We start from the raw sequence: 57,671 nt of genomic DNA, 5'->3' as shown, positions 1-57,671 counted from the left end.
GATGAGGAAATGCTAAACATAGCCAATGAATTAAACCTGTCGGAAACGGCCTTTCTTTTACCATCAACAAATGACAATGCAGATTATCAAATAAAATATTTTACTCCTACAAAAGAAGTTGACTTTTGCGGTCACGCTACGTTAGGTACAGCATGGTTAATGGCTAGTAAGTACAATTGGATTGATAAGGACGAGAAAATAATCTTTGAATCAAACATTGGACTAATTCCTGTAAAATGGATTACGGAAAACAATCACTTAAAGAGCGTGTCCATGACTCAAGTACGTCCCCATGTAAAAAGTATAGACATTAGCCCTGAAGTCGTTGCGGACCTTGTGGGTTTAGAGGAAACGGACATTGATGATCGATACCCGATAAAAATAGCGAACACAGGGGTCCCACATCTTATGGTTCCAGTTAAAACACGTCAAGCAATTGATCAAGCAGAACCTAAATTAAATGAGCTTAAAAAGATGAACAATCATTTTAACATATCAACCACTCACCTCTTTACCTTTGACACAAATGGGGAATTTGATATTTATACAAGAGATTTTTGCCCAAATATAGGGATCGATGAAGATCCAGTTACAGGGGCAGCAAACGGTGCATTAGGCGGTTATTTATATCTAGAAAATATACTAGCTCAACAAGAAAAACATCAATTAGTAATTGGGCAAGGACATACGATTAATAGACCTGGGACTCTTTATGTCACGATCACACCTGATGGGGAGAATGCTGTTATTGAAGTAGCAGGAGCAGCAGTTGTTTCAATAGAGGGAAAAATACTTTTATAAAAATATTTTTCTGAATTTTCTGTGTTAATTATCATAATAAAATAGACTTCTCTAAATTCTTCACTTAAATTTATAGAAGTCTTATTTATGGCAAATAAAGTGGTTAGTTTAATGCATTTAAATGCGTTTTTAAGTATTGCAAAAATGGTTGCTCCATGAGATCGGTTTTTCGAGAGCAAATAAATAAACTTTGCTGAATAGCTGCCTGCTCAACATACACTTGAGCAAGTTTCCCGTTTGCTATACTTTCATCTACACTATAGGACGGAGCTAAAGTCATGCCGTACCCCGCTTCCACTACTTTTATGGATTCGTGTAAGCCCTGCATTTGAAGCCCTAATTTAGGTAATGGCGCATTAAATGTGTAAAAAATGGACTCCAATAAATCGAGTGTCGAGCTACCACGTTCCCGATAAATAAAGTCCTCGTTCGATAATTCATAGATGGAGACAGTTTGATTTGCTAGAGGATGTGAAGGATGGACTATAAACCAAAACGGGATATCCAATACCTTTTCAAATTGTAAATCTTCATGACCAAATTTACTTTGAACGACAAAGCCAAAATCTACTTCATAATTCAGAACTTGCTCCTCCACAGATTGAACATTGCCTAACGATACAAAAAATTCAATTTGAGGATGCGCAAGCTTGTATTTAGCTATGATAGGCGGAAGTATATAATTAATAGGGATGTAAGAGGACGCAATATGTATTTTGTCTTCCTTTGCTAAAAACTTACCAAGCTTCTCATCGATTTGTGCTTCTAAGTAAAATAAACGCATGCCTTGCTCGTATAAAAACTTCCCCTCGGGCGTTAATTGAATTCCACGCCCTTTACCTTCAATCAATTTTGCCCCTATTTCATTCTCTAATTTTCGAATTTGTATGGTAACAGCAGGTTGACTTAGTAGCATACTATTCGCCGCTGCAGTAATTCCCCCAAGCTTGGCTACATTCGTAAAGATCCTCAATGCATGTAAATTCATTCCATTCCAACCTTTCTATCCATAAATAATATTTATGAATAAGCAATAATTATATATTTGTTTTATGTATAGTTTACCAGTAATTTAAGTATTGAGGTGATTGAATGGAAATTTTACTACATGAATGGTTAACAGTAAAAGGAGTTATTTTATTTACAATTGGTTTACTCGCAGCCATAATAGGCGTTCTTTTTGGTGCAGCAGGCTTTATTTTGATGCCTTCATTGTTGCTCGTCGGCATTCCAATTCATACAACCGTTGCTGTTAATAAATTTGCGACAGGCTTATCAGCCCTATCAAATGTTGTTTCATTTGTCATAAAAGGACATTTATCTGTAAAAAAGTATTTTTCTTTCATGTTTGTTGCTAGTATAGGTGGAGTATTTGGGGCATTATTCGCAATCCTCTTATCAGAACAAATCATGAATATCGTCGCTTGTATAAGCTTAATTTTTGCATTTCTGATTGTCCTTTGCAGTAATAAATGGATTGTCAAAGATGTAAAAGAAACAGAGGAACAACCCTTGAACAAGCTTATTCCATTTGTAATTTCCATATATGACGGTGGTTTTGGACCAGGCTCAGCTCTAATGAATATAACCTATTTCTTGAAAAAACAATACCATTATTTAAAAGCAGTCGAGTTAACGAGAATGCTCTCGTTATCAAGCTGTACAGGTGCTTTTCTCTTTTATTACTTTACTGGCATTGTTAATTGGGGAATTGCTATCCCTGTGTCACTTGGCTCTATTGCTGGCTCTTTCTTAGGTTTAAAGATCATTCCGTATATCCAAACAAAATGGATTCAAATTATTTTACCAATCGTTTTTTTGTTCTTAATTGTTCAAGTAGTGTCGGATTTAATAAAATAAGCGAAACAAGTCCTACCTTTTTTGCCCCAAAATTTAAGGACATCTATGGTAGAGCTTGTTTAGAATCCGCAATTTACGACTGTTAGTATAATAGACGAAAACAATAATAATTTACCTATTTTTTATTTATCTACCGCCACTCACATGTATAATTTCTCCAAGGATGTAATTTGAGGCATCAGAAGAAAGGAAGGCAATTACTTCTGCTATCTCTTTAGGCGCTGCAGCTCGTTTAATTGGTACAGCGGAAGCCATCCGTTCTAGCCGATTGTCACCAGGAGCAAATTTATCGTGAAAGGGTGTTTCGACCATTCCAGGCGCTACCCCGTTCACGATAATTCCATATTCAATTAATTCTCTGGACATACCAATCGTCATTGTATTGATAGCTCCCTTAGCAGATGCATAATGAATACTTTCCCCTGCCCCACCAATACGTGCAGCTGCAGAAGAGACATTAATAATTTTTCCGCATTTCTTCGGAATCATATGTATTAATACAGCTTGAGAGCATAAGAGCACACTATTGACATTTAGCTTGAATGTTTCTTCCCATAGCTCTTCACTCATCTCCATAAAAGTACTTTGACGGATGCCGCCTCCAGCGTTATTCACTAAAACATCAATCGTGCCGAATGTAGAAATAGCCTGCTCAATCATTGCGTTCACTTCTTCTTTATTCACAATATTAGCTTGAATAGCAATGGCGTCTCCACCTTGTTCTTGAATTCGTTGGACAGCTTCGTTGGCACCTTCCACATTTGTATGATAATTGATAATTACTTTAGCCCCGTGTTTTGCCACTAGCTCAGCCGTGGCAAATCCAATACCTGAGCTTGCACCTGTGATAAGAATAACCTTTCCTAACAAGTTATGCATAGCGTCCCACCTAACGTTTTTAATAGTAATTCGTTCATAAACAACTCAATGCTCACGTACCACGATAGTTAATTATATGGTTCTACTACTAGTATATTTTTTAATGATCGTAACTAAAATCGCCAGAATAAATACAATCAAACTATTAATGAGTAAATAATAGGCAATGTTCAATCCATAGAATAACGCAAAGGGATCACGAATAATAATTAGTGCTAATACACTTCCTAGTCCACCAAATACACCTGCCAGTAGTAAAATGATAAAAGCAGCATTATATAGATTTTTCTTTTTTTTATAGAATACAAACCCAATCACATTTGCGGTAACAATCAAAAAGCCTATCAGTATGAAGAAAAAACCTTCCATTCAACTCCCTCTTTTCAAAACGATTTTGTCATGGGATAACTATTTCTTCCCCTTGAATTAAAGTGGTCCTCCCTCAAAACCAATAGGCCAACCATTTTCTTTAAATTTCACTTTATACTGAAACTCAAAGTGACCCTCATAAATAAAAGCTAAACTAAAGCCTGAAAATATATAACTATCAAAGTTAGCCATATTTCCAAAGCTTATTGTGGATAAATAATAGCTGTTTATTTCTTGATTAGGAAAAAACTTATGTAAATACGCCAATGCGCAGCTTATATGTAAATGGAGTTCATCGAAAATTCTTTCCGCTACCACTGTTCCTGAATAAGATACTTTTCTTTATTGTATACAGGGGGATTGACTAGGTTTATTTTATTGATGTCATCTTTAGTCAACGGTTTTGCAAGAATAAGCTTATTATGCAAAATGTCTTTGATATTAGAGACCATATATTTTGATTTGTTTAATTCTAAAGAGTCCATTTTCCACCTCCGTTTAAAGTAATTATACCATCATCGCTCTACAACCATTGTAAGTTCAAAAAGAAAAAAGAGCTAGCTATGTAACTAATTCTAGAAAAGATAACCGCTTCGAATCTAAACATATCGTTACCCCTGTTATGACTAAATCAAGTGCCTCTTTAATCTATCATCTATCAAGTTGTTCAAAAAAGAAGCCCCCAACCCTTGCAGTCAAAATAGCAAAACAGCTATTCAAAAAGGTTCGTCTTTTTGAACAGCTGCTGCATTTTATTGCAATGGAATGTTTACTTCAATATTTTCACCAATTGGATTAGGGTAATAGTTTAAATATAGCTTAGCTTTTCCATTATATTCTTCAAATTGTGATGTCTCCACTACATACTGCTCGTCCCTTGAAATAGTCAAACTTTTGAATTCTAATGGCGTGCCATCTTCTTTTATGGCGTCAGAGAGCATTAATAATTTGCCTTCATTATTTTTTTTCATCTTAACTGCTACGCTTTGCTGCACTATTGAAATGTCCCCCTTAAAATAAGTAGGCTTCGTGATTATCTCTTTTGTGCCAAAATCAACTTCGATAAAATCCTCACCCTTTGGCACAGCTTGAACGGCGCCAATCATAACCGTCAATGACGCTGGATCATCGAAATAATTACTTTGCAAATAGAGCGTAAATTTGCCATCGCGAATATTCCCGTCTGTTGAAATGTCATTTCTAATACTTTCTCTACGTTCACCGCTTTCTGTCATGATGGCAACATCATCTAGCGCTAATAGTTGCATTGTATTATCTTTGGCTACCTCAATATCGAGTGCCACTTTTAATGGCGAACGGCGAATTTGTGTAATCGTAAATTTCTGCCCATTGACATCGATCGTACGATTTGCAGTAAAAATTTTCTCCTTTGCGATCTCGTTTTTCAGTGAAAACGGTAAAGATATTACAATGTTACCTTTCTCTTCATCATGAAAGTGAAAAACTGCTTTAAAATCCTTGGAAGTATAGGCGATAGGCTTTAAAAAACTATATTTCACTGATGAAGAGATGTATGTTTGATTGCTAGCATTCATGGTAAACGTACAGCCGCATTCAATCTCCTCATCTCCTTGAAACAATTGAACTTTCTCTAAGTTTAATTTTGAAATATCAAATGAGGCATCAGCGTCATAGAACAGGACAAATCCTAAATTGTCGGCAATCACGCCCTGCAATGTAAGTGCTAGACCTTTTCTAGATTGCGTCACATTGATTGCTTCATAGTATTCATGGTCTACAATATCTTTTATTCCTTTATCTATTGCAATCGCTGTTACAATTGCTTGAAAACCGGGTATTTTGGCAACTTGGCTAGCAATCGTTGGCGAAACGCGAATTGAAAAGAGAAGACTTAAGCAAAGTATGGAGATGCATGCAACCGAAACAATACGCTTCTTTCTTCTTTTTTCTCGTTGAACCTTTCGAAACATGTTCATGCGAACTTGTTGCAGTTTCTCCTTTGGAACGTCAATTAATGGTTTACTCATAGCCAGTCCTCCTTCTCTCTAGCAAAGCTTCTAAGCTTCTTTAAAATGTGATGAAGCTTCGATTTCACAGTACCCTCAGGAATTTGATTGAGCTCAGCAATTTCTTTATTTTTTAATTGCTGGAAATACTTCATATAGACGAGTTGCTGCTCTGACAAAGATAAATGTTCCAATAATCTCTCCATATCTGAATAAATGACCCATTCAGATAAATGGTGTTCCTCAATTTGAACAGTTGGCGGACGTTTTCGTAAATGGTCTTTACTGCAATTGATTAAGACGCGCACAAGCCATGTTCTGGCATATTCGTGCTGTTGAACGGTATGCATTTTTTTGAGTGCCTTGTAAACAAGCTCCTGCATCACGTCCATAGCATCTTGCTCATTTTTCATATATGTAAAGGCCATGCGATATAAAATATCCTCATCCATTTCAATCAGTGAAAGTATCGCTTCTTGATCTCCACGTATAGCACGCTGCTCTAATTCAAATTTCATCCTTTTTCGCCTCCTTCTCTCATTAGACTCAACATTGTTGCATTTCGTTCAAAATTTTTGAAACTTTTCAGGGAACTGTCATTCATCTCCCCATTAATAATAAGAAGCGATTGCTCTAATTGAACAATCGCCTCTTCCCCTTACCTGTATGTATTGGTAAAAATTAAACACCATAATGAATCATCCATTTATCTTGTTTTATTGCATCAGCTATTTTTTTGATTAATTCTTCAAGTTCTGCAGATTGGTACTCGACATTGGCTTCACTCACCATATTTAAAAATTGTTTATGAGAGCTTGGTGGTATCAAGGTTATCCCCCAATAGGCGAGACTTTTAAATGGCCTATTTGTGTTGTGTGCAAAAGTTTCGAGGTGATGTATTTTTTTGCCAAAATCCTTAGAAAGCAGTTCATCAAAGAGGTCACCATCTACACCAATGCAATTGTATTTTTCAGGTTCATAAGCAGCATACTCCTTGTCTTTTTCTATACAAGCAATGATTCCAAACTCATGAATGTATGGCATAGTATCGCAACCCCCAATTCCCTTTATGCCCGGCTAATGATTACGTTTCTTGCAAGAGGATCTTTGCAAGACGAAAAATGCCTTCCTCAATGGCTTGCTCATCAATTTTAGCAAAGCCTAGTACCCATCCTTTTCGATTATTTTCTAAGCAGTACTTGCTCAGTGGATAAACACGTATCCCATTTTCGAGTGCGAGGTTCGTCATTGCTTCTTCATCAAACGATTCTTCCGCCTCAAGAAGCATATGCAAACCCGTTTCAATGCCACTTAGCTTGAAACGTTCGGCTAGTCCTGTCGCCATAATTGCCTTTGTCATCGCTTCATGTCTACGTCGATAGACATTTCTGGCTCTCCTCATATGACGCATAAAATGACCGTGCTCAATAAAATGAGCAAGCGTTAATTGCTCCATAATGGGAAGATGCCGATAGGTTAATTGTTGTACTTGCGCAAGCTGGCGAATAGCATCTTTGGGGCCGATAACAGCCGATATTCGTATGCCAGGAGCAACCATTTTAGAAAAACTCATCATATATAATGTGTTGTGAGGTTGTTGGCTAAACAAGGTAGGAAGCGGGCCACCTCGATACCTAAACTCACCATCATAATCATCTTCTACAATCCAGAATTGATTTTTCGCGGATTTTTGCAGCAATTGTTGTTTGCGTGGCTCAGACATTATGACACCAACCGCACATTGGTGAGAAGGTGTAACAAAAATAAGCTTGGTTTGTGGATCAATCTGCTCTACTTGTACGCCATACTCATCCACGGGTACAGCAACAACATTCATACGCCGATATTTCATGGTCATCCAGGCTGCAGGAAAGCCTGGATCTTCCACAGAAACCGTTTCTCCTTCCTTAAGAAGGGCTTGGGCAATCAGATCGATGCTATGCTGTGCGCCAGAGGTTAAGATGATTTGGTCAATCTCTACATGTACACCTCTTTCAAATGTCAGGTAACGTTGAATCTGTTCACGGAGCGGTGTGAAACCGTAGGCATCGCCATAGCCCCAATTGGTCAGATCTGTTTCTGCTGAAGCCTGTAAAAACGATTGTCGCCAAGTTTTTCGGAAATGCTCGTCCAAATACGGCTCATGGGGACAAAAATCGATTGCGACGTTTCCATTTTCTTTGCCTCTAAACCAACTGTTTAATTCATCAACTGCCACGTTTAATAAAGGTAATGTTGGCGTAGATGGTCCTTGAGGAATCACCTCTTCTGCCAAGTTGGTTTTAAACCCCCATTCACTTACTCTTGTTCCTCCACGCCAATTTGTCACAGTATACCCTCGACTAAATAATTCCTCATAAACAATTTGTATGGTTGAGCGTGAAACACCTACTAATAAGGCGAGTTCTCGGGATGGAGGAAGTAACTCCCCTGGTGGCCATTTGCCTGTTGTAATATGATGAATAGCTTGGTCAAGTAACTGTTGCCATATAGGATTTTTATCGTCTCGGTTAACTTGTAACATTCAATTCACTTCCAGTTAGAATAGAGATTGTTAAAATATGCGAAAATTAATAGTTTTGTACAGTCAATAATTATTATACTATCAAATCGATCATTTTATAGATATAGGATGTTTGTAGTCCACTTTGCATCATCTAATTACACGACATCCTTTTAAAGGCTACATCTGCAGCATGAATCGTTCTATCAATATCATGTATGGAATGAGCAGTCGAGATAAATATGCTTTCATATTGAGAAGGAGGTAGAAGTATACCCTGTTTAAGCATTTCTTTATAAAAACGGCGAAACATCTCAGCATCTATTTTTTGAGCATCATCAAAATTTTGTAAGGGATGATCGATGAATGCGTAGCCAATCATTGTCCCAGCTTTCGTTGTTTTAAGTGGAATATGATTGTTATGAGCTACTTTTGATAAGCCTTGAATAAGCCGCTCTGCTAACGCTTCGATATACGTATAACTGTTATGATTTAATTTATTGATTGTGGTATACCCTGCTACCATAGCGATTGGATTACCCGATAAGGTTCCAGCCTGATAAATACTACCTTCAGGTGCAATGTGATTCATGATTTCTTTTTTTCCACCATATGCTCCAACAGGCATCCCTCCACCAATGATCTTTCCTAAACATGTTAAGTCTGGTTTTATGTTATAAAGCCCTTGAGCAGAGTGGTAATCTATACGAAAACCAGTCATGACCTCATCGAGTATAAATAGTCCACCATACTTTGTAGTGAAAGAACGTATTGCTTGAAGAAATTCAGGGTTAGCTGGTATTCCCGCCATATTGCCTGCAAACGGTTCTACGATGACTGCTGCTATTTGTGAGCCATATTTATCAAAGATCTTTTTCAGGACTTCGATATTATTATAAGGTATGGAGATTGTATGCTTAGTGATCTCTAAAGGCACACCAAGACTATCAGGAAGGCTGAATGTGGCAATACCTGAGCCTGCCTTTACTAATAGATGATCACTGTGCCCATGATAGTTTCCATCAAATTTCACAATGATGTCTTTGCCTGTAAAGCCTCTAGCTAGTCTAATGGCGCTCATTGTCGCTTCTGTACCCGAATTAACCATTCGAATCTTCTCTATGGAAGGTATGCGAGTACATACTAATGTTGCTAGCTTATTTTCTTGTAAAGTTGGCAATCCAAAACTTGTCCCTCTATTGATGGCTTCAAGAAGTGCTTCTGAAACCTCCTTATCTGCATGTCCATGAATTAATGGCCCCCAAGATAGAACATAATCTATATAGCTATTGCCATCAATATCATATACCTTTGAGCCTTTCCCGTGACTCATAAAAATTGGCTCCATCCCAACTGATTGAAATGCTCTCACTGGGCTATTTACCCCACCAGGCATAAGCTTTTTTGCTATTTCGAAGGCTTCTATTGATTTCGTCGTATCGATGTTAAAAACCACCTTTCGTAGTGATATTATCTTTTCTAATTTGTTGTCCCTCATTTATGCTATGCTGTTTTCTGAGCAATGGAACATTCATTAATAAATGTGCGCCCAAACCAGCTACAAGTCCCCAAAATGCACCGCCAACTCCAAGTAAAGTAACATTTGCGGCTGTTGCCAAAAAAGTAATGAGTGCTGTTTCGCGTCCAACAGGATTTGTTAAAGCATTGGCAAGGCTACTACCAATTGTGCCTAGCAACGCTAATCCCGCTAATGTTGCAATGAACGTAGCTGGGAGAATTAAAAACAATGCAGCCAATGTTACCCCAAAAATTCCGACAATTATATAAAAAATGCCACAGACAATACCTGCAATATAACGTTTTCTTGAATCCTCATGAGCGTCCTTCCCCGTACAGATGGCTGCTGTAATTGCTGCTATGTTAAAAGCATGTGATCCAAAGGGTGCTGTCAGGAGTGATCCCAATCCTGTTACAACCAAAATCGGATTGGCACTCGTTTTAAATCCATCATTTCGCAACACTAGCATGCCTGGCATGTACTGTCCTGTTAAGGTAATAATAAAAAGCGGCAAAGCAACACCCAATAATGCATGTAGAGAAAATGTTGGCGTAACAAATACAGGAGACGCGAAGGCTAACTCGATATGGCTGAAATCTACCTGCCCCATACTTATTAAATAAATCAAGCCAATGACTAGAATACCGACAATTGCATAGCGAGATGTAAACCTTCTTAATACGATATACGTAGTAAACAGGACGATGACAAGTAAAGGTTCCACTTTCGCACCACCAAAGGCTGAAATACCAAATTGTAATAAAATACCTGCCAGTAGACCTGAAGCAATACCTGGAGGAATAAGTTGGACAAAACGTTCGAACATACCTGATAAACCTAACAAAACAAATGCTATTGCAGAAATAATATAAGCTCCAATGGCTTCAGCATATGGGGTAACAGCTAAAGCCGAAACAAGAAACGCCACGCCTGGTGTTGACCAAGCTGTAATAATGGGTTCACGATACCGGTAACTTAGCCAGATACCCGTTACCCCCACACCAATGGAAATCGACCATATCCATGATGCAGTCATTTCTGGACTTAGACCAGCAACCTTGGCAGCCTGAAACACCAGGATAAAAGTGCCCCCATAGTTAACTAAGACAGATATAAAAGCAGCGATGGTGGGCGACAGGAAATCACGTACATTCAGTGAAACGGATGTTGAGTTCATACACTTTCCTACCTTTCTACAAATTATTTTAATCTCTTCTTCATACTAGGAATTCATCACGTATTCTCGTCCTTTAAGGACTGTTCCCTTGTGGAATATCGTTTTCCTATTGTCATTAGCCCTCTATATGTAACGTGTCATTCCAGTAAAATTTCAATTTGCTTGATTCCAAGTAACGCCTTACTTGCCGCTATTTGATAAAATGTCAATCTACCTGAACTAAACAGTAGCACTTCCCCTCCTTGCTAATAAATGAACGGTCTTAGCATAACGTAATACGGATTGATAAAAAACATCCAAAATTGCGAATTTTAGCAGTCCATAAAATTAGGTACAATAAAATAACCTCTAAGGAGTTTTATAAAAATGATTAATCGTTAAAAACAAAGATTGATCATTCATATTAAGTTTGATAAAAAAATCCTGTGTTGATATGCAGGATTTGTCAACAAACGGGCCAGATTGTTGAATAACATTTTTTTGCAATGGTGCAAAACTCTACGGATATGTTATATATATTTTAAACTCACTAGTATGTTATAATTTACCAATAACATTAATTGAGGAGCGATTATCTTTTGAAAAAGCGGTTTTTACATAGAAACGATTGGACTAGAATTATAAAACGCGACTATTCTTTAGAGCAGATAAATCACAAAGATTTTAACGGATTTATTGCTCTTATAAAAATGAATGAAGTAAAAGAACCATTAATAACTGAATATTTAATTAAAAAGCTTTGTATTGTTGATAACAATTACTTATGGTTACAACAACTACCACTCAATGAAAATTTCGCTATTACATCAATGTTTAATGAAAATGGAGAAATTATTCAGTGGTACATAGATATCACATATGAAAATGGCGTTGAGAATGGAGAACCCTATATGTTGGACTTATTTTTAGATATTGTTGTATTACGAACTGGAGAAATCATTGAAAAAGATAAAGATGAATTAGAAGAGGCTCTACACAATAATTGGATTACAAAATCACAATACGATTTTGCCTATCGAGTTTTTTATCAAGTGTTGAAACAAATACACGAAGGTACTTTTAAATACTTTGATTTAAGTTTGAAGCATCGAGACTACTTATTAGGTAAGATTCATGAATAAATCATGCTTTAATATTTCATTACCAAATAAAAGTTTGAGGTTTACTTTAGGGGCTATTAAAAAAAGGATGTTCAACAAACGTTCATCAATCGGGCCAGATTGTGGAATAACGCCTTTAAAGAAATTTAGGTTAGCCGTCATCTTAAAGACTGGATTATAATAAACAAAAGAGGTGACTGAATGAGAAAGATTTCTATAGCAAAGATACTTTTTTTCCCGATAATAGTAGCATTAGTTACCACATTAAGTATCGTGTTTATCGAGAGAATATTCCAATCGGATATAATGCCTCCTTCGACGGCTGAGAAAATACTGCTTTCTGTACTGCTCTATTTAGGAATCTATTTATTTACTATTATCCTTGTAGTCCCTATTGAAATTTATTTAACTAATAGAATAAAAAACAAAATACTTTCTTTTGTTCTAACAAATGTTATCGGTTTAATTTTGGTGGGTTGCATTGATATTTGGTTCTTTACTCTTGGTGGTTTTATGTCTATATATTTGATTTTCCCATTGTTCTCAATTTTAACGTTAATACGATTCAATTCTGATGCGAAATAAAATATATAGAGAAAGATGACTGAAGGTTGGTTATCATTTCATTCAATATTCAACACTCGGGCGCAATTCTGTAACAAAGATTCAGCGCTCGTTGCCATTAAAGGGCCATATTGTTGAATAACACTTTTGACGATAAGAAATGCTATTCAAGTTTTTATGCAAATTTTTGAACAAGCTCCGCAAGTATAAACGCTGCTACTTCAACTGTTTATGCCATATGTATAGAAAACTGTATAATTAATTGTTCTATCGAAAAGGCACAAATGTTTATTTAACAACATTCGTGCCTTTTTGGTGTATGCCCAAACTGGAAACGTTTTTTTGTATAGAGTTGTATAGCCCCTGCTTAATTAAATACTGCAAATAAATCGATAAACTTTTCGCTATGTGCATCTACTAAAACCATTGAATTCATTTAGGGAATTTATTTTTTCTTTTTACAATCTAAAAGTATCGGTGTTATATTAAGTAGGATGGAAATAATTGTAAGTATCCATAACGACTTTTCCATAGTAGGTACAACATCCAATAAAGCTGTCCAATCTTCTACTTTTACCCAATTAGCTATTAGACTATTTTCTGCACATAGCGTTAATGCTGTAAATGATAATCCCATTGCCATCGCAAGCTTGTAGTCTTTGCCTGTTGCATACATATAAAGGTTAATAAAAGTTGCTATTATTGCGATAAGACCTAATATGACCCACATAATGATGCCCCCATTAAACTTTCAATTTTCAATATAGACATAAAATGGAATAATAAAGTTCCCTAAGCGACTATTGTGAGTATTGCAGATCATAACCTTGTAATGGCACTCGTTATTCAACAATCGGGCGCAATTGTGGAACAACATAGCTGAAAAATGATCAAACTTTTTTATAAAAATCTCATACTTATCTAAAGAGAGTAACTCCATTTTGATCAATTTTTCAAAATGGAGTTTTTGATGTTGCTATTAGATAAGGATTAAGAGCTATTTGTTAATCCATCTTTATTCCAAAGCTACATCTGACTAGAGTTAGTGGTGCTTGCAGTGATTTGATGTACTAATTTCTGAAAACCAATACTATGTATGTGGGATTTTCTCAATATTGAACATCTCCCCTAAGGCAATTGGATTTTCTTTCGCGGTAATATGTTGAGGATCAATACGGTAAACTTGAACAGGCCCTCCGAAAACGGCTGATCGATATTTGTCCACGTGTTGCTGGGATAAGGGGCGATTATAGTAACCAGGTACATATTTATTTATCATCTCTTGCAACATATGTGTCGCTTCATCCAAATCGAAAATAGGCTGAGCCTTGCCAAAAACCATGACACTCATATAAGCCGTGTCCGTCTTTGCAGGTACTGGATTTGTAATGGTTCCATATTCATCACAAACCGTAAAGCAAACCTCTGGATTCTCTTCCATCACTTGATTTCGTCTCCCGCCAGTGGCTCCATGGAAATAAAGCACTCCATTTGTCCACACAAAATTAAGGGGGACAACATACGGCAAATGACCATCAGCCATACCCAAATGCCCAATGCGAGCTTGCTGCAAAAATGCCTCAATTTTGTTCTTATCCAACACTTCTCTTACTTTATAACGTACCTTATCCATTGATATCACTCCTACTTGTAGTATGATGTGATTTTATCAACCTTTGGATTGAATAAAAACGTCCATAATTACAGCAATTAAGCAATCCATTTTCCAACTTGAACCAAAGACAAAACCACCGTTCGAACAAATAATGCTCAAACGATGGTTTCTATTGTTTAGGAGATAGGTAATTATAAACTTATTGGCTGACTAACTTTGCTATATTTACCTTCAAAGAACGCAAGTGGTGAACCATCGCTCATCTCAATATTGGGCTACATCTATCCTATAAAAGGAGAAGCCTTGAGGTTTGCGGTTATTACAAACAAAATACAATATAAAGGCTATTTCATTTTTACGATAATCTTCCCTTTTGCTCTACCTGACTCCGCATGTTCCATCGCCTTTTGAGCATCTTCAAATGAAAAAGTTCTATCAATGACTGGTTTGATTTTACCAGATTCAATTAAATCGGCGATTATGCGTAATTGATCGCCACTTGGTTTCATAAATAAGAAGGAATATTGAGCATGATATTTCTTTTCAAGTGAGGTCAGTTTATGACTTGCTGCTGAAAATAATAATGTTTTGAAAAATCCTGAACCATATTCTTTGGCGAAACGAGCATTCGGCGTGCCTGATACGGAGACAATTTTTCCACCATCCTTGATAATCTCGAAAGATTTTTCTAAGGTCTTTCCTCCAAGCGTATCAAAGACTGCATCATAATTTTTCAGTATAGCTTCAAAGTTTTCTTTCTTATAATTAATCACTTTATCTACACCCAAAGATGTAACTAAGTTTGCACCAGCTTCGCTAGCCGTTGTTGCCACTGAGGCGCCCATTACCTTTGCTAGTTGTATAGCAAAGGTACCTACACCACCAGAGCCAGCATGAATTAAAATCTTTTGACCTTTTTGTAATTGCATGATGTCATGTAAAGCTTGGTATGACGTTAAGCCAACCAGTGGGATTGATGCAGCTTCCTCAAAGCTCAAATTTTTAGGCTTTAGGGCTATGTCATCTTCATGAATCGAGATATATTCCGCAAAAGTACCAATTTTACTCTTCCTTGGACGTGCATAAATTTCATCTCCTACTTTAAAGCGCGTCACTTTTTCGCCAACCTTTACGACGACCCCTGAAAAATCATTTCCAAGGATCAGTGGCATTTTATAGTGGATTAACAGCTTTACTTTCCCATCACGGATTTTAAAATCAATCGGATTAATACTTGCTGCATGGATTTCAGCAAGTACCTCATATTCATCAATTTCAGGTGTAGGCAATTCTGCCATGTGCATTGGAGCTTTGCCATATTGATCGATCACCATTGCTTTCATCGTTCATTCCTCCAGATAACCTACTATATTGTCAATAAAATTCCGTTAACAACGTCTCAATATCCAACACCAGATTTTTTAACGAACCTAGTTTTGTCCGTATATCTATATAGTAAAAGTTTTTTGTACCTTCTTTGCGCATTAAAATAACACCAGCATCTCGCAAAATCTTAAGATGATGTGACACAGCTGGTCGAGATAGATGTGTTTGTTCTGTGATTTCACCTACACGCAATCCCGTTTGACAATCTGTGCTCATTAATACCATTAAAATAGCTTGTCTGGTTTCATCACCAATTGCTAATAGTACCTTTTGAGAATTTATAAAGTCGTCCTTAATCAAGTTAAGCTGGTCCTGTTTATTCATTAAAATCCCTCCTCTTACTAATCAGTTGAATAGTTTAAGTTAATGAACCGTTGCTGCATACAACGATATAATATTGCCGTATTCGCTGCAATATTGGGAAAGTAAATCGAGACGAATGATTTTTAAAGGCGTACATCTTACTTTCCCCTCTTTCCATAAAAAAACACAGAAGTCACATGGACTTCTGTGTTATTTGCTCTCCTTAATAAGAGCCTTCATATCTCCAACGATTGTTTCAACTGGTACGTTTGTCGCGCCATCATAGTCTTTTACAACTGTGCCGTCTGCGTTTACTAAATAATAGCTCGACATATGTATGACTTGGTCTGAGTTAGGATCGTTTTTAACTAATGAATTAAATGATTTACGTGCAAATTGTTCAATGAATTTTTGTTGATAGCCAGTTAGTAGCTGCCATTTGCTTTCATCTACAACATTATACGTATTTAAGTAATTTGTTAAAACATCAGGCTTATCCACTTCTGGATCGACGCTAAATGCCACAATTTGATAATCTTCAAGGCCTTCATCCTGTAGTGCTTGTTGAACTTCTGTCATATTAAATGTCATGGGTGGACAGATTGTCGTACAGTTTGTAAAAATAAACATGGCTAGCCAAGGCTTACCTTTAAGATCATCTAGGGTCACTTGTTCATTTTTTTGATTTGTTACTGTGAAATCTTGAACCTCGAGATTTAATGTTGGTTCAAACTTGTAACTACCGCAAGCAGCTAGAATGCTACTAAATGCTAGAACTAAAACTAGCAATATACTTTTCTTTGTCATTAGTGGTGCCCACTTCCCTTCATTTCATCACCTTATTTTATTCATTATAGAAGCTAAACACAAGATAATGGACTTACACCCAGATGGCTATTTGTATAACATGTGAACATTAACTGATTCTGGAATTCCTCCTCACTAATTCTTCCAAATGACACATCCTTTTTAAAAATTTTTTCATAGCTTTTTTTTATCATTTTCGTTATTTCCCAAAACCTCAGATAATTGTTATATAACAATTTTTTTCTACTTAACAAGCTCCCATGGAATTTAATAGCAGAATAATAAAATACAGAAAATTCTCTTTTATGTTTGTATTTTCTCCTACATTCATTTTTATCAACAACAAACTATTTTAACAATATTATTTCATCAGAAAACTGCACGCTCTTTTAAACAGAATTTTTCTAATAAATCCTTATTATTTCTATGTTATTTCCACAAAACAGAAGTGACTAAAAATTATAAAAACTCAAAATTTAGTATTGCATTATAGGATTCTCCCCCATAAAATAAATGAATATAACGACGAACGAAAAAGAAATATGTCGTTTAAAACAGAAATATATAACTTTAGGGGGAATAATAATGGCGAATGTTTCAAGCAAAAAACAGGCCCAATCAATTGATTATCATGCAATTGAAGCAATGGAATCGTTTAATAGCTTTGTAAAAAAGAAAAACACCTTTCTTTTCTCGATTACAGCAGTGTTTTTAATTCTTTATATCCTGCTTCCGATTCTTGCTTTCCAGCCTGTACTACAACAAAAATTCTTCGGAAATATTACGGGTGTATGGGTTTATTCTGCAGGATTATTTATCATGACCATTGTGCTTTGTACAGTATATGTAAAAAAAGCTGCTTCATTCGATAAAGCTGCAGCTGCTGTTCTTGCAGAGTACCAGGCGAAAGGTGGAAAATAAATGAATATCGTATCTATAGGTTTCTTTTTAGCTATTGTTGGCTTAACACTTGTTGTTACCTATATTGCAGCAAAGCGTACATCTTCTGCGGCTGATTTTTACACTGCTGGTGGTGGTTTAAAGGGGTGGCAAAACGGCTTTGCGATTGCTGGTGACTATTTATCTGCGGCAGCCTTTCTTGGGGTGTCTGGTGCAATTGCCTTAACTGGCTTTGATGGTTTTTTCTTTTCTGTAGGCTATGTAGTAGCGAATTTAGTGCTGCTTTATGTCATTGCTGAGCCAATGCGAAACTTAGGCCGCTACACGTTAGCAGATATGTTAACGGCTCGTTTCAATGAAAAGCGAATTCGTGGTGTGGCAGCGTCTGGTACCATTATTATCGTAATTCTTTATATGATTGCACAGCTAGTTGGTGCTGGTGCATTGATTAAGCTATTATTCGGTATTGAGTATTGGATTGCCGTTTTAATTGTCGGTGTTATGATGACAACTTATGTATTGTTTGGTGGTATGACAGCGACTTCTTGGGTGCAAATCATTAAAGCAAGTCTATTATTATTCGGGACAGGTTTATTAGCGGTTTTAGTGTTAATGAAATTTGACTTCTCTCTTATGAAGATGTTCGACACAATTGCAGTAGATCATGGCGAAAAGTTCCTTGTACCTGGAATTAAGTATACAAGCACAATCGACTCCGTTTCGATGATGATGGCTTTAGTTTTAGGAACATCTGGTTTACCACATATTTTAATGCGTTTCTTTACTGTAAAGGATGCAAAAACAGCACGTTCCTCTATTTCTTGGACAACTTGGATTACAGCTATTTTCTTTTCATTAACAATTTTCTTAGGGTTCGGTGCATTAAACTTTGTAGGTTTAGATCAGATTCTTGCTGAAAGTAAGGCTGGTAATACAGCTGCTCCGCTTCTTGCGCACTACTTAGGTGGAGATGTATTGATGGCATTTATCGGCGCAGTGGCATTTGCGACTATTTTAGCCGTTGTTTCTGGTTTAGTACTAACAGGGGCTTCAGCCATTTCTCATGATATTTATGGAGAAATCATTAAGGGTGGTAAATTAACAGAGAAGCAACAGGTAGTAGCAGCTCGTACAGGCTCTATCTCGATTGCGATCGTGTCTATAATTCTCGCTCTGTTTGCACAAAGCTTAAACGTTTCATTCCTAGTATCATTCGCCTTTTGTATCGGTGCGTCTGCAAACCTACCTGTAATCCTTTATACAATCTATTGGAAGAAATTTAATTCTACAGGTGCTGTAACTGCGATGGTAACGGGGTTAGTATCATGTTTAATTTTAGGAGCAATGGGACCAAATGTGTGGAGCCCTGTTGAAGGTGCGGCTATCTTTGTTGGACAACCACTTGTGCCACTTGCTGTTCCAGCGATTATTACAATTCCATTAGGCTTTATTGCTGGATACTTAGGTACTGTTCTTTCATCTAACAAAGTGCCACAGGAAGAAGCAGAACGTATTTATAAAGAAATTCGTGTGAAAGCAAATACAGGCGTGTCTGTCTCTGATATTTCACATTAATATTTATACACCTCCTGCATAATGAATCTCAATTCAAAAAATGCAAAAAAATAGGCAAAAAATTCGATTTTTGGTCGAGTTTTTCGCCTTTTTTGTTATTCAATATCTACCAATTTATTTATCGAACAATATTATTTCACTTCCAAAAAACAGAAAAAATCCAATTTTCACTAGGTAAATAGTGTTTATTTTCAATTGAAAAAACAAGATTTTTTTGTAAATTTACCCTTCATTTTTTGTTAAGAATCTAGATTTCTCTTCACTTCATTTATTTATCTGAATTTTCTAAAACCCTTTATATTCTTGGCTTTGCGCCATTTTTTCTCTCTTAGGAGTATTTTCTGAAAAATTTTTTTTACATAATTTTTCTGAAATGTATTGCAATTTTGTGAACTGTTACATAAAATGAAAATGTGAATTCACTAAACTAGCAAAATCAAGTCTTGAGGTAGAAAAAATATACACAAAATGGGGAATGTTAATGGCGAACAATCAAGCAAAAAAAGGTATCGTGATTGACTATGATTCAATTGCAAATCAAGAATCATTTAAGTCTCTTGTACGAAGAAAGAACTCTTTTCTTTGGTCAATGACTGCCATATTTTTATCGGCATACATGTTGTTACCAATTCTGACATCGTACACGACAATTCTACACCAAAAGGCATTTGGGGAAATTACTTGGGTGTGGATCTATGCAGCAGGTCTTTTCATCATGACATGGGGGTTATGTCATTTATATGTAGCAAAGGCAAACAGCTTCGATAGAGAAGCAAAAGCGATTATCGCTGAATACGAGAACGGAGGTGGCCGCCGATGAGTAACGGAATGAGTCTTACAGCCATATTCTTCTTCGTAGCCATTGTTGGTTTAACATTAGTTATTACATGGTGGGCATCTAAACGTACATCTTCAGCAAGTGATTTCTATACTGCTGGTGGTGGCTTAACAGGCTGGCAAAATGGACTAGCTATCGCTGGTGACTACTTATCAGCAGCATCCTTCTTGGGTATCGCTGGTGCTGTAGCATTATTTGGATTTGATGGATTCTTCTTCTCTATTGGTTATTTAGTAGCTTACTTAGTGGTATTATATATCGTTGCTGAGCCATTACGTAACCTTGGGAAATTTACATTAGCTGACATGATTACAGCGCGTTTTGATAACGCCAAAGTCCGTGGAACAGCTGCTTTAAGCACTATTACAATTGTTTTATTCTACATGATTGCACAACTAGTTGGTGCAGGAGCACTTATTCAATTACTTTTAGGAATCGACTATTGGATCGCCGTATTAATCGTAGGATTCATGATGACTACTTACGTACTATTCGGTGGTATGACAGCAACATCTTGGGTACAAATTATTAAAGCTTGTCTTTTAATGTTGGGTACAGTTATTATTTCGTTCTTAGTATTAAAAGAGTTCGGCTTCAGTATCTCTACAATGTTTAAAGAAATGACAACGGTTACTGATAGTGGAGCTGCTTATTTAAACCCAGGTCTTAAATATACAAATGGACTTGATACAATCTCTATGTTAATTGCGTTAGTATTAGGTACTGCGGGTCTTCCACATATCTTAATGCGTTTCTTCACAGTAAAAGACGCGAAAACAGCTCGTTCATCTGTTATTTGGGCTACTTGGATCGTAGGTATCTTCTACGTTCTAACAATTTTCTTAGGCTTCGGTGCAGCAGCATTCGTTGGGAAAGAAGATATTATCGCAGCAAACGCTGCTGGTAACATGGCTGCCCCACTTCTTGCAGAAGCACTTGGTGGCGACATTCTATTCTCATTCGTTTGTGCAGTAGCATTTGCAACAATTTTAGCGGTAGTAGCAGGTCTTGTACTTTCTGGTGCATCTGCCCTATCTCATGATATTTATGGACAAATTATCAAAAAGGGTAAAATTACAGAAAAAGAGCAAGTTCTTGCAGCTCGTATCGGTTCGATTACAATCGCTGTTATTTCTATCCTATTAGCACTTGGTGCACAAACATTAAACGTTGCATTCTTAGTATCTTTAGCATTCTGTATCGCTGGATCTGCTAACCTTCCAGTTATCATCTACACAATTTATTGGAAACGCTTTAATACAGCGGGTGCTGTTACTGCGATGTTAACAGGTTTAATCTCTGCGTTAGTATTAGTTGCTATGTCTCCAAACGTTTGGAATCCAGTTGAAGGTAAGGCAATTTTCGTTGGTGATCCTTTAATTATGTTAACGAACCCAGCCTTAATCTCTGTACCACTTGGTTTCCTTGGTGGTTTCATCGGCACATTACTTTCTAAAGAAACAGATGATGCGAAGTATCGTGAAGTTGACGTTAAAGCAAACACAGGTATTTCTGTACAGGACGTATCTCACTAATACACTCGACAGCCTCGTAAGTATCTTGCTTACGAGGTTTTACTTTTTCTTCCCTATTCGCTACTATAGAATTAAAAATGAATTGGAGGCGATGCTCATGTCACAATCTAAAGCTAAAAAGAAACGGATGCACATTAAACGCACAGTTGGTAAAGATGTTGAAAAAAAACGACAATCTATCTCTTTTAGTACACATGAACGTCTAACGAAAACAAAAAACGAAAAATTGGAGCATGATTATACGAAATATAAAAAGCAGTATAAGGACGAATAACTCGTACCCTATACTGCTTTTTCTTATTAAAGCCGATAAAATGTTTTCGTGTTTTGCGTAATAATTTTGGCCACTTCCTGTGTTGATAGCCCTTTGATGGAGGCAATCACCTCAATCGTTGAGTGCATCATCCAGGGAGATGTACGCTTCTTCGTAAACGGTCCCTCAAACGGCCAAGGACCATCCGTTTCTACCATCATTAGTTCAATGGGATAAGCATGAATTAGCTGTTGAATTTCCTCTTCGTACAAGCAATCTGGCGTAATGGAAATAAAATAACCACGCTCTATCATGCGCTTCACAATAGCTTCATCCCCTTTAAACCAATGAAAATGGGCTTCGTGAAGCTGATGTTTTTCCAGCAAATCACACACAATATGGGCGTCCTCATATACTGCGTGTAACACAATTGGCTTGTCCAGCTCCTTCGCCAATACAACAAAACGCTCTAATAGCGCCACATAGGGACGTTCATCAATCGCTTGCTCTTGTTTTAAATAATAAGGTAGACCCACCTCACCAATAGCAACCATATCATCCTGATGCGAATGAATCCAATCAAATAAAGCTGTCTCATCATTTGGACTTAGTAAAGGCTGTTCAGGATGAAAGCCAAAAGCAGCCTTTACTTGCTGATAGCTATTCGATAAACGCAAAGTTCTTTCACAAGAGGAAAGTTGCATACTAACCGCGATTACAGCTTTCACTTCTTCTAATAAGGAAGGAATTTCCTCATCGGTGTACTGATCCAAATGAATATGCGCATCAATCAACATACATATCACCCTTTTCCTCCTGTAAATACATAAATAATTGTTGCTTTAACGCTGTGAATGCTGCAGAATGTCGAATTTCCTCTTTCCGAGGTCTTTCAAACGGCACGATGATTTCCTTTTTAACGGTAGCTGGACGTTTGGTTAAAACAAGTATGCGATCTGCTAAAAAGAGAGCTTCCTCAATACTATGTGTAACAAATAGAATGGATTTGCGGTACTCCTCCCAGATAGATAAAAGCCATGCTTGCATTTCCAGTCGAGTAAATTCATCCATCGCAGAAAATGGTTCGTCTAAGCATAAAATCGGCTTATCACTGACCATTGCTCGAATAAAGGACACACGCTGCTGCATGCCTCCAGACAGTTCGTTCGGGTAGGCATGGATAAAAGAGGCAAGACCAACCTTTTCTAACCATTCCTTGGCACGTTCAACATTTGATTTATGTTGTAATTCCTCTACAAGCGTGACATTTTCTACTATTGTACGCCAGGGTAATAGACATGGCTGCTGTGGCATATAGCCAATCGTTCCTTTTTTTTGTTGGATATCCTCTCCATTCAATAAAATGGCTCCTTGATCAATTGGCGAAACACCACCAATTAATTGAAAAAGTGTACTTTTACCACTGCCTGAAGGACCCACGATGGCCACAAACTCTCCATCCTTGACGTCAAAAGAAAGTTGATCAAGGACTTTGAGCGCATCGAAGGATTTAGCGATGTTTTGAATGCTGAGCATGATAGCCTCTTCCCTTCACCATGAATTTTTCAATTAAACGAATACCACTAAACAATAGTAAGCTCAAGAGAACAATCGCAAAAATTGCCACAAATACGCGATCCGTACGGAAGGAGGATTGGGCTAGGGTCATGTAAACACCAATACCCTTTTTTGCACCAAGCCATTCCGCAATCACAGCACCCATCACACTATATGTAGCCGCAATTTTAATGCCTGAAAAAATAGCAGGATAGGCATAAGGCCATTCCAGCTTCCAAAAGGTTTGTGCCCTTGTAGCACCAATCATGGCAAAATAATGCTTTAATTCTGGAGCTGTTTGTCTAAATCCATCCATCGCTGCAATGACTATCGGGAAAAAGCACACAAGACAAATAATGATAAGCTTCGGTAATAAGCCAAAGCCAAACCAAATAATAAGGAGCGGTGCCAAGACAAGAATAGGAACATTCTGCGACATAATAAGAATTGGATAAAACAGTTCTCGAATAAATGTAAATCGATGCAACACTATTGCCACCGTTAGCCCACAAGCGATGCCAATGGCCAAACCTAGTAGAGCTAATTGTACTGTAGCGAATGCATGTGGTAGAAAGGTTTGATACGACTGGATGGCTACCGACAAAATACTACTTGGTGCGGGTACTAACCAATGAGGAACTTCAGCAAACTGCACGATTAGTTCCCATATGAACAAGAGGAAGGCGATAAAAATTATCGTCCTTCCCTTCTGTAATGCACGTTTCATTACTGATATTTCCCCGTTAATGTCTCCATCGTAATACCCGTTGGCTGATATAAAATTTTCACTTGTGTAATGACATTAATGGCACCAAGTTCAATCATCTTCTCATTCATTTTTTCAATGATTTGGAGCAATGTTGAAAGCTCACCCTCCATCGTTGTTTCCAATGGATGTACCTCATATTTCACCCCAGAAGCATCGATCACCGCAATTGCTGCATCGACATATGGTATAACATCTTCATATTTCTCTGTCTTCGGAATGATTTGTACACTGATTAATGAATTTGCCATCTTATTTGGCCTCCTTTTTAGGTAAGAAATCATTAGTAAAGGCTTTTTTCGCATCAAATTCGCCCTCTAGTACTTGATTGCTAGACATCCATTTCGCGTAATTTTCCCACACAGAAAGCTTTTGCTCTCCCCATTGCTTGGCATCATCCTGATATTTATCAGCCAGCCATTCCTGACTTTTATGCACTAATGCTTGATCTAAATCAGGTGCCGCTTCGATTAAAATATCAGCCGCTTCACTTGGGTTTTCAATTGCGTATTCATAGCCCTTCGATGCAGCTGCCACAAAGGCTTTGACTACATCCGGGTTGTCCTGTATCATTTTTTCATTTGTAGCTAAAACTGGCGTATAATAATCCAATTGATCACTATAATCTGTAAGATATAGCATATTAATCTTTTCCCCACGCAGCTCAGCCTCAATCCCAGTCCATGCATAATAAATCCAAGCAAAATCTATATCTTTTTCCATCATTGTGAAGAAATCTAAATCCCCTGCATTGACGATATCTAGCTTATTAATATCTGCCTTTTCTTTTTGCATGAGTGATTGTAAAACGGCTTGCTCTAATGGCGCGCCCCAACCACCATAGGTTTTACCTTCAAAATCCTTTGGCGATGTAATGCCCTTCGAAGCAATAGAAGCAAAGCCAGATGTATTATGCTGTATAATTGCTGCGATGGAGACCAGCGGCACATCCTGTACTCGTGCCTGTGTTATGCCTTCCTGATAGCTCACGCCAAAATCCGCCTTTCCAGAAGCAACAAGCTGATCTGCGCCCGCCTCACCAGGCATAATAATATCAACATCTAAACCCTGTTCCTCAAAATAACCGAGTTTTTTGGCAACATATAGTCCTGTATGATTTGTATTCGGCGTCCAATCCAGTACCACAGACACCTTTTTCAGCTTGTCTGCAGTCTGCTTGTCATCCTTGTCACTACAGCCTACTAATGTCAATAGTGCTGCCAATAAAATAAAAAACCATTTTTTCATGCGAAAGCCTCCCAGTTTGTAATATGAAAGTGTTCATGAATGAATGTTGTCACCAGAAGAAAGCGTATACAATGTTGGCAAGCTGTTGCTTGAAAACATAAAAAAACGCCTAGGATTCCTCCCAGACGTATTGCAATCAATCTTCAAAACTTTGCTTTTTGAATAGATGTTCCCTACGCTGGTACGAGCCAAATCAGGTTCAAAGGGTCAGCGTCTACCGGACACAATCTCAGCTAGCAATTACTAGCCCCCCTACATTCTTTCGCTATGAACTTTTCGATGATTATTATACCCATAGTTTCACTTAAATGACAAGGTGCTATTTTTGAATAGAGCTTAAAGCCCAGCGCTCCTAAGAGGCTGGGCATGCTTTTAGCTTGGTTTCTGTTCTTTTTTGGCTGTTACAACATGAGAAATTGCTCCATCTGTTGCAATATCCACTTTAAATGAACCATTGGAATGGCGATCCGCACGAGACAATGCTTGTACGTCAATCATCTCTTGAACACCTTTTTCAGTTTCAATCACAACCTGCTCCTCGTCTGTTGCTTGAACAACTGCCACAATTCGGTGAGGGTTTGCTTTTAACTCTGTTAATACTTTTAGTCCACGTTTTGCACGACTTGCTACTTCAACTTCAGCGACATTCATTTTCTTCACGGCCCCACGCTGTGTCACAATCACTACATAGTGGGTAACATCAGGCTGTAATACATTGACTCCAACTAAGGCTTCTCCATCTTTTAGTGTGATCCCTTTCACACCGCCTGTTTTCACACCTGTAACTGGTAACTCCTCCATAGGGAAACGAATCGCATAGGCTGTATCCGTTGTGAGCATCAGCTCCACGTCATCTGTTACAAATGATGCATAGATCATCGCATCACCAGCCTTGACATTCATCGTTTTAATTGGCTTTGAATAACGCGTTACCGCATAGTCTGCGAGTGGTGAGCGCTTAATTTGGCCATCTTTTGTGGCTGTGAAGACATACGTATTTGGCTGGTCAAATGTTTCGAAACCATAAACCGCAATAATCGATTCATCTTCCCCTGTTGGTACAATACTTGAAATATGCTGGCCGAGATCCTTCCAGCGTATATCAGGCAGCTCATGAACAGGCTGATAAATATAATTGCCTCGATTTGTGAAAAGCAGTAGATGGTGCTGTGTATTCAAGTTTGCTTCATACAATAAATAATCTGAATCCTTCATGGCAAAATCTTGCCCGTTTGAAGCGGCATGAGAACGTGTGGATGTACGTTTAATATAACCATCCTTCGTTACTGTTACGACAACCTCTTCACTTGGCACAAGGACATCCAATGTAATTTTAATTTCTTCAATTTCTTGCTCAATCTTCGAGCGGCGAGGCTCTGTAAAGCGTTTCTTAATATCTAGCAACTCTTGTTTAATAACACGCACTAGCTTTGCCTCACTTTGCAGAATCCCCTCTAGCTTCGCAATTAGCTTATTTAACTCGTCCTGTTCCTGACGTAGCTCTGTAATATCCGTATTCGTTAAACGATATAATTGCAGGCTTACAATGGCCTCTGCTTGTACCTCTGTAAAATCAAACTTTGCTTGTAAATTAAGCTTCGCATCCTTCTTATCATTAGAAGAACGGATCGTCGCAATGACTTCATCTAAAATGGAAAGAGCTTTGATTAATCCATCTACAATATGAGAACGATCCTTTGCCTTTTGTAAATCATAAATGGAACGGTTTGTTACCACTTCTTTTTGATGGGCAATATACGCATCTAGCAATAATGGCAATGTCATCATCGTTGGACGACGATTATGAATGGCAATCATATTAAAATTATAAGCTACCTGTAAATCAGTTGTTTTAAACAAGTACTGTAAAATTCCTTGTCCTGGTACATCCTTTTTCAGCTCAATTACGACACGTAAGCCAGTACGGTCTGATTCATCACGAATTTCCGCAATGCCTTCTAATCGTTTATCTACACGTTGCTCATCAATTTTTTTCACAAGATTCGCTTTATTTACATCATATGGTAACTCAGTGATAACAATTTGCTCTTTACCACCCTTGATTGGTTCAACAACTGCTTGTGCACGGACGATGATTTTACCACGACCTGTTTCATACGCCTTTTTAATGCCATCAACACCTTGAATGATTCCACCCGTTGGGAAATCAGGTCCTTTAATCACCGTCATCAATTCATCTACAGTAACATTAGGCTTGTCTAAGCGCATCAACACAGCATCCAGTACTTCATCTAAGGCATGTGGCGGAATATCTGTCGCATAACCAGCGGAAATTCCTGTAGAGCCATTGACTAAAAGGTTAGGAAAACGTGCTGGTAATACAGTTGGCTCCATATCCTGATCATCAAAGTTTGGCACAAATTCAACCGTTTTCTTGCCAATATCTCGTAGCATTTCAGCGGCAATAGCTGATAGTCTCGCCTCTGTATAACGCATTGCAGCTGGAGGATCGCCATCTACCGAGCCATTGTTCCCGTGCATCTCAATAAGCATATGACGTGCCTTCCAGTCCTGACTCATCCGTACCATCGCTTCATACACAGAGCTATCGCCGTGCGGATGATAGTTACCAATTACGTTACCCACTGTTTTTGCGGATTTACGGAACGGCTTATCATGTGTGTTGCCTTCCGTAAACATCGCATATAAAATACGGCGCTGTACTGGTTTAAGACCGTCACGTGCATCAGGCAACGCGCGGTCTTGAATAATATATTTACTATAGCGACCAAAACGGTCACCCATTACTTCTTCTAACGGTAAATCTTGAAACTTTTCTGTACTACTCATGCTTGGTCCTCCTCTTGTTGGATGAATTCATTCTCTAAAATGTTAGAATCATCCTCCATACCGAAGTCTACATTGGCTTCGATCCATTTACGACGTGGTTCCACCTTATCACCCATTAACGTCGTGACACGTCTCTCCGCTCGTGCACCATCCTCGATTGTGACACGAATCAATGTCCGTGTTTCAGGGTTCATCGTTGTGTCCCACAGTTGGTCTGCATTCATCTCACCAAGACCTTTATAGCGCTGTAATATGTAACCCTTTCCAACCTTCTTGATGGCCTTTTGTAAATCACTTTCTGTCCAAGCATATTCAATGACTTCTTTTTTCCCTGTACCTCTTGATACTTTATAAAGCGGCGGTAGTGCGATATAGACTTTCCCAGACTCAATGAGCGGACGCATATAACGATAGAAGAATGTTAATAGCAAGACTTGAATATGTGCCCCATCTGTATCCGCATCGGTCATGATGACTACTTTATTGTAGGCAGAATCCTCCACCGCAAAATCCGTACCAACACCTGCCCCAATCGCATGGATAATCGTTGAAATTTCTTCGTTTTTCATAATATCCTGTAGCTTGGCTTTTTCTGTGTTGATTACCTTCCCGCGCAATGGCAGAATCGCTTGGAATGTACGGTCACGTCCTTGTTTAGCAGAGCCACCCGCAGAATCACCCTCGACTAAATACAGCTCATTTTTTGCCGCATTACGTGACTGAGCTGGCGTTAATTTTCCAGATAAAATCGTACTACCCTTTTTATTTTTCTTGCCATTTCGTGCATCCTCACGCGCTTTACGAGCCGCTTCACGCACTTGCTGCGCTCGAATCGCTTTACGAACAAGAGAAGCTGATAATTCTGCATTTTCCTCTAGCACATACAAAATTTGCTCAGACACTACACTATCTACTGCAGAACGAGCCTCACTTGTCCCAAGCTTACCCTTTGTTTGTCCTTCAAATTGCAGTAAGTGCTCTGGAATACGAACAGATACAATGGCTGCTAAGCCTTCACGAATATCTGTCCCCTCAAGGTTTTTATCCTTGTCCTTTAACAAGCCAATTTTTCTTGCATATTCATTAAAGACACGCGTCAATGCTGCCTTTGCACCCGTTTCATGTGTACCACCATCTCGTGTACGGACATTATTAACGAATGATAAAATCGTTTCCGAATAACCATCGTTATACTGGAAAGCGAACTCTACTTCGATTTCATCCTGTACGCCTTCTACATATTTTACTGGATGAAGGACATCTTTTTCCTCATTCAAATACGCAACGAAAGCCTCGATGCCATTCTCATAAAAGAACACATCGCTCTTGCCTTCCTCGCGCTCATCAATTAATTCAATTTTTAAGCCCTTTAATAAAAAGGCTGATTCACGTAATCGTTCCGCTAACGTATCATAATTGAATTTTGTGACAGAGAAGATCGTTTCATCTGGTAGGAAATGAACAAGCGTTCCTGTCTGCTTGGTCTGCCCAATATTTTCAAGTGTTGTGACAGGCTGTCCACCATGCTCAAAGCGTTGACGATACTTTTTACCATCGCGATGGATTGTCACCTCTAAAAATGTTGAGAGCGCATTCACAACGGAAGAACCAACACCATGTAAACCTCCACTTGTTTTATAGCCACCTTGACCAAATTTACCACCAGCGTGTAGCACTGTAAAAATAATTTCTGGTGTCGGTTTGCCCATTTTATGCATACCGGTTGGCATCCCACGGCCAAAGTCGCGCACACTCATACTTTGATCTTTATGAATTGTGACAATAATATGAGATCCAAAGCCAGCCAGTGCTTCATCCACCGCATTATCTACGATTTCATACACAAGGTGATGAAGTCCACGGCCATCCGTAGAACCGATATACATGCCAGGTCGTTTGCGTACCGCTTCTAATCCTTCTAATACTTGTATAGCGTCATCATTATAGACGCTAGGTGACTGTTTATTCGTCAAAAAAATTCCCCTCCAAAAAACAAACACATGTTCTATTTATGTTCTCATCCTAATAATAATAGCATTTCCTGTCAATAGCTAGCGACAGGTCCAATAAAATTTTAAAATTTGCTCACAGTTTTGATCTTTTTTATTAATAGTAAACATCTTCAACAGTTGCTTAAAATTGGTATTTGAGCAAGACAGACTGCTTCTAGCTTCCATCATCATTTGACGCATTGAAGCCTACTTAGTTGCAAAATAAAGTTGTGATGCTTGCAAATAAAAGCACACTAACTCGTGCCTTGCGATTAAACAGGATAAAGTTAGACTTCTATTCTACCAAAGGAATGAGCGATTGACAAAATTGCCATTTTGCCTATATTTTTATAAAGGTTTTAGTGCTTCCTACAAATTTATGTCTAAAAGCCTAGTCCTCACTAATAGATTCTCTTTTGTATTGATTCAAGACTTCGGATGAAATCTCCTTCATAACATTGTAGATTAGCAAGAAAAAGTGTAAAATACTTGTTACAAACTATTAGTACCAAGTGATGGACTATGAATGAAAGGAGTCCAACTATGATCAATGGACTTATTATTTTATGTGCTTATCTAATCGGCTCTATACCTTCTGGATTATGGATAGGCAAAATTTTTTATAATACCGATATTCGTGAACACGGGAGCGGTAATCTTGGTGCGACCAATACTTTTAGAACATTAGGGAAAAAGGCTGGTATTATTGTTACGGTGATGGATGTCTTAAAAGGAACTGCCGCTGTCTTACTCGTGACACTTCCTGTTTTCTCTGATACTACACTCCACTCTTTATTACTGGGTCTTGTCGCTGTTATCGGTCATATGTTCCCGATCTTTGCCAACTTCCGTGGTGGGAAAGCTGTGGCAACGTCAGCTGGTGTATTATTAGGCTATTCTTGGCCACTCTTTGTCCTACTATTTATTACCTTTATTGTGACATTAAAAATCACAAAAATCGTCAGCTTAACATCAATGATAGCCGCTTTAGTAGCGCTTATCTATGCAATCGTTTATTATTTTATTACAGGTGACTTTGCATTAGGCATCTTGGTAGCCTTTTTATTTACCTTTATTATTTATCGTCACCGTGCCAATATTGCTCGTATTAAAAACGGCACCGAACCAAAGGTAAAATGGCTGTAGGAAGAGAGGAGCATTTGAAATGAATATTGCATTGACAGATGAAGCCCTACAATGGTTCAAACATGAAATGGAAGTTGAACCTGGTGATACAATTCGTTTTTATGCACGTTATGGTGGCTCAAGTCCGTTTCACGAAGGCTTTTCACTAGGCATGACACGTGAGGAACCTATTGCCATAGGTGTGCAAACAGAAATTGATGGTGTTATCTATTACATTGATGAGAAAGATCTTTGGTTCTTTAACGATCACAATTTACATGTTGATGTTGATACAAGTAATGATGAATTACAATACGACTATCGTACATAAAGCAGTCTGTCCTTTCCATACATGAAAGGACAGACTGTTTTTTTATTTATTACAAAACAAGACACACGAAAGTTGCAAGGAATGTGATATTGCCACAAATAGCTAGATTTTTCATATCTCTTTCGTTTATCTCTCAAAAAAATTGTCCATTCTAAAGGTAATGAACGACCATTTGAGGAGGAAAACACATGTCCATGTCTAACAATAACGAGACCTCCCCATCCCATACAACGAACGATTTATTGTATACTTCCCTATCTAAAAATATAAAAATCATTCAACAATCACTAGGGCATAGTAATGATATTATCATACGTGAAATTGCGATTGGAGAAACTGATCCCCATAGCCTCGCCATTATTTCCATTGATGGCTTATCGGATAAAACGACTATTTCTGATTCTGTTATCGATAAACTGATGGCAAATATTGAAGAAGAACAAGATATTGAAATAACAACCATTAATCAATATGTTCGGAATTCCTATTTAACGGTAGGCGATGTGACGAATATTGAGCATTTCACAACACTCTACAATGCCATTCTCAATGGTGAAACGGTTATTTTATTAGATGGCTTTGCCGAAGGGATTGTGACAAGTACTAGAAGTGCCAAGGATCGAGCTGTCACAGAGCCATCGACGGAATCCGTAATTCGCGGACCGAGGGAATCCTTTACGGAAACCTTGCGAACGAATACAGCGCTCATTCGTCGCAAAATAAAAAGTCCGAATCTCTGGATAAAATCACGCGTTATCGGAGATGTGACACAAACAGATGTAGTAGTGATGTATATAAATGGCATCTCCAGTGACAAAATCGTCGCAGAGGTATTGGCTCGATTAGATCGTATTAATATTGATGGCATTCTGGAAAGTGGCTATATTGAGGATTTTATTCAAGACTCAAAAAACTCTATGTTTCCAACCGTCTACAACTCTGAACGACCTGATGTCATCGCAGGTGAATTATTAGATGGCAAAGTGGCGATTCTAGTTGATGGCACACCTTTTGTCTTAGTCGTTCCAGCGCTATTTACATCCTTTTTACAATCAGCAGAAGATTATTATCAGCATTGGATGATTAGCTCACTTGTACGTATCTTGCGTTTCTTTGGTATCAGTCTAGCATTAGTAGCACCATCCTTGTATGTGGCGATTACTACCTTTCATCAGGAAATGCTACCGACCCCCATGTTAATTAGCATTGCTTCACAAAGGGAAGGCGTACCCTTTCCTGCAGTAGTAGAAGCGCTTATTATGGAGGTTGCCTTTGAGGTCTTAAGGGAAGCTGGACTTCGTATGCCTCGAACAATCGGTCCTGCGGTATCCATCGTAGGTACTTTAGTTATTGGTCAGGCAGCAGTTGATGCAGGCGTCGTTTCCGCTGTAATGGTAATTATTGTAGCCTTAACAGCGATTTGTAGCTTTCTATTCCCTGCCTATGGCTTATCGAATACGATTCGTGTACTACGTTTCCCATTAATGATTTTAGCTGCTATGTTTGGTTTATTCGGTGTAATGTTTGGCATTATGCTAATTATTCTTCATCTATGTAGCATTCGTTCATTTGGTGTACCTTATTTAAGCCCATTCGCACCGTTGGTATTACAGGATCAGAAGGATGCGTTTCTGCTGTTCCCGCGTAGAAAGTTACTTACACGACCTCGTTTGGTCAATCAAAAAAATATTGTTAGAGGACATAAATATATCAATGTAAAAAGCAGGAAATAACAACTGGATAAATGAGGAATGGAATATGGCAAAAATAAACTGGATTTGCTTACTATGTATCCTCACAATACTGTTAAGTGGCTGCTGGAGTAAGCGTGAATTAAATGAATTGGCCATAGTCGTAGCATTTGGCATTGACAAAATAGATGAGGAATATGAAATTACAGTTCAAATTGTTGATCCTAGTGAAGTCTCAGTGCGCCAAGCTTCCACTCAACGCTCTCCTGTCGTTAGCTATCATTCGAGAGGCGAGACCATCTTTGAAGCCATTCGGAAAATGACGACTATTGCAGCTCGAAAACCTTATTTTGCCCACCTTCAAGTGGTTGTATTAGGGGAAGATCTCGCGAAAGAAGGCATTAGTGATGCACTTGATTTAATTGTAAGGGACCATGAATTTCGTAAGGATTTCGACGTCATTATGTCTCACGAAGCAACAGCGAAGGAAGTATTAAATGTACTAACACCCATCGAAAAAGTTCCTGCTAATAAAATCTTGAATTCCCTTGATGTCTCTGAAAAGGCTTGGGGCTCCACAATAGCTGTTAATATTGATGAATTAGTCAATACGTTAACCAATAAGCATAAAGGGGCGTTAATTTCTGCTATTGAAGTTCATGGCGATAAGAAATTAGGGGTAGATCAAACAAATGTGCAACGTGTTAAAACACCTGTGCTATTACGTTATACAGGTTTAGCAGTATTTAAAGGGGATAAATATATAGGGCTACTGACTGAAAGCGAAAGCAAAAGTATTAGTTTTCTTAATGACAAAATTCAAAGTACGATAGAAATCATCGCCTGTCCTAATAAAGGGACCTTGTCTACTGAAATCACCCAATCCACTACAAAGGTGAAAGGGTCATTTAAAAACGGGAAACCGAAAATCGATGTCCATATTAATGTAGAGCAGAATGTTGGAGAGGTCGAATGTGATATCGATCTTACCAAAAATAAATCGATTGATTACGTTAATAAAAAAACAGCCCAGGGTATTGATGACCACATTGAAAAAACAGTAGAGAAAATTCAACAGCAATATGAAGTCGATGTTTTTGGATTTGGGGATGCCCTACATCGGGCAGATCCAAAGCAGTGGAAAAAAATTAAGGATGACTGGACTTCCATTTTTCCAGATTTAGCAGTGGCTGTTCATGTAAAGGTAACAACCCAAGGTTCAGGTACGATGCAAAATTCATTATTAAACAAGCCAAAGGAGGAGTAATGAGATGGTACTAGCAGTAGCTATCTTGATTATTGCAATCATTGTTGCTCTTGTTTTTATTCCAAAGCTAAAAAAGCAACAGGATAGAAAAGCCATTATTGTATTCTCCTTTTTGCTATTTATTGGAACGGCTTTAAATATGGGGATTGCCCTTAAAATCCATATTCCTAGCCCATTAGATTTGATTACCTTTATCTTCACACCGATTAGGGATTACATTGTGTCATTCACAAAATAGAAAGATGGACTGAGAAACGGAGGGTAGCTTGATGGAAAAAGAGATAATTAGTTCAAGACAGTTTACAATCGTTACCTTTCTCTATTCTATCGGTACAGCGATTTTAATTATCCCTTCGAGTATTACTGGTGCCGCTAAGCAAGATGCTTGGATAGCGGCAAGCATTGGTGTTCTGCTCAGTTTACTGGTTCTAAAATTATTTTTAACACTGGCCAATCAAACACCGTCCCTAAACTTTATCGAGGCCAATGAAAAAATTCTTGGGCGTTTTTTCGGGAAAATCACAGCGATTTGTTTCCTGATTATGACCTTTCTTTCGGCTGGAGAATTACTTTATTTTATCGGTATTTTCATGAAAACGGAAGTTATGCCAGAGACACCGACATTAGCATTTGCCCTACTGTTCAGTATCCTTATTATGTATGCCGCTTATTTAGGGATTGAGACCTTTGCCCGTTCGGCAGAAATCCTCTTCCCATTGTTTATCTTTATTTTTATTTTTTTCGTCATTAGTATTACCCCTCAAATTACATTTGAGAATATTCAGCCTCTACTAGAAGCGACCAAAGCATCTATGTTTTATAGTATTGCACGCTTTATGAGTATCTTTTCCTTTCCATTACTTGTATTATTGATGCTCTATCCTACTGGCGTCAATGTACAGCCGTCTGCACAGAAAGGGCTATATATTGGGGCAATCCTTGGCGGAATCGTCTTAGTTACGTTGATTGTCCTATCAATTCTTGTATTAGGTCCTGAAAACACTGCATCAAGGACATTTCCTAGCTATGCCTTAGCGCAAAGAATATCTATAGGGAATTTTTTACAGCGCATTGAAATCATTATGGCATTTATGTGGATTACGTCTATATATATTCGTACATTTATGTATTTCTATACGACCGTTGTTGGCCTCGCACAAATTTTAAAGATCAAGGATCATCGCCCACTCATTATACCGATGGGGATAATTGTTATTGGACTTTCTCAAATTGTTCATCCAGATATTGTGCATTCTACTAATTATAATAATGAAATTTGGCCAATCTTTTCCTTTATTTTCACCATTTTATTACCTATACTTTTGTTGATTGTGGTAGTTATTCGCAATCGTAAATCCAAGGCTCAAAATAACGAAACACCTCAGCAGGAAACAGAAAATGACAATCAAAAAGTCTAATTTCTTCTAAGCTAGAAAAGAAATTAGACTTTTTATTAATTAAATATGATATTCGATTTCATCTACAAAATCCCATTCATATGGTGTTTCTTGGTAAACATAGTAGTTCAACCAGTTAGAGAATAATAGATGCGTATGGGCACGCCATGTATTCATCGGCACTTGTGTCGGATCGTCATTCGGGAAGTAGTTTACAGGAACGGCGATATCTATGCCCTTCGCCACATCGCGACTGTATTCATCGGCTAGCGTTGTCGCATCATACTCTAGATGCCCCGTAATCATAATATTTTTATTATCTTTTGATTGTACAATAAATACCCCAGCATCCTCTGAATAGGATAATAATCGTAGATCTGGATGATTGCGAACCTCGTCAATCGAAACAGATGTATAGCGTGAATGGGGCGCAGTAAATAAATCACTAAAGCCACGTACCAAATCTACAGTTAAATCTGTAATCACATGGGAATAGACGCCTGAGCATTTAGCAGAAAGCTCAACCTTCCCAATGCCATAATGATGATACAATGCAGCCTGTGCCCCCCAACATATATGTAGCACGGATGTCACATTCTTTTTAGACCAATCCATAATTTCTGAAATTTCCTGCCAATAGTTGACCTCTTCAAAAGCCATTTTTTCTACTGGCGCACCAGTTATAATCATACCATCATAGCGTCGGTGTCGAATCTGATTGAACGTTGTGTAGAAAAGCTGCAAATGGGATTTACTCACATTTTTAGACTCGTGTGTGGCTGTATTCAAAAAGGTAATATTGACTTGTAATGGTGTATTCCCCAATAAACGTAATAATTGGAGCTCTGTTTTTTCTTTTTCAGGCATTAAATTTAATATTAATATATTTAATGGACGGATTTGCTGTGTTTTCGCACGATCTTCTTCCATGACGAAGATTTTTTCCTCACGTAAATGTTCTCCAGCTGGTAAATTTTTCGGAATATTAATTGGCATCTTGCTTTCCCCTCTCTATAATCACTCTCTTTTAGCAAACCTTGCTTGCGTAGAATGCAACGAAATTAAAAAATCCTCCTCATTCCATACGAGATAGAATGAGAAGGATTTTTTTCACGTCCACTCTTATCTCTCAAAGGAAAAAATCCTTTGCTGGAATTAGCACCTTTCTAACAATTGTTAGAGGTTGCTGAAGCGTCATCGGGCCAAATCCCTCAGCTTCTCTTGATAAGATTATTTAATTATCTTGAATTGTAACACGAACTAGTTAGAATATCAATAATTCATAGAATATTTTGTGATTCATGTGCATGTTCCTTGGTCATTTGATGTACACTAAGCTTGCTATATGTGGTGTTTCTGCATTTAAAATTTATGGTAAACATGCCGTAATTATGTTACCATATACTTTTAGTAAGAGAGAGGAACGTGAATAGTTTGATTAAAATTGAATTTCCAAAACCAGATCTAGTAATCCGTCAACGTGAACAAGACTTAAAACCAGGTGATGTGCCGATCACACCTTACTTTGGTTTTATTGACTTCCATAAAATCACACGAGATAAAGGCGGCATTTTCTTATTCTATAATGACAAGAATGAGCTATTGTTTGTTGGGAAAGCACGTAAAATTCGTCAACGTATTAAAAAACATTTCGAGGATAATGTATCTCCGATGAAAAACCATCGTGATGAAGTGTTCAAAATTGAAGTCTATGAAGTAGAAGATCCAATGGAACGTGAAATTTACGAAACATATGCGATTAATACTTTCCGCTCTAAATATAACGTAGACAAAGTCTTTTATTAGGCATCACGTAAAGAAACCGAAATCTCATCAAAGGGATTTCGGTTTCTTTTATCACATAATGGTCATACGATCAATTGGCGTACTCTGACCGTTTATTCGCAAATCAATGGTATCAAGCTCAGGATTCTTGACGGTGATTTTAAAAACATAGGGTTGTGCCTCTTTCCTTTGCTCGCTGCCTTCTTCTAACTGGATAATAAGCCTATTTCCCTCAGCTGTAATACTTGCCAATACATTCCCTTTTGAATAATAAACAAGGTAATATGGAGCATCCTTTTCATGCAATAGTTGTATTCTGTCATTAGAAACGATATTTTTTTGGACATTATCTGGGACAACCGTTAGCTCATGAATCGTTGGTGGATCGGTAGGTGGTGTAGCATTACAGGCTCCTAGCATTAGTAGGCTCATTAAACCTAGCAACACGAATTTTTTCAAGTAACTCCCCTTCCTTATACGACTATTCTAAGAAAAAAGCTTTACGCTCCTTAGCAATCCAGTCTTCTAACTCCTGATCATCACGTTTTACTAACCGATTGATGAGCACATCATGCCATATATAATCCTCTAACAAATAAATATGAACCGGATCATTGGTGATAAAGGCCGTCTCTTGGGTAGATGGAGAATGACCATAAATCATTTCCTGACCATCTATCGATAAGATAAACCAATGCGGTGTAGATGCTTTTTTTGTATAATGTGTGGCTCTATGCTGGTCAATTGAGGCGAGATGCTCTCCTACATACAACGTAATGCCATGAACAGGAACATGCAGCGCCACCTCTTGCAAATCTTCACGTAAGGCATCATACATATCTTCCCACATCGACAGCATCACTTTTTTCTTCGCCTTCTTTAGAAGTGACTGACAATAGTTGATAATGGATTCCTTGCCCTTCAGCATGACCACTTTAGGCTCAGCTTCCTGTACTTTTTCCTCTAATTTCTCTAATTTCCCGCTTATAGACGTAAAATTCGACTCCCAGCGCTGTTGCATTTGCTGTAAGAACACAGACACAGGCATTGCCGAATAGGTCGTTTGTTCTGCGGTCTCTTCTTTTAACACGATGCCCTTTTCTACAAGGATATTTAAAATATCATACACTCTTGCACGTGGTATGCCAGAATTTTTACTAACCTGATAAGCACTGACATGACTTTGCTGAACAAGTGCCGTATAGGCCTTTGCTTCATATTCTGTAAAACCCATTTCTTTCAGCTGGGTGATTAATTCCTCCATGTAATCCCTCCATTATCTTTATTATAGGCTACCAATGTGAAGATTTGCCAATGAAAAAATGGGGTTTACAGCGCAAATAAATTTAGTTACTATTTCAGTAGTAACTAAATTTAAAGAGGTGTCATATGTTGTTTGAAATCGATGTACATATTCTAATACTATTAATTTCTTTTGGATTTCTGGCGGCTTTTGTTGACTCAGTAGTGGGAGGGGGCGGTTTAATTTCACTACCAGCCTTACTATTTGTTGGGCCTAATCCAGCCGCTGCTGTTGCCACGAACAAACTAGCAGGAGCTATGGGCTCACTCACTTCCTCTATTTCTTTCTATCGTTCTGGCCAGCTGGACATTCGCTCTGTCCTCAAATATTTTCCACTAGCATTTATCGGATCATTATGTGGTGCTTGGACTGTGCATCTGATTAATCCAGCATTACTAAAGCCATTAATGCTTGTTATGCTGGCGGTTGTTGGGGTATATACGATCTTTAAAAAGGATTGGGGTGCCGTCTCTACCGTAAAAAATCTATCTAAAAAACATTTGTTTTTATTTATGCTGCTATTATTTGCTATTGGTTTTTATGATGGATTTCTTGGTCCTGGCACAGGGTCGTTTTTAATCTTTAGCTTCTTACTGGTAGGCTTTGATTTTTTAAAGGCGGCTGGTAATGCAAAGTTTTTAAATTTGGCGAGTAATGTGGCTGGTGTTTGTATGTTTGCCTACTTAGGTCAAATTCATTATGTTTATGGTCTAGTCATGGGCATTGCGCAAATTGGTGGGGCTATGCTTGGCTCACGGATGGCAATCAAGAAAGGAAGTGGCTTTGTCCGCACACTATTTATTGTCGTTACAATGACATTACTTGCGAAAAATGCCTATGATTTTATGATGCATTAAAATAAACGCCACAGAATTTGAAATCTGTGGCGTTTTGGCGTTAAATCATAAGCTTTTCGTTTTTAAATTTATGACTAGTGGACAAACTGACAATCACAAAAATAAAGAAGGATGCGACAATTGGTATCGTGACTGTATGCATACCAAAGACAGAAGGATAAAACCGATCAATCATAATATACAACAACATGCCTGAAATCATTGACGCAATCGCTCCGTATTTATTCGCTTTTTTCCAATACAATCCTAAAACGACTGTCCAAATAAAGACAGCCTCTAGTCCACCGAAGGCAAATAAGTTCAACCACACTAATAAATCAGGTGGATTGAGTGCAAAGATGACAACGGCTAGGCCAATGACTGTTGTTACAATAAAGCTTGCACGCTTTATCTCTGCATCACTAGCTTTCGGCTTCATATAATTTAAATAGATGTCTTTGACAACTGTAGAGCTGACAAGCATTAGTAAAGCATTAACCGTAGACATTGTCGCAGCCATTGGTGCAGCTAAAACGATTCCTGCTAAAAATGGCGGTAATACCTTCAATGTCAGGAGCGGCATGACTTTATCACCAATCTCAATGCCCGGTAAGACAGGTCGGGCTAACACCCCAATTAAATGCATGCCAAACATGATTGTCCCTATGGCAATCGTGCCAATAAGAATCGCTTGATGCATACTTTTGGAATCCTTATAGCTCATCGCACGAACCGCAATTTGCGGAAGTCCTACAACCCCTACACCAATGAGAATCCAAAATGTTGAGACATACAGAGGCGTTAAATCTCCTTGTGCGCCAAATGGTGACACAAAGTCAGGATTTTCAGCGACCAGTGAGGCCATTATATTGTCGATGCCTCCACCTGCCACAATCGTGCCGATTAATAAAATAATTGTACCAATCACCATAATTGAACCTTGGACCGTATCTGTAAGTGCAACCGCACGAAAGCCTCCGATAATCACATATACTAACACGGAAATCGCAAAAATAAACAGTGCTGCTGTGTAGCTTAAGCCAGTTAATGACTCAATTAAGCGTGCACCCCCAACCCATTGAGCCATCATAGCCGAAAATAAGAAAACAATGATACTAATGGCTGATAAAATAACAATGACATGGCTTTTGTAGCGTTCACGTAAAAAGTCGATTAACGTAATGGCCTGGTAACGACGAGCAATAATGGCGAATTTTTTCCCTAAAATCATGAGTACAAAATAACCTGCTGGTAGCTGAGCCATTGCCAGTAATACCCACCCAAGTCCTTTTGTATAGGCTACACCCGGTCCTCCGATAAAACTACTCGCACTGCCATATGTAGCAATCATCGTCATTGCAAGGATAAAACCACCCATTTCACGACCACCTAGGAAATACTCCTGCAGGAATGAATTAGAGGAGCGGACATGCTTATTGGCCCAAATACCGATTCCAAAAATAATAATTAAAAATAATAGCAATGGAAATACAACTTGCCAATGCATTAGCGATCCACCTCCTCATCATCGAATGGTACCTCTTTGAAAAAGAGTTTCATCACAATCCAGATAAGAAGGATCATAAAGCCTGTCCCAGCGATACAGCTATAGAAAAACCAGGCAGGAAAACCAAATACATACGTATAATTTCTTGGATCTCCTGAACCTAATCCATAGGCAAAGCCAAACCAAATCGCAAAGTTGACTAGGACGAGTCCAATTCCGATAAGCGCCTCTCGATGCGCTATTTTAAAGCGTTGATCTTTCACATGTAATCCCCCTAACCTACTCTATTTTACTGATATGTCGGTCTGATGGGAAGAGATGTGAGTAAATAAGGATAAGTTATATGGAAATGATTTTGTTATACTAAGTAAAAGGTAAGGAGAAGAAAGTTGCTTGATCCTGACGTTTTTCACACAAACCTAACTATCCCTCACAATTATGTAGACATCTACAACAAACTGATAATGGAGATAAGTAAAAACCTTCGTCCATCTAGTTAGACGAAGGTTAGTTAGTTTATAATGGTCGCTTTTCCCAAGGTTGTAGCGTCCCGACAATATGGATAGGTTGATCCTGTTGAATAGCAGCAACGACACCTTGCGATATTTCCTCATGCGTAAGCCATCTCGCATGACCTTCTTCCATCATAAAACCTAGCTGGATTTGCCTGTATTGCGAACGAGCAGGGAGCTTCAATTTCTCTTGGACTTCACTTAAATTCGCCTTACTCCCCAACACATGAAACAGTTTCCATTCCCCGTTATTCTCTATTGAAATTACATTGGAGATGTTCTCTAATGTAGTATCCGCATAGGAATGAATCCAAGCAACGACCAATTCAATGGGCCCATTATGCTTAAGCGTTTCTTCTAGCTTCTTTTTTAATAAGGCTATATTACAATAATCAACTAAAATCGGCGTTAGAAGTGCGGGTTTGGTTGTTCTATTTCGCAAATCTTCCATTCGATGGGCACTACGTCCAATTACTGAGACATGGTAGCCATCATTCACTAACCAACAGGATGTGTCAGCCAACATCCCTGTTCCACCAATAACTAATGCGTGGGCCATTTATGTGTCCCTCTCTTATTTCGGATTTAGAAAGACGAGCGTTTCTTCCTTCTCATCATACTTAACAGATCGATGAGTCGACAAGCCTATACAATGCCTTTTTATCGATTTTACCAACGCTTGTTTTTGGTAGTTCGTCTAAGAAAATCATTTGTTTTGGAATCTTATAACGTCCTAATTGTTGATGACATAGCTCATTAAGATCATCTATTAGAGAGGCTACTTGGTGGGGACAAACAATAAAAGCTGTCACGATCTCACCCCAATAGTCATCACCTACACCAATCACGGCCACCTCCCGCACATCTGGATGCCGTAGTAGACATTGTTCTACTTCCTGAGGATAGATATTTTCACCACCTGAAATTATCATTTCTTTTCTACGCCCAACAATATAAAAATCGCCTTCCGCATCCATCATCGCTAAATCCCCTGTTTTCAACCAGCCATCTTGCAGGATATTGGCAGTTTCTTGCTTGTTATTCCAGTAAAAGCGAAACATATGCTTCCCTCTTACCAATAGCTCTCCTACTTCTCCAGGTGCACAACTTTTTCCTGTATGACTGATGATTTTAGCTTCATTGAATTGCATGCTTTTCCCGACAGCCCCCTTTTTTGCATAGGCACGCTCTCGGTCAATATAAAAATTATTGGGTCCTGCTTCTGTTAAACCATATCCCTCTTTAAAAAATAATCCCTTATTATAAAAAGCATCGTAAATAGGATGAGGGCACGGGGCACCGCCAGATAAAAATACCTTCATGGAAGGAAATTGATTTTCCTGAAAATACTTCGTAGCAATCATTGCTTGATACATAGTTGGCACAAAAAGAGAAATTGTCGTTTGATATTGGTTCGTTGCTTGTAGTGCCTCTTCTGCATCAAATTTATCGCCAATAATGACGGTTCCTCCCGCCATCAGTAAGGGGATGCATAAAGCATTTAAGCCACCAGTATGAAACATCGGCATATAATTTAATGTCCGATCTTGAGCATGTAAACCCCAGCTAATAATAGTATTCATGGCATTCCAATTGACCGACTGAAAGGATAACACTACCCCCTTTGGCTGACCCGTCGTGCCTCCTGTATAAATCATTAACCATGGATCATTCACATCCACGTCTTGCCTACTTGGTTGTATCTCCTTCTCATGCTGGCTAACATAAAGTGAAAACATTTTTTCTAAAACTAAGGGACAATGACTATCCTCTTCGTATAATAGGATAGCAGGAGTCGCATCCTCCAAAATTTGTGTTAGCTCCTCCTTGCTTAAGCGCCAATTTAACGGCACATAAATGAGCCCACGTAGCCCACAGGCAAATAAAACAGCAAACAATTGGATATGATTTTTCGCAAAAACAGCGACTCTACTTCCCTTTTGTAGCTGCTGCCGTTCGAAAAATTGACTCCATTTGCCGATTTCCTCAGATAATTGCTGGTAGGTCCATTGTTCCTTTGATGTTAAATTAATCAAGGCGATGTGGTGAGGTGTTAAAGCTGCACGTTTTAAAATCCATTCTTGCTCAACAAACATCTTGACTACCCCCTATCACATCATAATTGCGCCATCCACATGCAGAGTATGCCCATGAACATAGGAGGCCTCATCAGATGCTAAAAATAAATAGGCATTGGCAATATCACGTGGTGTCCCTAGGCGTTGTAGGGGGACGATTGATCGCATTTGAGCCAAAATATTTTCAGGCATTTTTTTGACCATATCTGTTTCTGTAAAGCCAGGTGCCACTGCATTAACATTAATCCCCTTACGCCCTAATTCCTTCGCCCATGTTTTTGTCATACCTACAATCGCTGCTTTTGTCGCTGCATAATTGGTTTGACCAACATTGCCATATACTCCACTAACTGAGGATGTATTTATAATTTTGCCTCCACCTGCTGCCACCATATAGGGAATGACCTCCTGTGTACAATGGAAGACACCTGTCAAATTGACATCTAGTACCTGCTGAAATTGATCCTCCGTCATTTTTGTCAGCATCGCGTCTCTTGTAATCCCCGCATTATTCACTAAAATATCAATCCGTCCTGCCTGTTCGATCACTGCCGTCACCAGCTGATTAACGCTCTCTCTACTTGCAACATCTACTTGTATAAATACAGCATTTTCGCCTAGTTGTTGTGCTGCTAGAATGCCTGCTTTATCGTCATAATCGGCGATAAACACCCATGCCCCCTCCTCGATAAAACGCTCAGCAGCCGCATAGCCAATACCATTTGCAGCGCCTGTAATGATAGCCACTTTATTGTTCAAACGCATACTGTCTTCCTCCAATTTCTAAAAAAGCTTCAATTTCAGCTGTCAATTGTGCTAAATCATCGACCAAAGGCGAATGCCCACAATTTTTTAGGCTTACAAACTGTGCTGTTTTGCCTAAATCATGTAATATCTCTGCATTCATCTCCTCTGTAATCACCAAATCACGATCCCCTCGGAGCACTAAAATTGGGATATGAAGCAGCATGGCCTCCCGAGAGCCTTTTGCCACCTCATTGTCAACAGCGCTTATATTAAATGTATTGAGTGCATGATATACTTCTGCTAAATTGCGCTGTGTAAGCATATCTTCTACATATTCTTGATATTTTCCCTCGTTTGGTCGATGATGCGTATAAATTAATGCATTCCATATAGACTGTAAGCCTTCCGCATTTTTTTCATCGTAGAAGCCTTGAATAAGCTTTGTTTTGGATGTATCCACCAATACCTCCTCATAATGATAGGCTCGCTTAAAGGAGGCTGGATCGCCTGTTCCTAAATCCGTGTAAAATGGATAACCACGTGTAGAAGCAGACGCAAGTAAAATTAGTCGTTGACAGTGTCCTGGATAATTTGCTACAAACTGCATACAGACAGCTCCACCTGTTGACCAGCCAATCATATCAAAGCTTTGCAGTTGCAGTGCATCCACAAATAGTTTGACATCATCACTAAAATCTTTAATAGCAGTGATTGGCTTAAGATAGGATGATTCACCAAAACCACGTAAATCTATCGCGTAAATGGTGTATTTCTCGTCTAAAGCATCCATCAGAATATCCCAATGCTTAGAAGATGTCATATTGCCATGTACCAACACTAAAGGATGACCTCCACCTGATCGCTTGCGATAGGCCATTGTTTCTCCATTTGCTAGTTGAATCGTTTTTACCATGCCATTTCCCCCTTATCCCCAACGTATTGTGATAGCTCCCCATACATAGCCAATGCCAGCACTAACAAGCATCACAATATCGCCTGCTTGAATTTGGTTTTGCTCCTGTGCTAGCTGTAGGGACAATATTTGATCGATCTGACCTATATGTCCATAGTCTTGCAAATAAATAGACTGCTCCTGCTGTAAGCCAAGCTCCGTTAAAATATAATCATGTGCAGATCTTTTCATATGCAACATCGCTAAATAATCTAGCTGATCGTCACTGTATCCACTTTTCGCTAAAGAACTGCGAATGACCTTCAAAAAATTGCTTAAAGATTTTTGTTCTAGCCGCTCCTTCATCCCAATGGGGTCCAAAACGTCAAGCTTATATAAATTTTCGGTTAAATGGGTTGGGGTTAATGGATTTTTCGTTCCCCCGACTGGCACGACTACATCCTCTGAGAAAGAACCATCCGTTATAATATCTGCCTCTAGTAGCAAATTTTTTTCATAGTTTTTTTGTAATAACATGGCCCCTCCACCAGCCGCTAAATTGTACATAAAGCGCGTTCGTGGATTGCTGTAATCGATAAAATCAACATTGCGATAACCACCTGCTAACAGAATGGTTCGTATCGTGTCATCTGAGGCCATTAGGCTTTTCGCCACTTTCAGCGCCATAATTGTAGTGCCGCAGCGTAATTGCACATCAAATGCCCATGCATTAACAGCACCAAGCTCCTCCTGCATTTTAATGGAGGCTGTCCAGAGTGGATATTCCTTATGTTCCTCCCCCATATAGATGACAACATCAATATCCTTAGGGTCTATATTTGCCTTTTGAATCGCCTCCTGTGCTGCCCAGATACCCATTTGCACGGTATGATCAGACTTATCAGGAATTGGCTTTTCATGAATGCCCATTTTTTGACGGATAATGGCCTCAGGAATATTGGAAAGAGCCGCAATTTCCTGCGATGCCATCTTCTGTTGAGGTAGATAAATACCTGTACTAACAATACCAACTGTCATTCAAATCGCTCCTTTTCCTGAGGCAAGGGACCTGTCGTTTTTCGTTGCTTTAGCCTTCCTCGCCACTTCCAAAAGAGCAATCTTAATGAGCCAATAATACCTTTTGGGAAGAAGATAACGGCTAAAATATAGAGAATCCCGAAGAAGATAATCCAACGTTCAAAAATAGGATAATCTCGTGCAAGCCCTGACAGTGCATGTTGCGCATATTCAATGACCGCCGAGCCTAATAACGGCCCCACTAAAGTACCAACCCCACCGATAATCGTCATTAACAATGCATCCAGCGTAATATCCATGGCCATCACACTCGTGTTAACGAAGCGCAATGACACTGCATATAAGGAGCCAGCAAAACTTGCTACAATGCCTGCCACAACTGAGGCAATGACTTTATAGTGCAACGTATTAAAGCCTAATGATTTCGTCCGCTGTTCATTTTCACGAACGGCAATTAAAATACGACCTGTTGGTGAATTAACAAAGCGGTAGAGCGCCAAAAAGATGACAACCAAGCTTGCTAGCACAAAGAAATAGAAGGTCATTCGATCTCTAAATAGATCAGGTGCTCTGAATGTAAAGCCATCATTGCCATACGTAACAGAGCGCCACTTTTCAGCTAAGACTAAAAATAACCCCGAAAAGGCTAGCGTCAGCATCGCAAAAAAATGACTTTTTAAGCGTAAGGTTAATAAACCTACTAAAAAGCTAATGAAGCCTGCTAGTAGCATACCAATCACGATGGACAGTACAAAGATCAAGAGTGTGTGATCCATCTGCTTAAGCATGACTGCTGTTGTGTAGGCACCAATGCCGAAGAACATGGCGTGCCCAAAGGAGACGATGCCTGTATAGCCTAGTAAAATATCATAGCTCATTGCCAATATCCCAAAAATAAAGATTTGTGTGAGTAAAATAAGTAGTGTCCTTGAATCATTGACAAAAGGAAGGATAATAAAAATGACAAGTAACAGGAAAAAAGCGAAAGTACGTAAAGATATTTTGTTGTTCATGATGTCCGCTCCTTTCGCATCGCAAACAGCCCCTGAGGACGGAAAATTAAAACGACGGCCATTAAAATCATATTGACCGCCAGTGACAGCACAGGGACATAATAAGCCATAAAGCTACCTGCTAGCCCTACTAAAATCGCTGCAAGCAAGGAGCCGGAAAAACTACCCATACCGCCAATTACCACAACAATAAAGCCTAAAATGGCATACTCCATGCCCATCTCCGCATAAATCACACCTGAATAGGGAGCCATCAACATGCCACTAAGTGCCGCCAGAGCAGCGCCCACCATAAAGACGTATAAAAATACACGCTTAATATGAATACCGAGAGCCTGCGCCATTTCCTTATCCTGCACCCCAGCCCGAACGATCAAGCCAATCTTCGTGCGCTTCAGCATGTATTGGAAAATACCAAAAATCACAAACCCTATGACAATAATAAATAAACGATATTTAATGATGATCACATCACCAATTTCCCAGCTTCCTGCTAAATAACTTGGTGTTTTTACTGCCACCCCATTTGGTCCAAAGACCACCTTAATAAGCTCCTGCAAAACGAGCATCAGCCCTAAGGTAATTAAAATTTGCTGAATATGATTGCCGTAAACAGGCGTAATAATGAATTTCTCTGTCAGCAGTCCAAGCAACGCTCCAGTCACAATCGCGCCTATAATCCCAACGATAAAACTTTCTGTCAACATATAGGTAAAGATGCCCGCATAGGCCCCCCAAACAAAGAGCCCACCATGCGCAAAATTCAATACATCCATTAAACCGAAAATTAATGTCAAACCAGCTGCTAACAGAAAAATTAACATCCCAGTGGCCAAGCCATTAATAATTAAATTGACCAATAGCTCCAATGATAGTCACCCCCCTCTATCCAATGCCAAGATACTTGCGTTTTAGCTCTTCATCATCAATCAAATCCTGCATATTGCCCGAATTTACTGTTCTACCATCATCGATTAATGTATAGGTATCACCAATTCGACTAGCCATTATAAAGTTTTGCTCCACTAGAACAATGGACGTTTTCTTTTTCATTTCCACAATCGATTCCATCACTTTTTCCACAACTATCGGAGCAAGTCCCTTGGAAGGCTCATCTATCAATATTAATTGGCTATCATTGATAAAGGCTCTAGCCATGGACAGCATTTGCTTTTGACCACCGGATAAATGCCCACCAGCCTTTTTCCAAAACTTCTTTAAGTCAGGAAACAGCTCTAGCACATATTGCTGTCGCTCTAATGTGGCTGTATCCTCCTTGCGCATCGCTACCTTCATGTTTTCCTCTACCGTTAAATCTGCAAAAATCCCTTGATTTTCAGGTACATAGCCGATTCCTAATTTCGCCACCTTATAGGTAGGACTTTTTTTAATCGATTGGGAGCGAAAGGCAATGTCACCCTTTGTTGCAGGCGTTAAACCCATTATTGTTTTCAGGGTGGTCGTTTTCCCTGCGCCATTGCGTCCGAGCAGTACAGTAACCTGCCCCTCCTTCGCTTCAAAATTAACGCCCTGCAAAATATGATATTGACCAATATGCGTGTGAACCTCATTTAATGTCAGTAAGGTGGTCATCGTACAGCCCTCCTAAATATGCATGTTGCACAGTATCATTATTCATAATTTCCTCTGGTGAGCCATCTGCTAATAGCTGACCATTGAACAACACCATAATAGAATCCGATAAATCCAAAATCATATCCATTTTGTGTTCAATGAGCAAAATGGTTTTATCCCCCTGCTGTTTTATGCTTCGAATAATTTCTAAAATCGTAGGTACTTCCTCTAATGACATCCCTGCAGTGGGTTCATCGAGCAGTAGAATTTCTGTATCTAACGCGAGTAGCATGGCAATCTCAAGCTTTCTTTTCTCTCCATGGGATAGCATTGTTGTCAGGGCATCTCGTTTATTGTCGAGTAACACAAGTGCCAATAACTCCTCCGCTTTGTCCGTAATCGCCTGATAGCTTTTGTAATGGCGGAATAGCTGATAACGAATTCTCTCCTTGGATTGGACGGCTAAACGAACATTTTCGAGAACCGTTAAGTTTGGAAAAACATTGGTAATCTGAAAAGATCGTCCCAATCCCATTCGAGTTCTTTCAATGGCCGACTTTTGTGCAAGTGATTGCCCTTTAAAATAAACATCACCCGTAGTTGGCTTTAGCTCACCACTAATCAAATTAAAGAAGGTTGTTTTCCCAGCACCATTCGGCCCAATAATGGACTTTAAATGCTTCTCAGGCATTTGAAAATTAACGCCATCTACAGCCGTATGTCCCCCAAAACGAATTGTTAAATTATCTGTATATAATATAGGCTCCATTCTCTACTCCCTTCCTTCTCACATTTATGTAGAGAGACAGCTATGCTGCCTCTCAATTCTTTAATTCATAACGGGCGGTGCTGTCTCTTCAGGACTAAGCTCCCGAATAAGTACTGGTACTGGATAATCCACACCATCTTGTTGCTCTAAGCGAATCGAATACATGGATTGTAGAGCCTGGTGATCCTCTTCACGGAATGTCATTGTCCCTTTTGGTGTTTCAAAGGACATACCTTCCATAACGTCGATTAACTTGTTGGCGTCTGCATCCCCATCCGATTGTTTCAATGCCTCCACAATAGCAATCGCCGCAGACATGCCGCCAGGCGTAAATAAGTCGGGCACTTCATTGAAACGTTTTTGATGTTCATCTACTAACCATTGATTGACATCATTTTGAGGAAGTGTATGATAATACACCGAGAAGCCTTCCATCCCAACCAATGGATTCATAAATTGAAGCGCAATAATATCCGGTGCACCCGTCGAAATTTTAATGCCCTTTTCTTGAATTTTAAGATCTGCAATTTGATTCCATGGTGAATTTGCTCCTGCCCAAACCACAAACAAATAGTCTGGCTTCGCATCAATCACTTTTTGCAAATTGGAAGTAAAATCTGTTGCAGCAGGATCTGCATACTCCTCTAGTACAATTTCAGCCCCTAATTTCTCCGCTGCCGTTTTAAAGGCATTCACACCATCCCAGCCAAACGAATAATCTGGCGCAAATGTAGCAATCTTCACACCTTTGCCTGCAATAGCCGCTGCTGCCGCATAGGCATCCTGTGATGAATTACGACCTGTTCGGAAAATATACTCATTGAACTCTGAACCTGTAATACTGTCAGCCACTGCAGGCTCTACCACCATAATTTTTTCATACTCCTCGGCAAGCGGTAGAACAGCGAGCGTATCACCCGAGCTTGAAGAGCCCACTAAAAAATCAACCTGATCATCTTCTAAAAGCTTTGTCGCTTTTTGCACAGCCACCTCTGGCTTTGTTTCGGTATCCTCATATACAATTTCTATTTTCTTACCATTGACCTCCATCGTGCCCCCTGTTGCATACTCAATTCCTAAATCAAATCCTCGCTGCGTCTGCTTCCCATATGACTCAAGCGCCCCAGTTAACGATGCAAGCACACCAATCTTAATTGTGCCGCCTTCCGCAGTAACCGCCTTCGCCTCCCCATCAGAAGAATCCGCTTCCGTTGCGCCGTCTTTCGTATCCCCATTACAAGCCACCAACACCACAGCCAACATCACTAAAAGAAACCAATACCACTGCTTCCTCATCCCATATCCCCCTTCAAAATAAGCTCCCTAGAAAGCGCTTTCTTGCTATGACAACACTATATAAAAGTCCAGTTACAAATTAGTTACAAGCTAGATAGCTCAAATATGAGCCACCTAGCTCTGTCCCGAAAATGGAGCGAAGCAGAATGGCAACTAAACAACATTTCTTAAAACAAAAAGCAAGAATGTTTAGAAATCAACATTCTTGCTTTTTAGAGTCCACATCTATTTTTCTTATAATTTTTTTCTCATTCACTACTGCATTTAATTGCAGTGATACATCGGATTCTTGTTGCTCTTTTCCTTCCGCATAGCTTTATACCCCTAAATAAGATGACTTTTAATCGTACGCTTCATGATAACCATTCTTGTTTCAACATACTATACAATAATGAATCTCGCCAAACGCCATCTTTCATTAACATGTTTTCACGTAATATTCCTTCCTTTGACATTCCTATTTTCTCTAATACTTTGGATGATCCAATATTTCGAGGGTCGCATGTTGCATAAATACGATGGAGCTTTAATGTTTCAAAGCCGAAAGTCATCATCAATTTAGCACTCTGCGTTGCTATTCCCTTACCCCAATAATCAGGGTTCACGATATAGCCAATTTCCCCGACTTCATTTACAAAATCCCTAATCATGATTTCTACCGCACCTATTAATGTTTCTTGATGAATAATAGCAAAAACATATCGTTCCCTTGGTGTTTGTGTTGCTTCATCGAGAGCATCCTGAATGAATTCTTTTGTATCCTCTTCTGAATTCGGTCCCCATGTTTGATACCTACAAACAACCTCCTGAGAGGCATATTTATGCACATCAACCCAGTCTTGCTGCCTGAATTCTCTTAAAAATAATTTATCATTTGCAAGTATCACTTTAATCCATCGCTCCCTCTACACGATTCAACCATTCACTCATCAGCTCGGTAAACAATTCAGGTTGCTCGATCTGCAAATTGTGGCCTGCTCTATCTAAAATGGCAAAGCTTGCTCTGGGAAACTTCTCTAGAAGTGAAAACGCGTCCTTATAGCCAACCACAGAATCTTGTTTACCCAGCAAAAAGAGACTTGGCTTATCAAAGGACTTTTCGTCAACGGCAAAGGAAAATCTGTAGCTTTGCTGAATTTTTTCTAAAAATGTCTGATCTGCTAGATTACACCCTACCAACACCTCTGTTGAATAGCGCTCCCAATTATAGGCATTTAAGACAACTTGATTAGCCATAAAATCATCTTGCTCCTGCTGACTTAATGTTGATAAAAAAGCGGTGTCTGCTTGTACAATACAATGCGGTGGCACCGTACGTTGTTCTTTTTCAGGAATGATGAGAGGGCAAATAAAGGCAGTACCTAAAAGTTGATCCACTGATTTCCTCATAATACCGCGCGCTAAATAGCCACCATAAGATTCACCAACCAACAAGTACGATTCTTGTGGAATGATTGTGTGTATCAATTCGATAATCGCTTCTAGCATTTCATCCGAGTTTTGAATTGATGAATAGTCTGTTGTTTTTCCCATTCCCGGAAGATCCAGATAAATACGTTTCCACCCTTCACGTTTTTTAAAAACAGGCTCCATACAGCCCTTCATCAAACGATGATCAGGAGAAAAACCATGTAGCATGATGATAGGTATCCCTGTTCCAATTATTTCGTAGTAAATTTTCGCTTTATTTGTCTGACAAAATGGCATTGTTGTTCCTCCAAATAGGTTACATTTTTTTCTAGTTTATATTAGACTACGCCACTGTTGGAGCGAGTTGACATGGTTTATGAGCGGCTATTCCCTTAATTAGAGCGCTTTGTCTACTCTTAGGAGCGGGCCTCCCCTCAATAGGAGCACTTTCATATTACTTAGGAGCAGTTCGAATCACTTCGCTTAGCCTAAACAACACTGACTAACCCATTATCAAGTCATAGACCGTCATGGTGGATTCCATCGGGGTTGTGTTTAGCTCCTGTTGTAATTGCTGGACACATTTTTCATACCATTTTAAGGCAAGAGAACGATTATGGAGTTGGTAGTGGCTGTACATGAGCAGGCGATACGCTTCTTCCCAGAGTGCATCCTCACGTAGCATCTTTTCTGCGAAAAAAATGGCTTTTTTATATTGCTGTTGCCTTGTTGCATTTTGTGCTAGTCGTTCCAAGACTTCGATATATAAAAATTGTAGCTTTTCACGGTCCTGCGTTAGCCAGTCGATTTGCTTTTTTTCCGCATAGAGCGCATCCGTATAGCTCGCTTCCGCTAATAAGAGCCACTCATTGGACAGCTGTGGATCAAATTCGTCGATTCCTAAGCTGTAATAATAGTGAAAACGTTCAACATCAATTTGGAGAAAAGCAATATTTTGTAACTGATACATATTATTTTTCCGCTGAATGAAAAAGCTCTCTTGTCTTGCATGTCGTTGCGGCTCCAACACTTTAAGTAACGTATTTAACACCACCTTAAAATCACGATCCAAGGACTCGACACTACGATCTGGCCATAATGCCTGTGCTATTTCTTCCTTTGGTGTAAAGCGATGGCGATGGCAATAGAGATATACGAATAATTCCTTTGATTTATCACGTTGCCATTCTTTGTCTTCTAGCTTTCGTTGTGAACGAATTAAATTTAAACTCCCGAAAAGATTTATCTGTATTTCATCATGCGGATAACTAATACTATCCTCGACCTGAAAATAATTTTGCAATGCTAATATAGCTGGATGCTTCATCTGGCATTTTTGACTAAATTGCAATAGCTCGTAAAAAACCATTCGATTGCTCGGACCAAGTATCGTTGGCCTTTGTAAGAAGTATTCATAGCCATTTGAGACACATAGTTGTGCAAACTGTTGAAAATACTGTTGAAACGGCTTCTTATTACACTCTTTCAGGGCAATCATTGATTGATAAAATAAGACATGCATCAAGCCATTGCGATCACCGCACTCCTGAAATAGTTGCTGTGTCTTCTTTAATAATTGCTTCGCTCTCCCTATTTCTTGCTCAGAAAGTATTATTTTTACTTCTGCTAAAAGAATAAGCGCTGTCATCCAAGCATCTTGAACTTGCTCCGTTTCCTGTAAGCCCAGTGCTAAGTATTTTTTAGCCGCTACCATATCTCCTAACAAATGTTTGACAATGGCTAACCCCATATATGGCTCCGCCTTCACACGAGAAATATTAATGGCATTCATGAGGGTCAACGCTTTTTCATAGGCTTGACATGCCCCATAATGATCTGGAAAATCCATTAACAGCAGGGCATGAGCCTTTCTGATATAGCCAACCGCCTCTATGAAAATAGACTTCTCTTTTTTTCCTCTTCGAATGCCATGCTGGGCAGCATACCAGGCTTCTTTGCCTTGACCTAACAGTGCATAAACGAAAGCTGCCAGCAGTTCACTTTCTCGATGGGTTGCAACAAGCTGAGGCGGTAATTCAAGACGCTGCGCTAATAACTCCTTAGCCTCCCGTAGTTGTCCTGTTCGTAGTAAAACACGTACATCAACATTTGCTCGCTGTATGACATCCTCTGGCAATGCGACGTCCTCCATAAAGAGCTGTGCACCCTTGGCCTTCCCTAGATTCACTAAATTTTCAGCGTATTGCCGTTGAAGTTCTAGTAATTCCTCTTTGCGCAATGGTGTATGTTTCGCTAGCTCTAATGCTTTCTCGAGATATGGCTCTGCTAAAGCAGGTTGAATGGTGTCTAAGTAAATATGGGCTATCCCAGCTTGTGACTTTGTCATAAATAGGTGATCCCGCTGCTGCTGTGCGAGGATTGCACATTTTTCATAGGATTGTTTCGCTTTCTCATAATAAGCTCGGTAGCGATGACATTCACCCTCAAAATAATTTAATTTATAAAATTTATCTTTTTCCCGTGCACTAAATCGATTGATTTTTTCGAGCAACCATTCAAATTGACCAGCCCGTACGATTGATTCTGCATGAAGCTGTAGGAGCTCTCCGCAAAAATGATGATCATTCGTTTTAAAGGCATGATACAGGACAGCTTGAATATTTTGATGTTCTACATAATACAATGCTGCTTGTTTATGAAGGTCCGCATGTTGTGTTGGATACTGTCGCCATTTCATTTCTAAAAATCGACTAAACAATGCATGAAAACGATAGAAGCCATCTGTTGTCACAGGTTGGATAAATAAATGACGCTGAGTTAATACATTCAGCATTTGCGCAATCTCAGCGCCATAAAACGCTTTCAATAGCTCCGCAGAAAAGGTAGGAAAAATCGCTAATTTTAAGATGGTCTCCTGCTCAGTAGCAGTCATCCTACTATAAACTTCCTCTGATAAATATGTGAATAGCTCATTTGTGGGAATCGTCAGCCAATGATCTAGCGAAGCATGATGCCATTGCTCTGCCAATAAGGAAATGCTAATGGCCCAGCCTTCAGTGATCTCTAATACTTTTTTCATTTCAGCCTCGGATAAATGTACATCTACATATTCTTCAAAAAACACCGCAATCTCCTCAGTTGAAAATGCCAGTTCGTCCTCTTTTATAACGAGCCATCTTTTTTGTAGTTTTAATTTCCTCATAATATCCCAATTGGGTAGTATTCTGGAAGCCAAAATAAAATGAATGCTGGGTGGAGCAAATTCAATGATTTTTTCCATGAAATAATTAATAGGAAAAACATGATCTACTAGGTGAAAATCGTCAATCACGATGAGAAGAGGCTCGTCTAGATCGCAGAGGCAATTGACAAAAAGCTTATACCATCGATTGAGCTCATCCATTTTTGGAAAGCGCGATAATTGGTTCCACCCATCAAATGTATGACCAAAATTCGGTACGACGCGCTGTATACTAAAAAAGAGGTGCCTCAAAAAGGGTAATAAATTATCATCTTCATCAGAAATACTATACCAAGAAAACGTACTTGATTCGGTTGCAAGAAATTGAGTTAGAATGGTTGTTTTACCGTACCCTGCTCCACTATGCAAGAAAGTACAAGTATGATGATGACTTTTCTTTAGCGTTCGCATTAGTGTTGCTCTATTAATACAATGCGTGGATGGATTGGGGGCCATACATTTTGATTGAATAATAATATCTGCTGTCATATAAACATAACCTCCATATTTTGTAAGGTTACAAAAATTTCTACAAAAATTCAGATTATTAAATTATTGACAGTTTACCATATTTTTTATGTATTTTTATAGATTTTATCCCCATTTTTTGTTTGAGGGATGGAAGTAGAATTTAGTGGGTATTTTCTTCCCAATTTTAGTATCCTGTTATATTACTAAAATTTAGAAGGAAAGTGGCTAAATGAACCGCCTTTAAATATAGAGATTATACGAGTTCCGATTATAATGGAACTGCTTTACCGAGCAAAGGAATTTGAGTGAAGTATGGATATGTGGTTATTGCAATTCCAAAAGACTTAGTACCATTTATGAAAGAAAATTTAACAGTGGCAACTAGCAAGGCTATTCTTGCTATAAAGGAAGCATTACTTCATTTTCCCACACAATACGCCTCCATTTTTATTGATCAAGCAGTCTTAGAATTTGGCATTAGACATGTAGATGAATCGTTTCATTGGCAACCTACTTTAGCAAAAAATTAGGCTTAAAAAAATTCCCGATTATCAACTCAATGATAATCGGGATTATTAGCTACGTTTATAGTAATTCTTTACGTAATTCAGCAGCTGATTTTGGCGAAAGTAGGCTGAATGGGATATCAAATACTGTTTTCGCCCCTTTATCACCCGCTTGACTTAAACGGTGTGCTGCACGTGCATAAGCCACTAATACGCTAGATGTAAAGTTTGGATTACTGTCCAGTTTTAATGAGAATTCGAGAATTTGTTTATCGTTTGCACCACTGTCACCACTGCGAATGACAAAACCACCATGTGGCATACCAGTATGATTTGCTTTAAATTCATCTTCAGAAATGAAGTTCACTGTTGTGTCATATTCATCGAAATAGTTAGGCATTGTGACAATTTCTTGTTCAACCTTTGTTGCATCTGCACCTTCTTCTAATACAACCCAACATTCACGTGCATGTTTTTCACGTGTTGTTAGTTCAGGGTTTTCACCGTTACGAACTCGTTCTACCGCTTCTTTTATCGGTAATGTGTATTGAACAGCATTTTTTACGCCTTCAATA

At 38.8% G+C, this 57,671-nt stretch carries 58 protein-coding genes, 1 pseudogene and 2 riboswitches (2 of these 61 only partly in view); of the genes and pseudogenes, 18 read left to right on the top strand and 41 right to left on the bottom strand.

Annotated elements, in window-relative coordinates; all coding sequences use genetic code 11:
- Positions 1-801 carry the 3' portion of a PhzF family phenazine biosynthesis protein gene (locus tag ACHZEU_RS01485; protein ID WP_279495108.1) on the top strand. It extends 99 nt beyond the left edge of the window, so the window shows 801 of its 900 coding nt (coding positions 100-900); its start codon lies off the left edge, out of view; it ends in the stop codon at positions 799-801.
- Between the two features lie 103 nt (positions 802-904).
- On the opposite strand, the gene ACHZEU_RS01480 is transcribed toward ACHZEU_RS01485, so the two are convergent.
- Positions 905-1,789 carry a LysR family transcriptional regulator gene (locus ACHZEU_RS01480; RefSeq protein ID WP_279495109.1) on the bottom strand — a complete coding sequence of 295 codons (885 nt, stop codon included), beginning with the start codon at positions 1,787-1,789 and terminating at the stop codon, positions 905-907.
- 104 nt (positions 1,790-1,893) lie between these two features.
- Here ACHZEU_RS01480 and ACHZEU_RS01475 point away from each other — a divergent pair, with 104 nt between their 5' ends.
- Entirely contained in the window at positions 1,894-2,661 is a 768-nt protein-coding gene (locus tag ACHZEU_RS01475; RefSeq protein ID WP_103118187.1) for a sulfite exporter TauE/SafE family protein, read from the top strand.
- A gap of 126 nt (positions 2,662-2,787) precedes the next feature.
- On the opposite strand, the gene ACHZEU_RS01470 is transcribed toward ACHZEU_RS01475, so the two are convergent.
- The 9 genes and pseudogenes from ACHZEU_RS01470 to ACHZEU_RS01430 form a co-directional block, all read right to left on the bottom strand.
- Entirely contained in the window at positions 2,788-3,540 is a 753-nt protein-coding gene (locus tag ACHZEU_RS01470) for a glucose 1-dehydrogenase (protein WP_279495110.1), read from the bottom strand.
- A gap of 72 nt (positions 3,541-3,612) precedes the next feature.
- Positions 3,613-3,909, bottom strand: a complete 297-nt coding sequence (locus ACHZEU_RS01465) for a 3-isopropylmalate dehydrogenase (RefSeq protein WP_112118590.1) — start codon at positions 3,907-3,909, stop codon at positions 3,613-3,615.
- 57 nt (positions 3,910-3,966) lie between these two features.
- A pseudogene (locus tag ACHZEU_RS01460) lies at positions 3,967-4,394 on the bottom strand (hypothetical protein).
- A gap of 267 nt (positions 4,395-4,661) precedes the next feature.
- Positions 4,662-5,918: a DUF4179 domain-containing protein gene (locus ACHZEU_RS01455; RefSeq protein ID WP_279495113.1), complete on the bottom strand. Its 1,257-nt coding sequence runs from the start codon at positions 5,916-5,918 to the stop codon at positions 4,662-4,664.
- Positions 5,915-6,415 carry a sigma-70 family RNA polymerase sigma factor gene (locus ACHZEU_RS01450; RefSeq protein ID WP_279495114.1) on the bottom strand — a complete coding sequence of 167 codons (501 nt, stop codon included), beginning with the start codon at positions 6,413-6,415 and terminating at the stop codon, positions 5,915-5,917. The genes ACHZEU_RS01455 and ACHZEU_RS01450 overlap by 4 nt, the downstream gene beginning before the upstream one ends.
- 163 nt (positions 6,416-6,578) lie before the next feature.
- Complete coding sequence (locus ACHZEU_RS01445; protein ID WP_279495115.1) at positions 6,579-6,941, bottom strand: hypothetical protein; 363 nt, start codon at positions 6,939-6,941, stop codon at positions 6,579-6,581.
- 40 nt (positions 6,942-6,981) lie between these two features.
- A complete protein-coding gene (locus ACHZEU_RS01440) occupies positions 6,982-8,421 on the bottom strand; it encodes a PLP-dependent aminotransferase family protein (protein WP_066036688.1) in 1,440 nt (479 codons plus the stop codon).
- A 133-nt stretch (positions 8,422-8,554) separates the two neighbouring features.
- Positions 8,555-9,796 carry a glutamate-1-semialdehyde 2,1-aminomutase gene (hemL, locus tag ACHZEU_RS01435; protein ID WP_404804561.1) on the bottom strand — a complete coding sequence of 414 codons (1,242 nt, stop codon included), beginning with the start codon at positions 9,794-9,796 and terminating at the stop codon, positions 8,555-8,557.
- A 49-nt stretch (positions 9,797-9,845) separates the two neighbouring features.
- Positions 9,846-11,096, bottom strand: a complete 1,251-nt coding sequence (locus ACHZEU_RS01430) for a benzoate/H(+) symporter BenE family transporter (RefSeq protein ID WP_237898002.1) — start codon at positions 11,094-11,096, stop codon at positions 9,846-9,848.
- A 578-nt stretch (positions 11,097-11,674) separates the two neighbouring features.
- On the opposite strand from ACHZEU_RS01430, the gene ACHZEU_RS01425 reads away from it, so the two are divergent.
- Together ACHZEU_RS01425 and ACHZEU_RS01420 are read left to right on the top strand one after the other, a co-directional pair.
- Complete coding sequence (locus ACHZEU_RS01425; protein ID WP_259950211.1) at positions 11,675-12,217, top strand: DUF402 domain-containing protein; 543 nt, start codon at positions 11,675-11,677, stop codon at positions 12,215-12,217.
- Positions 12,218-12,397: 180 nt separating this feature from the next.
- Positions 12,398-12,781, top strand: a complete 384-nt coding sequence (locus tag ACHZEU_RS01420) for a hypothetical protein (protein WP_004224262.1) — start codon at positions 12,398-12,400, stop codon at positions 12,779-12,781.
- A gap of 424 nt (positions 12,782-13,205) precedes the next feature.
- On the opposite strand, the gene ACHZEU_RS01415 is transcribed toward ACHZEU_RS01420, so the two are convergent.
- From ACHZEU_RS01415 to ACHZEU_RS01395, 5 genes are all read right to left on the bottom strand, one after another.
- On the bottom strand, positions 13,206-13,490 hold the full coding sequence (locus ACHZEU_RS01415) for a hypothetical protein (protein ID WP_259950213.1): 285 nt from the start codon (positions 13,488-13,490) through the stop codon (positions 13,206-13,208).
- Between the two features lie 360 nt (positions 13,491-13,850).
- Entirely contained in the window at positions 13,851-14,393 is a 543-nt protein-coding gene (locus tag ACHZEU_RS01410; RefSeq protein WP_066036685.1) for a pyridoxamine 5'-phosphate oxidase family protein, read from the bottom strand.
- Between the two features lie 326 nt (positions 14,394-14,719).
- Positions 14,720-15,718, bottom strand: coding sequence for an NADP-dependent oxidoreductase (locus ACHZEU_RS01405; RefSeq protein ID WP_279495120.1), 999 nt, complete (start codon positions 15,716-15,718; stop codon positions 14,720-14,722).
- Positions 15,719-15,749: 31 nt separating this feature from the next.
- A complete protein-coding gene (locus ACHZEU_RS01400) occupies positions 15,750-16,085 on the bottom strand; it encodes a helix-turn-helix transcriptional regulator (RefSeq protein ID WP_054550229.1) in 336 nt (111 codons plus the stop codon).
- 189 nt (positions 16,086-16,274) lie between these two features.
- Positions 16,275-16,871, bottom strand: a complete 597-nt coding sequence (locus ACHZEU_RS01395; protein WP_004227948.1) for an SCO family protein — start codon at positions 16,869-16,871, stop codon at positions 16,275-16,277.
- Positions 16,872-17,456: 585 nt separating this feature from the next.
- On the opposite strand from ACHZEU_RS01395, the gene ACHZEU_RS01390 reads away from it, so the two are divergent.
- The 5 genes from ACHZEU_RS01390 to ACHZEU_RS01370 all read left to right on the top strand — a co-directional run bounded on the left by ACHZEU_RS01390 (position 17,457) and on the right by ACHZEU_RS01370 (position 21,993).
- Positions 17,457-17,792: a DUF485 domain-containing protein gene (locus ACHZEU_RS01390; protein WP_004227946.1), complete on the top strand. Its 336-nt coding sequence runs from the start codon at positions 17,457-17,459 to the stop codon at positions 17,790-17,792.
- Positions 17,793-19,346 carry a cation acetate symporter gene (locus ACHZEU_RS01385; RefSeq protein ID WP_257960894.1) on the top strand — a complete coding sequence of 518 codons (1,554 nt, stop codon included), beginning with the start codon at positions 17,793-17,795 and terminating at the stop codon, positions 19,344-19,346.
- Positions 19,347-19,827: 481 nt separating this feature from the next.
- Positions 19,828-20,166: a DUF485 domain-containing protein gene (locus tag ACHZEU_RS01380; protein ID WP_048393058.1), complete on the top strand. Its 339-nt coding sequence runs from the start codon at positions 19,828-19,830 to the stop codon at positions 20,164-20,166.
- Between the two features lie 8 nt (positions 20,167-20,174).
- Positions 20,175-21,719 (top strand): cation acetate symporter, encoded by a 1,545-nt coding sequence (locus ACHZEU_RS01375; RefSeq protein ID WP_048393165.1) that lies wholly within the window; start codon positions 20,175-20,177, stop codon positions 21,717-21,719.
- A 97-nt stretch (positions 21,720-21,816) separates the two neighbouring features.
- A complete protein-coding gene (locus ACHZEU_RS01370) occupies positions 21,817-21,993 on the top strand; it encodes a hypothetical protein (RefSeq protein WP_197078724.1) in 177 nt (58 codons plus the stop codon).
- Between the two features lie 26 nt (positions 21,994-22,019).
- On the opposite strand, the gene ACHZEU_RS01365 is transcribed toward ACHZEU_RS01370, so the two are convergent.
- From ACHZEU_RS01365 to parE, 7 genes are all read right to left on the bottom strand, one after another.
- Positions 22,020-22,769, bottom strand: coding sequence for a TatD family hydrolase (locus tag ACHZEU_RS01365; protein ID WP_048393060.1), 750 nt, complete (start codon positions 22,767-22,769; stop codon positions 22,020-22,022).
- Positions 22,759-23,508, bottom strand: coding sequence for an ABC transporter ATP-binding protein (locus ACHZEU_RS01360; RefSeq protein WP_279495124.1), 750 nt, complete (start codon positions 23,506-23,508; stop codon positions 22,759-22,761). The genes ACHZEU_RS01365 and ACHZEU_RS01360 overlap by 11 nt, the downstream gene beginning before the upstream one ends.
- The gene (locus tag ACHZEU_RS01355) at positions 23,483-24,256 is read right to left on the bottom strand and encodes an ABC transporter permease (RefSeq protein WP_279495125.1); all 774 of its coding nucleotides are present in this window, start codon (positions 24,254-24,256) and stop codon (positions 23,483-23,485) included. The genes ACHZEU_RS01360 and ACHZEU_RS01355 overlap by 26 nt, the downstream gene beginning before the upstream one ends.
- A complete protein-coding gene (locus tag ACHZEU_RS01350) occupies positions 24,256-24,546 on the bottom strand; it encodes a thiamine-binding protein (RefSeq protein ID WP_112118575.1) in 291 nt (96 codons plus the stop codon). Before ACHZEU_RS01350 ends, ACHZEU_RS01355 begins: the two co-directional genes overlap by 1 nt.
- 1 nt (position 24,547) lies before the next feature.
- Positions 24,548-25,543: an ABC transporter substrate-binding protein gene (locus tag ACHZEU_RS01345; RefSeq protein ID WP_279495126.1), complete on the bottom strand. Its 996-nt coding sequence runs from the start codon at positions 25,541-25,543 to the stop codon at positions 24,548-24,550.
- A gap of 153 nt (positions 25,544-25,696) precedes the next feature.
- A riboswitch (TPP riboswitch) is annotated at positions 25,697-25,807 on the bottom strand.
- 108 nt (positions 25,808-25,915) lie between these two features.
- Positions 25,916-28,354: a DNA topoisomerase IV subunit A gene (gene parC, locus ACHZEU_RS01340; protein ID WP_103118203.1), complete on the bottom strand. Its 2,439-nt coding sequence runs from the start codon at positions 28,352-28,354 to the stop codon at positions 25,916-25,918.
- Entirely contained in the window at positions 28,351-30,327 is a 1,977-nt protein-coding gene (gene parE, locus ACHZEU_RS01335; protein ID WP_048393067.1) for a DNA topoisomerase IV subunit B, read from the bottom strand. Before parE ends, parC begins: the two co-directional genes overlap by 4 nt.
- Positions 30,328-30,888: 561 nt before the next feature.
- On the opposite strand from parE, the gene plsY reads away from it, so the two are divergent.
- The 6 genes from plsY (at position 30,889) to ACHZEU_RS01305 (ending at position 36,177) form a co-directional block, all read left to right on the top strand.
- On the top strand, positions 30,889-31,491 hold the full coding sequence (gene plsY, locus ACHZEU_RS01330; protein WP_048393068.1) for a glycerol-3-phosphate 1-O-acyltransferase PlsY: 603 nt from the start codon (positions 30,889-30,891) through the stop codon (positions 31,489-31,491).
- Positions 31,492-31,510: 19 nt separating this feature from the next.
- A complete protein-coding gene (locus ACHZEU_RS01325) occupies positions 31,511-31,801 on the top strand; it encodes a HesB/YadR/YfhF family protein (protein ID WP_048393071.1) in 291 nt (96 codons plus the stop codon).
- 188 nt (positions 31,802-31,989) lie between these two features.
- The gene (locus ACHZEU_RS01320; RefSeq protein ID WP_279495128.1) at positions 31,990-33,534 is read left to right on the top strand and encodes a spore germination protein; all 1,545 of its coding nucleotides are present in this window, start codon (positions 31,990-31,992) and stop codon (positions 33,532-33,534) included.
- A gap of 25 nt (positions 33,535-33,559) precedes the next feature.
- Positions 33,560-34,759 carry a Ger(x)C family spore germination protein gene (locus ACHZEU_RS01315; RefSeq protein WP_279495129.1) on the top strand — a complete coding sequence of 400 codons (1,200 nt, stop codon included), beginning with the start codon at positions 33,560-33,562 and terminating at the stop codon, positions 34,757-34,759.
- 4 nt (positions 34,760-34,763) lie between these two features.
- A complete protein-coding gene (locus ACHZEU_RS01310) occupies positions 34,764-34,997 on the top strand; it encodes a hypothetical protein (protein ID WP_054550235.1) in 234 nt (77 codons plus the stop codon).
- A gap of 31 nt (positions 34,998-35,028) precedes the next feature.
- Positions 35,029-36,177, top strand: a complete 1,149-nt coding sequence (locus tag ACHZEU_RS01305; protein ID WP_279495130.1) for an endospore germination permease — start codon at positions 35,029-35,031, stop codon at positions 36,175-36,177.
- A 39-nt stretch (positions 36,178-36,216) separates the two neighbouring features.
- Here the strand turns inward: ACHZEU_RS01305 and metA are convergent, their stop codons facing one another.
- Positions 36,217-37,152, bottom strand: coding sequence for a homoserine O-succinyltransferase (gene metA, locus ACHZEU_RS01300; protein ID WP_004227915.1), 936 nt, complete (start codon positions 37,150-37,152; stop codon positions 36,217-36,219).
- A 123-nt stretch (positions 37,153-37,275) separates the two neighbouring features.
- Positions 37,276-37,387, bottom strand: a riboswitch (SAM riboswitch).
- Positions 37,388-37,590: 203 nt separating this feature from the next.
- Between metA and ACHZEU_RS01295 the strand changes: the two genes are divergently transcribed.
- Positions 37,591-37,962 carry a nucleotide excision repair endonuclease gene (locus ACHZEU_RS01295; RefSeq protein WP_004227912.1) on the top strand — a complete coding sequence of 124 codons (372 nt, stop codon included), beginning with the start codon at positions 37,591-37,593 and terminating at the stop codon, positions 37,960-37,962.
- Positions 37,963-38,013: 51 nt separating this feature from the next.
- Here ACHZEU_RS01295 and ACHZEU_RS01290 read toward each other — a convergent pair whose 3' ends face one another.
- On the bottom strand, positions 38,014-38,400 hold the full coding sequence (locus ACHZEU_RS01290) for a hypothetical protein (RefSeq protein WP_269898414.1): 387 nt from the start codon (positions 38,398-38,400) through the stop codon (positions 38,014-38,016).
- A 22-nt stretch (positions 38,401-38,422) separates the two neighbouring features.
- Positions 38,423-39,205, bottom strand: coding sequence for a TrmB family transcriptional regulator (locus ACHZEU_RS01285; RefSeq protein WP_054550238.1), 783 nt, complete (start codon positions 39,203-39,205; stop codon positions 38,423-38,425).
- Between the two features lie 125 nt (positions 39,206-39,330).
- Here ACHZEU_RS01285 and ACHZEU_RS01280 point away from each other — a divergent pair, with 125 nt between their 5' ends.
- On the top strand, positions 39,331-40,101 hold the full coding sequence (locus tag ACHZEU_RS01280) for a TSUP family transporter (RefSeq protein WP_279495132.1): 771 nt from the start codon (positions 39,331-39,333) through the stop codon (positions 40,099-40,101).
- A gap of 40 nt (positions 40,102-40,141) precedes the next feature.
- Here ACHZEU_RS01280 and panF read toward each other — a convergent pair whose 3' ends face one another.
- The 15 genes from panF to ACHZEU_RS01205 all read right to left on the bottom strand — a co-directional run bounded on the left by panF (position 40,142) and on the right by ACHZEU_RS01205 (position 56,608).
- Entirely contained in the window at positions 40,142-41,587 is a 1,446-nt protein-coding gene (gene panF / locus ACHZEU_RS01275; protein WP_048393080.1) for a sodium/pantothenate symporter, read from the bottom strand.
- On the bottom strand, positions 41,587-41,850 hold the full coding sequence (locus ACHZEU_RS01270) for a YhdT family protein (protein WP_004227902.1): 264 nt from the start codon (positions 41,848-41,850) through the stop codon (positions 41,587-41,589). The genes panF and ACHZEU_RS01270 overlap by 1 nt, the downstream gene beginning before the upstream one ends.
- 253 nt (positions 41,851-42,103) lie before the next feature.
- Positions 42,104-42,658 (bottom strand): short-chain dehydrogenase, encoded by a 555-nt coding sequence (locus ACHZEU_RS01265; protein WP_279495135.1) that lies wholly within the window; start codon positions 42,656-42,658, stop codon positions 42,104-42,106.
- 61 nt (positions 42,659-42,719) lie between these two features.
- Positions 42,720-44,195, bottom strand: coding sequence for a class I adenylate-forming enzyme family protein (locus tag ACHZEU_RS01260; protein ID WP_259950268.1), 1,476 nt, complete (start codon positions 44,193-44,195; stop codon positions 42,720-42,722).
- Between the two features lie 15 nt (positions 44,196-44,210).
- Positions 44,211-44,942: a 3-oxoacyl-ACP reductase FabG gene (fabG, locus tag ACHZEU_RS01255; RefSeq protein WP_048393085.1), complete on the bottom strand. Its 732-nt coding sequence runs from the start codon at positions 44,940-44,942 to the stop codon at positions 44,211-44,213.
- Entirely contained in the window at positions 44,926-45,837 is a 912-nt protein-coding gene (locus ACHZEU_RS01250) for an alpha/beta hydrolase (RefSeq protein WP_279495138.1), read from the bottom strand. Before ACHZEU_RS01250 ends, fabG begins: the two co-directional genes overlap by 17 nt.
- Positions 45,838-45,849: 12 nt before the next feature.
- A complete protein-coding gene (locus ACHZEU_RS01245) occupies positions 45,850-46,854 on the bottom strand; it encodes a 3-oxoacyl-ACP synthase (protein WP_279495139.1) in 1,005 nt (334 codons plus the stop codon).
- Positions 46,851-47,867 (bottom strand): branched-chain amino acid ABC transporter permease, encoded by a 1,017-nt coding sequence (locus ACHZEU_RS01240; protein ID WP_279495140.1) that lies wholly within the window; start codon positions 47,865-47,867, stop codon positions 46,851-46,853. Before ACHZEU_RS01240 ends, ACHZEU_RS01245 begins: the two co-directional genes overlap by 4 nt.
- Complete coding sequence (locus ACHZEU_RS01235; protein WP_279495155.1) at positions 47,864-48,736, bottom strand: branched-chain amino acid ABC transporter permease; 873 nt, start codon at positions 48,734-48,736, stop codon at positions 47,864-47,866. Before ACHZEU_RS01235 ends, ACHZEU_RS01240 begins: the two co-directional genes overlap by 4 nt.
- 16 nt (positions 48,737-48,752) lie before the next feature.
- Complete coding sequence (locus ACHZEU_RS01230) at positions 48,753-49,460, bottom strand: ABC transporter ATP-binding protein (RefSeq protein ID WP_279495156.1); 708 nt, start codon at positions 49,458-49,460, stop codon at positions 48,753-48,755.
- Complete coding sequence (locus ACHZEU_RS01225) at positions 49,435-50,211, bottom strand: ABC transporter ATP-binding protein (RefSeq protein WP_279495157.1); 777 nt, start codon at positions 50,209-50,211, stop codon at positions 49,435-49,437. The genes ACHZEU_RS01230 and ACHZEU_RS01225 overlap by 26 nt, the downstream gene beginning before the upstream one ends.
- Positions 50,212-50,271: 60 nt before the next feature.
- Positions 50,272-51,507, bottom strand: coding sequence for a substrate-binding domain-containing protein (locus ACHZEU_RS01220; RefSeq protein ID WP_279495159.1), 1,236 nt, complete (start codon positions 51,505-51,507; stop codon positions 50,272-50,274).
- Between the two features lie 353 nt (positions 51,508-51,860).
- Entirely contained in the window at positions 51,861-52,394 is a 534-nt protein-coding gene (locus tag ACHZEU_RS01215) for a GNAT family N-acetyltransferase (RefSeq protein ID WP_279495160.1), read from the bottom strand.
- 1 nt (position 52,395) lies between these two features.
- Positions 52,396-53,214, bottom strand: coding sequence for an alpha/beta hydrolase (locus tag ACHZEU_RS01210; RefSeq protein WP_279495162.1), 819 nt, complete (start codon positions 53,212-53,214; stop codon positions 52,396-52,398).
- A gap of 205 nt (positions 53,215-53,419) precedes the next feature.
- Complete coding sequence (locus ACHZEU_RS01205; RefSeq protein WP_279495163.1) at positions 53,420-56,608, bottom strand: BTAD domain-containing putative transcriptional regulator; 3,189 nt, start codon at positions 56,606-56,608, stop codon at positions 53,420-53,422.
- Positions 56,609-56,910: 302 nt separating this feature from the next.
- Here ACHZEU_RS01205 and ACHZEU_RS01200 point away from each other — a divergent pair, with 302 nt between their 5' ends.
- Positions 56,911-57,120: a hypothetical protein gene (locus ACHZEU_RS01200; RefSeq protein ID WP_279495165.1), complete on the top strand. Its 210-nt coding sequence runs from the start codon at positions 56,911-56,913 to the stop codon at positions 57,118-57,120.
- A 55-nt stretch (positions 57,121-57,175) separates the two neighbouring features.
- On the opposite strand, the gene ACHZEU_RS01195 is transcribed toward ACHZEU_RS01200, so the two are convergent.
- Positions 57,176-57,671, bottom strand: the 3' portion of a protein-coding gene (locus ACHZEU_RS01195; protein WP_009371727.1) for a diaminopimelate dehydrogenase. The gene runs 485 nt beyond the window's last position; 496 of the gene's 981 nt are visible here — the last part of the coding sequence; the start codon falls outside the window, past its right edge; the stop codon is at positions 57,176-57,178.

Source organism: Lysinibacillus sp. S1 (assembly GCF_044986265.1).
GTDB lineage: Bacteria > Bacillota > Bacilli > Bacillales_A > Planococcaceae > Lysinibacillus > Lysinibacillus capsici.
The sequence above is the reverse complement of the archived record's forward strand: the minus strand, read 5'-3'. Positions and strand labels throughout refer to the sequence as shown.

Coding starts and splice junctions, on each gene's coding strand:
- ACHZEU_RS01400 (WP_054550229.1), bottom strand. CDS start 16,085: ATGAATAAACAGGACCAGCTTAACTTGATTAAGGACGACTTTATAAAT.
- hemL (WP_404804561.1), bottom strand. CDS start 9,796: ATGCCTGGTGGGGTAAATAGCCCAGTGAGAGCATTTCAATCAGTTGGG.
- ACHZEU_RS01350 (WP_112118575.1), bottom strand. CDS start 24,546: ATGGCAAATTCATTAATCAGTGTACAAATCATTCCGAAGACAGAGAAA.
- ACHZEU_RS01265 (WP_279495135.1), bottom strand. CDS start 42,658: ATGGCCCACGCATTAGTTATTGGTGGAACAGGGATGTTGGCTGACACA.
- ACHZEU_RS01450 (WP_279495114.1), bottom strand. CDS start 6,415: ATGAAATTTGAATTAGAGCAGCGTGCTATACGTGGAGATCAAGAAGCG.
- ACHZEU_RS01410 (WP_066036685.1), bottom strand. CDS start 14,393: ATGGATAAGGTACGTTATAAAGTAAGAGAAGTGTTGGATAAGAACAAA.
- ACHZEU_RS01415 (WP_259950213.1), bottom strand. CDS start 13,490: ATGTGGGTCATATTAGGTCTTATCGCAATAATAGCAACTTTTATTAAC.
- ACHZEU_RS01205 (WP_279495163.1), bottom strand. CDS start 56,608: ATGACAGCAGATATTATTATTCAATCAAAATGTATGGCCCCCAATCCA.
- ACHZEU_RS01475 (WP_103118187.1), top strand. CDS start 1,894: ATGGAAATTTTACTACATGAATGGTTAACAGTAAAAGGAGTTATTTTA.
- plsY (WP_048393068.1), top strand. CDS start 30,889: ATGATCAATGGACTTATTATTTTATGTGCTTATCTAATCGGCTCTATA.
- ACHZEU_RS01230 (WP_279495156.1), bottom strand. CDS start 49,460: ATGACCACCTTACTGACATTAAATGAGGTTCACACGCATATTGGTCAA.
- ACHZEU_RS01445 (WP_279495115.1), bottom strand. CDS start 6,941: ATGCCATACATTCATGAGTTTGGAATCATTGCTTGTATAGAAAAAGAC.
- ACHZEU_RS01430 (WP_237898002.1), bottom strand. CDS start 11,096: ATGAACTCAACATCCGTTTCACTGAATGTACGTGATTTCCTGTCGCCC.
- ACHZEU_RS01250 (WP_279495138.1), bottom strand. CDS start 45,837: ATGGTAAAAACGATTCAACTAGCAAATGGAGAAACAATGGCCTATCGC.
- ACHZEU_RS01345 (WP_279495126.1), bottom strand. CDS start 25,543: ATGAAAAAATGGTTTTTTATTTTATTGGCAGCACTATTGACATTAGTA.
- ACHZEU_RS01365 (WP_048393060.1), bottom strand. CDS start 22,769: ATGTTGATTGATGCGCATATTCATTTGGATCAGTACACCGATGAGGAA.
- ACHZEU_RS01260 (WP_259950268.1), bottom strand. CDS start 44,195: ATGTTTGTTGAGCAAGAATGGATTTTAAAACGTGCAGCTTTAACACCT.
- ACHZEU_RS01405 (WP_279495120.1), bottom strand. CDS start 15,718: ATGAAAGCAATGGTGATCGATCAATATGGCAAAGCTCCAATGCACATG.
- ACHZEU_RS01240 (WP_279495140.1), bottom strand. CDS start 47,867: ATGAACAACAAAATATCTTTACGTACTTTCGCTTTTTTCCTGTTACTT.
- ACHZEU_RS01370 (WP_197078724.1), top strand. CDS start 21,817: ATGTCACAATCTAAAGCTAAAAAGAAACGGATGCACATTAAACGCACA.
- ACHZEU_RS01380 (WP_048393058.1), top strand. CDS start 19,828: ATGGCGAACAATCAAGCAAAAAAAGGTATCGTGATTGACTATGATTCA.
- ACHZEU_RS01225 (WP_279495157.1), bottom strand. CDS start 50,211: ATGGAGCCTATATTATATACAGATAATTTAACAATTCGTTTTGGGGGA.
- ACHZEU_RS01315 (WP_279495129.1), top strand. CDS start 33,560: ATGGCAAAAATAAACTGGATTTGCTTACTATGTATCCTCACAATACTG.
- ACHZEU_RS01420 (WP_004224262.1), top strand. CDS start 12,398: ATGAGAAAGATTTCTATAGCAAAGATACTTTTTTTCCCGATAATAGTA.
- ACHZEU_RS01220 (WP_279495159.1), bottom strand. CDS start 51,507: ATGAGGAAGCAGTGGTATTGGTTTCTTTTAGTGATGTTGGCTGTGGTG.
- ACHZEU_RS01480 (WP_279495109.1), bottom strand. CDS start 1,789: ATGAATTTACATGCATTGAGGATCTTTACGAATGTAGCCAAGCTTGGG.
- ACHZEU_RS01440 (WP_066036688.1), bottom strand. CDS start 8,421: ATGTTACAAGTTAACCGAGACGATAAAAATCCTATATGGCAACAGTTA.
- ACHZEU_RS01310 (WP_054550235.1), top strand. CDS start 34,764: ATGGTACTAGCAGTAGCTATCTTGATTATTGCAATCATTGTTGCTCTT.
- ACHZEU_RS01390 (WP_004227946.1), top strand. CDS start 17,457: ATGGCGAATGTTTCAAGCAAAAAACAGGCCCAATCAATTGATTATCAT.
- ACHZEU_RS01470 (WP_279495110.1), bottom strand. CDS start 3,540: ATGCATAACTTGTTAGGAAAGGTTATTCTTATCACAGGTGCAAGCTCA.
- ACHZEU_RS01285 (WP_054550238.1), bottom strand. CDS start 39,205: ATGGAGGAATTAATCACCCAGCTGAAAGAAATGGGTTTTACAGAATAT.
- ACHZEU_RS01465 (WP_112118590.1), bottom strand. CDS start 3,909: ATGGAAGGTTTTTTCTTCATACTGATAGGCTTTTTGATTGTTACCGCA.
- parC (WP_103118203.1), bottom strand. CDS start 28,354: ATGAGTAGTACAGAAAAGTTTCAAGATTTACCGTTAGAAGAAGTAATG.
- ACHZEU_RS01375 (WP_048393165.1), top strand. CDS start 20,175: ATGAGTCTTACAGCCATATTCTTCTTCGTAGCCATTGTTGGTTTAACA.
- ACHZEU_RS01320 (WP_279495128.1), top strand. CDS start 31,990: ATGTCCATGTCTAACAATAACGAGACCTCCCCATCCCATACAACGAAC.
- ACHZEU_RS01360 (WP_279495124.1), bottom strand. CDS start 23,508: ATGCTCAGCATTCAAAACATCGCTAAATCCTTCGATGCGCTCAAAGTC.
- fabG (WP_048393085.1), bottom strand. CDS start 44,942: ATGCGTTTGAACAATAAAGTGGCTATCATTACAGGCGCTGCAAATGGT.
- ACHZEU_RS01245 (WP_279495139.1), bottom strand. CDS start 46,854: ATGACAGTTGGTATTGTTAGTACAGGTATTTATCTACCTCAACAGAAG.
- metA (WP_004227915.1), bottom strand. CDS start 37,152: ATGCCAATTAATATTCCGAAAAATTTACCAGCTGGAGAACATTTACGT.
- ACHZEU_RS01280 (WP_279495132.1), top strand. CDS start 39,331: ATGTTGTTTGAAATCGATGTACATATTCTAATACTATTAATTTCTTTT.
- panF (WP_048393080.1), bottom strand. CDS start 41,587: ATGCATTGGCAAGTTGTATTTCCATTGCTATTATTTTTAATTATTATT.
- ACHZEU_RS01305 (WP_279495130.1), top strand. CDS start 35,029: ATGGAAAAAGAGATAATTAGTTCAAGACAGTTTACAATCGTTACCTTT.
- ACHZEU_RS01395 (WP_004227948.1), bottom strand. CDS start 16,871: ATGACAAAGAAAAGTATATTGCTAGTTTTAGTTCTAGCATTTAGTAGC.
- ACHZEU_RS01455 (WP_279495113.1), bottom strand. CDS start 5,918: ATGAGTAAACCATTAATTGACGTTCCAAAGGAGAAACTGCAACAAGTT.
- ACHZEU_RS01385 (WP_257960894.1), top strand. CDS start 17,793: ATGAATATCGTATCTATAGGTTTCTTTTTAGCTATTGTTGGCTTAACA.
- ACHZEU_RS01210 (WP_279495162.1), bottom strand. CDS start 53,214: ATGCCATTTTGTCAGACAAATAAAGCGAAAATTTACTACGAAATAATT.
- ACHZEU_RS01325 (WP_048393071.1), top strand. CDS start 31,511: ATGAATATTGCATTGACAGATGAAGCCCTACAATGGTTCAAACATGAA.
- ACHZEU_RS01355 (WP_279495125.1), bottom strand. CDS start 24,256: ATGAAACGTGCATTACAGAAGGGAAGGACGATAATTTTTATCGCCTTC.